This window comes from Phenylobacterium glaciei, assembly GCF_016772415.1.
GTDB classification, from domain to species: Bacteria; Pseudomonadota; Alphaproteobacteria; order Caulobacterales; family Caulobacteraceae; genus Phenylobacterium; species Phenylobacterium glaciei.
In genome coordinates this window covers 887,218-942,185 of sequence record NZ_JAGSGD010000001.1, presented here as the reverse complement: position 1 = coordinate 942,185, position 54,968 = coordinate 887,218, and the positions used below count along the sequence as shown (strand labels likewise).

At 69.5% G+C, this 54,968-nt stretch carries 54 protein-coding genes (2 of these 54 only partly in view); 35 read left to right on the top strand and 19 right to left on the bottom strand.

The window, feature by feature from the left end:
• The 3 genes in view from JKL49_RS04615 to JKL49_RS04605 are tightly spaced (at most 30 nt apart) and all read left to right on the top strand, a layout consistent with a single transcriptional unit that may run on beyond the window.
• Window positions 1–746 carry the 3' portion of an efflux RND transporter periplasmic adaptor subunit gene (locus JKL49_RS04615; protein WP_215338536.1) on the top strand. 286 nt of this gene lie to the left of the window's left edge, so 746 of the gene's 1,032 nt are visible here — the last part of the coding sequence; its start codon lies beyond the left edge, outside the window; it ends in the stop codon at window positions 744–746.
• Window positions 743–3,946, top strand: coding sequence for an efflux RND transporter permease subunit (locus JKL49_RS04610; RefSeq protein WP_215338535.1), 3,204 nt, complete (start codon window positions 743–745; stop codon window positions 3,944–3,946). Before JKL49_RS04615 ends, JKL49_RS04610 begins: the two co-directional genes overlap by 4 nt.
• A 30-nt stretch (window positions 3,947–3,976) precedes the next feature.
• Window positions 3,977–4,318, top strand: coding sequence for an ArsR/SmtB family transcription factor (locus JKL49_RS04605; RefSeq protein ID WP_215338534.1), 342 nt, complete (start codon window positions 3,977–3,979; stop codon window positions 4,316–4,318).
• On the opposite strand, the gene JKL49_RS04600 is transcribed toward JKL49_RS04605, so the two are convergent.
• Both JKL49_RS04600 and JKL49_RS04595 read right to left on the bottom strand, forming a co-directional pair.
• Window positions 4,315–5,034: a FadR/GntR family transcriptional regulator gene (locus tag JKL49_RS04600; RefSeq protein WP_215338533.1), complete on the bottom strand. Its 720-nt coding sequence runs from the start codon at window positions 5,032–5,034 to the stop codon at window positions 4,315–4,317. The genes JKL49_RS04605 and JKL49_RS04600 overlap by 4 nt on opposite strands.
• A gap of 111 nt (window positions 5,035–5,145) precedes the next feature.
• Window positions 5,146–5,322 (bottom strand): hypothetical protein, encoded by a 177-nt coding sequence (locus JKL49_RS04595; protein ID WP_215342887.1) that lies wholly within the window; start codon window positions 5,320–5,322, stop codon window positions 5,146–5,148.
• 45 nt (window positions 5,323–5,367) lie between these two features.
• Here JKL49_RS04595 and JKL49_RS04590 point away from each other — a divergent pair, with 45 nt between their 5' ends.
• Window positions 5,368–5,886 (top strand): glycine cleavage system transcriptional repressor, encoded by a 519-nt coding sequence (locus tag JKL49_RS04590; protein ID WP_215338532.1) that lies wholly within the window; start codon window positions 5,368–5,370, stop codon window positions 5,884–5,886.
• Between the two features lie 17 nt (window positions 5,887–5,903).
• Here the strand turns inward: JKL49_RS04590 and vapC are convergent, their stop codons facing one another.
• Both vapC and vapB read right to left on the bottom strand, forming a co-directional pair.
• A complete protein-coding gene (gene vapC / locus JKL49_RS04585; RefSeq protein ID WP_215338531.1) occupies window positions 5,904–6,308 on the bottom strand; it encodes a tRNA(fMet)-specific endonuclease VapC in 405 nt (134 codons plus the stop codon).
• Entirely contained in the window at window positions 6,308–6,529 is a 222-nt protein-coding gene (gene vapB / locus JKL49_RS04580; RefSeq protein ID WP_215338530.1) for a type II toxin-antitoxin system VapB family antitoxin, read from the bottom strand. Before vapB ends, vapC begins: the two co-directional genes overlap by 1 nt.
• Before the next feature lie 347 nt (window positions 6,530–6,876).
• Between vapB and JKL49_RS04575 the strand changes: the two genes are divergently transcribed.
• Complete coding sequence (locus tag JKL49_RS04575; RefSeq protein ID WP_215338529.1) at window positions 6,877–7,599, top strand: Crp/Fnr family transcriptional regulator; 723 nt, start codon at window positions 6,877–6,879, stop codon at window positions 7,597–7,599.
• A gap of 127 nt (window positions 7,600–7,726) precedes the next feature.
• Here JKL49_RS04575 and JKL49_RS04570 read toward each other — a convergent pair whose 3' ends face one another.
• Complete coding sequence (locus JKL49_RS04570; protein WP_215338528.1) at window positions 7,727–8,167, bottom strand: YciI family protein; 441 nt, start codon at window positions 8,165–8,167, stop codon at window positions 7,727–7,729.
• A 262-nt stretch (window positions 8,168–8,429) separates the two neighbouring features.
• On the opposite strand from JKL49_RS04570, the gene JKL49_RS04565 reads away from it, so the two are divergent.
• Both JKL49_RS04565 and greA read left to right on the top strand, forming a co-directional pair.
• On the top strand, window positions 8,430–8,966 hold the full coding sequence (locus tag JKL49_RS04565; RefSeq protein WP_215338527.1) for a GNAT family N-acetyltransferase: 537 nt from the start codon (window positions 8,430–8,432) through the stop codon (window positions 8,964–8,966).
• Window positions 8,967–9,143: 177 nt separating this feature from the next.
• Window positions 9,144–9,617, top strand: a complete 474-nt coding sequence (greA, locus tag JKL49_RS04560) for a transcription elongation factor GreA (RefSeq protein ID WP_215338526.1) — start codon at window positions 9,144–9,146, stop codon at window positions 9,615–9,617.
• A gap of 119 nt (window positions 9,618–9,736) precedes the next feature.
• Here the strand turns inward: greA and JKL49_RS04555 are convergent, their stop codons facing one another.
• Window positions 9,737–10,639: an ROK family protein gene (locus tag JKL49_RS04555; RefSeq protein ID WP_215338525.1), complete on the bottom strand. Its 903-nt coding sequence runs from the start codon at window positions 10,637–10,639 to the stop codon at window positions 9,737–9,739.
• A 528-nt stretch (window positions 10,640–11,167) separates the two neighbouring features.
• Here JKL49_RS04555 and JKL49_RS04550 point away from each other — a divergent pair.
• A complete protein-coding gene (locus JKL49_RS04550) occupies window positions 11,168–11,695 on the top strand; it encodes a helix-turn-helix domain-containing protein (protein WP_430700662.1) in 528 nt (175 codons plus the stop codon).
• 4 nt (window positions 11,696–11,699) lie between these two features.
• Here the strand turns inward: JKL49_RS04550 and JKL49_RS04545 are convergent, their stop codons facing one another.
• Window positions 11,700–13,538 (bottom strand): response regulator, encoded by a 1,839-nt coding sequence (locus tag JKL49_RS04545; protein WP_215338524.1) that lies wholly within the window; start codon window positions 13,536–13,538, stop codon window positions 11,700–11,702.
• Between the two features lie 204 nt (window positions 13,539–13,742).
• On the bottom strand, window positions 13,743–14,366 hold the full coding sequence (locus JKL49_RS04540; RefSeq protein WP_215338523.1) for a TlpA family protein disulfide reductase: 624 nt from the start codon (window positions 14,364–14,366) through the stop codon (window positions 13,743–13,745).
• On the opposite strand from JKL49_RS04540, the gene argH reads away from it, so the two are divergent.
• The 4 genes from argH (at window position 14,365) to JKL49_RS04520 (ending at window position 17,625) form a co-directional block, all read left to right on the top strand.
• Window positions 14,365–15,783, top strand: coding sequence for an argininosuccinate lyase (gene argH, locus JKL49_RS04535; RefSeq protein WP_215338522.1), 1,419 nt, complete (start codon window positions 14,365–14,367; stop codon window positions 15,781–15,783). The two genes, JKL49_RS04540 and argH, sit on opposite strands and share 2 nt — an antisense overlap.
• Window positions 15,780–16,064: a hypothetical protein gene (locus tag JKL49_RS04530; RefSeq protein ID WP_215338521.1), complete on the top strand. Its 285-nt coding sequence runs from the start codon at window positions 15,780–15,782 to the stop codon at window positions 16,062–16,064. The genes argH and JKL49_RS04530 overlap by 4 nt, the downstream gene beginning before the upstream one ends.
• On the top strand, window positions 16,061–17,341 hold the full coding sequence (gene lysA / locus JKL49_RS04525; RefSeq protein ID WP_215338520.1) for a diaminopimelate decarboxylase: 1,281 nt from the start codon (window positions 16,061–16,063) through the stop codon (window positions 17,339–17,341). Before JKL49_RS04530 ends, lysA begins: the two co-directional genes overlap by 4 nt.
• 71 nt (window positions 17,342–17,412) lie before the next feature.
• Complete coding sequence (locus JKL49_RS04520; protein ID WP_215338519.1) at window positions 17,413–17,625, top strand: hypothetical protein; 213 nt, start codon at window positions 17,413–17,415, stop codon at window positions 17,623–17,625.
• A gap of 114 nt (window positions 17,626–17,739) precedes the next feature.
• On the opposite strand, the gene JKL49_RS04515 is transcribed toward JKL49_RS04520, so the two are convergent.
• Window positions 17,740–18,276: a phosphoribosyltransferase gene (locus JKL49_RS04515; RefSeq protein WP_215338518.1), complete on the bottom strand. Its 537-nt coding sequence runs from the start codon at window positions 18,274–18,276 to the stop codon at window positions 17,740–17,742.
• Window positions 18,254–19,201 (bottom strand): DUF3426 domain-containing protein, encoded by a 948-nt coding sequence (locus tag JKL49_RS04510; RefSeq protein WP_215338517.1) that lies wholly within the window; start codon window positions 19,199–19,201, stop codon window positions 18,254–18,256. The genes JKL49_RS04515 and JKL49_RS04510 overlap by 23 nt, the downstream gene beginning before the upstream one ends.
• Before the next feature lie 235 nt (window positions 19,202–19,436).
• Here JKL49_RS04510 and ftsE point away from each other — a divergent pair, with 235 nt between their 5' ends.
• The 4 genes from ftsE to JKL49_RS04490 are packed head-to-tail and all read left to right on the top strand — an operon-like array spanning window position 19,437 to window position 22,415.
• Window positions 19,437–20,162, top strand: a complete 726-nt coding sequence (ftsE, locus tag JKL49_RS04505; protein WP_215338516.1) for a cell division ATP-binding protein FtsE — start codon at window positions 19,437–19,439, stop codon at window positions 20,160–20,162.
• Window positions 20,159–21,049 (top strand): cell division protein FtsX, encoded by an 891-nt coding sequence (locus tag JKL49_RS04500; RefSeq protein ID WP_215338515.1) that lies wholly within the window; start codon window positions 20,159–20,161, stop codon window positions 21,047–21,049. The genes ftsE and JKL49_RS04500 overlap by 4 nt, the downstream gene beginning before the upstream one ends.
• Complete coding sequence (locus JKL49_RS04495) at window positions 21,046–21,663, top strand: YdcF family protein (RefSeq protein ID WP_215338514.1); 618 nt, start codon at window positions 21,046–21,048, stop codon at window positions 21,661–21,663. The genes JKL49_RS04500 and JKL49_RS04495 overlap by 4 nt, the downstream gene beginning before the upstream one ends.
• A gap of 2 nt (window positions 21,664–21,665) precedes the next feature.
• Window positions 21,666–22,415, top strand: a complete 750-nt coding sequence (locus tag JKL49_RS04490) for a lysophospholipid acyltransferase family protein (RefSeq protein WP_215338513.1) — start codon at window positions 21,666–21,668, stop codon at window positions 22,413–22,415.
• On the opposite strand, the gene JKL49_RS04485 is transcribed toward JKL49_RS04490, so the two are convergent.
• Complete coding sequence (locus JKL49_RS04485; protein WP_215338512.1) at window positions 22,412–22,951, bottom strand: gamma-glutamylcyclotransferase; 540 nt, start codon at window positions 22,949–22,951, stop codon at window positions 22,412–22,414. The two genes, JKL49_RS04490 and JKL49_RS04485, sit on opposite strands and share 4 nt — an antisense overlap.
• Before the next feature lie 34 nt (window positions 22,952–22,985).
• Here JKL49_RS04485 and JKL49_RS04480 point away from each other — a divergent pair, with 34 nt between their 5' ends.
• Entirely contained in the window at window positions 22,986–24,014 is a 1,029-nt protein-coding gene (locus JKL49_RS04480; protein WP_215338511.1) for a DUF2125 domain-containing protein, read from the top strand.
• A complete protein-coding gene (locus tag JKL49_RS04475) occupies window positions 24,014–25,675 on the top strand; it encodes a gamma-glutamyltransferase family protein (protein ID WP_215338510.1) in 1,662 nt (553 codons plus the stop codon). The genes JKL49_RS04480 and JKL49_RS04475 overlap by 1 nt, the downstream gene beginning before the upstream one ends.
• A gap of 65 nt (window positions 25,676–25,740) precedes the next feature.
• Here JKL49_RS04475 and JKL49_RS04470 read toward each other — a convergent pair whose 3' ends face one another.
• On the bottom strand, window positions 25,741–26,400 hold the full coding sequence (locus tag JKL49_RS04470; RefSeq protein WP_215338509.1) for an HAD hydrolase-like protein: 660 nt from the start codon (window positions 26,398–26,400) through the stop codon (window positions 25,741–25,743).
• A gap of 129 nt (window positions 26,401–26,529) precedes the next feature.
• On the opposite strand from JKL49_RS04470, the gene JKL49_RS04465 reads away from it, so the two are divergent.
• Genes JKL49_RS04465 through JKL49_RS04455 form a run of 3 tightly spaced genes read left to right on the top strand, consistent with a single transcriptional unit; the run spans window position 26,530 to window position 29,422 of the window.
• The gene (locus JKL49_RS04465; protein ID WP_215338508.1) at window positions 26,530–27,336 is read left to right on the top strand and encodes a chorismate mutase; all 807 of its coding nucleotides are present in this window, start codon (window positions 26,530–26,532) and stop codon (window positions 27,334–27,336) included.
• A 32-nt stretch (window positions 27,337–27,368) separates the two neighbouring features.
• Window positions 27,369–28,490, top strand: coding sequence for a histidinol-phosphate transaminase (gene hisC / locus JKL49_RS04460; RefSeq protein WP_215338507.1), 1,122 nt, complete (start codon window positions 27,369–27,371; stop codon window positions 28,488–28,490).
• Window positions 28,490–29,422 (top strand): prephenate/arogenate dehydrogenase family protein, encoded by a 933-nt coding sequence (locus JKL49_RS04455; RefSeq protein ID WP_215338506.1) that lies wholly within the window; start codon window positions 28,490–28,492, stop codon window positions 29,420–29,422. The genes hisC and JKL49_RS04455 overlap by 1 nt, the downstream gene beginning before the upstream one ends.
• On the opposite strand, the gene JKL49_RS04450 is transcribed toward JKL49_RS04455, so the two are convergent.
• The gene (locus JKL49_RS04450) at window positions 29,423–30,256 is read right to left on the bottom strand and encodes an SDR family oxidoreductase (RefSeq protein WP_215338505.1); all 834 of its coding nucleotides are present in this window, start codon (window positions 30,254–30,256) and stop codon (window positions 29,423–29,425) included.
• Between the two features lie 93 nt (window positions 30,257–30,349).
• On the opposite strand from JKL49_RS04450, the gene JKL49_RS04445 reads away from it, so the two are divergent.
• From JKL49_RS04445 to JKL49_RS04425, 5 genes are all read left to right on the top strand, one after another.
• Window positions 30,350–31,243, top strand: coding sequence for a LysR family transcriptional regulator (locus tag JKL49_RS04445; protein WP_215338504.1), 894 nt, complete (start codon window positions 30,350–30,352; stop codon window positions 31,241–31,243).
• Window positions 31,244–31,324: 81 nt separating this feature from the next.
• Window positions 31,325–32,422, top strand: coding sequence for an AraC family transcriptional regulator (locus tag JKL49_RS04440; protein ID WP_215338503.1), 1,098 nt, complete (start codon window positions 31,325–31,327; stop codon window positions 32,420–32,422).
• A gap of 36 nt (window positions 32,423–32,458) precedes the next feature.
• A complete protein-coding gene (locus tag JKL49_RS04435) occupies window positions 32,459–33,820 on the top strand; it encodes a serine hydrolase domain-containing protein (protein WP_215338502.1) in 1,362 nt (453 codons plus the stop codon).
• A gap of 48 nt (window positions 33,821–33,868) precedes the next feature.
• The gene (locus tag JKL49_RS04430; protein ID WP_215338501.1) at window positions 33,869–34,201 is read left to right on the top strand and encodes an SMR family transporter; all 333 of its coding nucleotides are present in this window, start codon (window positions 33,869–33,871) and stop codon (window positions 34,199–34,201) included.
• A gap of 54 nt (window positions 34,202–34,255) precedes the next feature.
• Window positions 34,256–35,206 carry a Coq4 family protein gene (locus JKL49_RS04425; RefSeq protein ID WP_215338500.1) on the top strand — a complete coding sequence of 317 codons (951 nt, stop codon included), beginning with the start codon at window positions 34,256–34,258 and terminating at the stop codon, window positions 35,204–35,206.
• Between the two features lie 108 nt (window positions 35,207–35,314).
• Here the strand turns inward: JKL49_RS04425 and JKL49_RS04420 are convergent, their stop codons facing one another.
• On the bottom strand, window positions 35,315–38,119 hold the full coding sequence (locus tag JKL49_RS04420; protein ID WP_215338499.1) for an ATP-dependent DNA helicase: 2,805 nt from the start codon (window positions 38,117–38,119) through the stop codon (window positions 35,315–35,317).
• Window positions 38,120–38,286: 167 nt separating this feature from the next.
• Here JKL49_RS04420 and JKL49_RS04415 point away from each other — a divergent pair, with 167 nt between their 5' ends.
• From JKL49_RS04415 to pdeM, 6 genes are all read left to right on the top strand, one after another.
• Window positions 38,287–38,562 (top strand): hypothetical protein, encoded by a 276-nt coding sequence (locus tag JKL49_RS04415; RefSeq protein WP_215338498.1) that lies wholly within the window; start codon window positions 38,287–38,289, stop codon window positions 38,560–38,562.
• A complete protein-coding gene (locus tag JKL49_RS04410) occupies window positions 38,559–39,494 on the top strand; it encodes a phytanoyl-CoA dioxygenase family protein (protein WP_215338497.1) in 936 nt (311 codons plus the stop codon). The genes JKL49_RS04415 and JKL49_RS04410 overlap by 4 nt, the downstream gene beginning before the upstream one ends.
• A 209-nt stretch (window positions 39,495–39,703) precedes the next feature.
• Window positions 39,704–41,935: a calcium-binding protein gene (locus JKL49_RS04405; protein WP_215338496.1), complete on the top strand. Its 2,232-nt coding sequence runs from the start codon at window positions 39,704–39,706 to the stop codon at window positions 41,933–41,935.
• A 66-nt stretch (window positions 41,936–42,001) separates the two neighbouring features.
• A complete protein-coding gene (locus JKL49_RS04400; RefSeq protein WP_215338495.1) occupies window positions 42,002–42,769 on the top strand; it encodes a DUF3313 family protein in 768 nt (255 codons plus the stop codon).
• Window positions 42,770–42,821: 52 nt separating this feature from the next.
• Window positions 42,822–45,296: a ligase-associated DNA damage response DEXH box helicase gene (locus tag JKL49_RS04395; protein WP_215338494.1), complete on the top strand. Its 2,475-nt coding sequence runs from the start codon at window positions 42,822–42,824 to the stop codon at window positions 45,294–45,296.
• A complete protein-coding gene (gene pdeM, locus JKL49_RS04390) occupies window positions 45,293–46,024 on the top strand; it encodes a ligase-associated DNA damage response endonuclease PdeM (RefSeq protein ID WP_215338493.1) in 732 nt (243 codons plus the stop codon). Before JKL49_RS04395 ends, pdeM begins: the two co-directional genes overlap by 4 nt.
• A gap of 4 nt (window positions 46,025–46,028) precedes the next feature.
• Here pdeM and JKL49_RS04385 read toward each other — a convergent pair whose 3' ends face one another.
• From JKL49_RS04385 to JKL49_RS04370, 4 genes are read right to left on the bottom strand one after another with little or no spacing between them, the layout of a single operon-like run.
• Complete coding sequence (locus tag JKL49_RS04385) at window positions 46,029–46,478, bottom strand: DUF3429 domain-containing protein (protein ID WP_215338492.1); 450 nt, start codon at window positions 46,476–46,478, stop codon at window positions 46,029–46,031.
• An 8-nt stretch (window positions 46,479–46,486) separates the two neighbouring features.
• A complete protein-coding gene (locus JKL49_RS04380) occupies window positions 46,487–47,269 on the bottom strand; it encodes a TIGR02186 family protein (RefSeq protein WP_215338491.1) in 783 nt (260 codons plus the stop codon).
• Entirely contained in the window at window positions 47,269–48,189 is a 921-nt protein-coding gene (locus JKL49_RS04375; RefSeq protein WP_215338490.1) for a sulfite exporter TauE/SafE family protein, read from the bottom strand. The genes JKL49_RS04380 and JKL49_RS04375 overlap by 1 nt, the downstream gene beginning before the upstream one ends.
• Before the next feature lie 23 nt (window positions 48,190–48,212).
• Window positions 48,213–51,218, bottom strand: a complete 3,006-nt coding sequence (locus JKL49_RS04370) for a peptidoglycan-binding protein (protein ID WP_249778021.1) — start codon at window positions 51,216–51,218, stop codon at window positions 48,213–48,215.
• Window positions 51,219–51,517: 299 nt separating this feature from the next.
• Between JKL49_RS04370 and JKL49_RS04365 the strand changes: the two genes are divergently transcribed.
• Window positions 51,518–51,721 carry a hypothetical protein gene (locus tag JKL49_RS04365; protein ID WP_215338488.1) on the top strand — a complete coding sequence of 68 codons (204 nt, stop codon included), beginning with the start codon at window positions 51,518–51,520 and terminating at the stop codon, window positions 51,719–51,721.
• Here the strand turns inward: JKL49_RS04365 and JKL49_RS04360 are convergent.
• Entirely contained in the window at window positions 51,718–53,394 is a 1,677-nt protein-coding gene (locus JKL49_RS04360) for a phosphatidylglycerol lysyltransferase domain-containing protein (protein ID WP_215338487.1), read from the bottom strand. The two genes, JKL49_RS04365 and JKL49_RS04360, sit on opposite strands and share 4 nt — an antisense overlap.
• Window positions 53,395–53,542: 148 nt before the next feature.
• Here JKL49_RS04360 and JKL49_RS04355 point away from each other — a divergent pair, with 148 nt between their 5' ends.
• A complete protein-coding gene (locus JKL49_RS04355; RefSeq protein ID WP_215338486.1) occupies window positions 53,543–54,766 on the top strand; it encodes an acyl-CoA dehydrogenase family protein in 1,224 nt (407 codons plus the stop codon).
• 84 nt (window positions 54,767–54,850) lie between these two features.
• Window positions 54,851–54,968, top strand: the 5' portion of a protein-coding gene (locus JKL49_RS04350; RefSeq protein WP_215338485.1) for an acyl-CoA dehydrogenase family protein. Its footprint extends 1,094 nt past the window's final position; only the first 118 of its 1,212 coding nucleotides appear in the window; the start codon lies at window positions 54,851–54,853; the stop codon falls past the right edge of the window.

The following is a 54,968-nucleotide window of genomic DNA, read 5'->3' as shown; positions in this document are numbered from 1 at the left end:
GCCTGGCCCTTCAGACGGGCGCCTTCGACGCCCAGACCGCCGCCGCCGCCGCCGAGGCCGCCCGGGCCCGCGCCGACCTGGCCCGCACCCGAACCCTCTTCAACCAGGGCGTCTACGCCCAGGCCCGCCTCGATCAGGTCGACGCCCAGGCCAAGGCCGCGGAGGCCAACCTCGCCGCGGCCCGCGCCCAGCGCGACGCCAGCGCCGAACTCGGCGCCCAGGGCGCGATCCTGGCGCCCGCGGCCGGACGGGTCTTGATCGCCAACGTGCCCGTCGGCTCGGTGGTCATGGCCGGCCAGTCGGTCGCCCGGATCACCGCCGGGCCCATGGTCGTCCGGATCGAACTGCCCGAGGGCCAGGCCCGCGCCCTGAAGGTCGGCGACGTGGTCCAGCTGGCGGCGGAGGACCTGCGCGGGATCGCCGCCGCCGGGACCATCATCCAGGTCTATCCCTCGGTCACCGCCGGCCAGGTCACCGCCGACATCACTGCGCCCGGCCTGCCCCAGGACCTGATCGGCCAGCGCGTGCGCGCCGGGGTCAAGGTGGGCGAACGCCAGGCCCTGGTGGCGCCGCGGGCCTATGTCTCCACCCGCTTCGGGGTCGACTATGTCCGTCTGGTTCGGGCCGACGGCGCGGTCTCCGAGACCCCGGTCCAGACCACCGCCGGACCCACGGCCGACACCTTGGAGATCCTCTCCGGCCTTCGCCCCGGCGACGTCCTGACCCCGGCCGGAGCGATCCGATGAACCTCGGCCTCTCCGGACGGCTGACCCGGGCCACCATCCGCTCGCCCCTGACGCCGCTCTTCCTGCTGGCCGCCATCGCCGTGGGCCTGCTGGCGCTCGCCTCCATCCCCCGCGAGGAGGAGCCGCAGATCAGCGTACCCATGGTGGACATCATGGTTTCAGCGCCGGGCCTGCGCGCGCCCGACGCCGTGGAGCTGGTGGGCAAGCCCCTGGAGACCATCGTCAAGAGCGTGGCCGACGTGGAGCACGTCTACACCTTCGCCGACGACAACCAGGTCATGGTCACCGCCCGCTTCAAGGTGGGCGTCGACCCCGACGCCGCGGCCGTCCGCATCCACGAGAAGGTCCGCGCCAACTACGACCGCATCCCGGCCGGCATCCCCGAACCTCTGATCCAGACCCGCGGCATCAACGACGTGCCCAGCCTGGTCCTGACCCTGTCTCCCAAGCCCGGCGCCGCCGGCCAGTGGACCGACCAGGCGCTCTATGAGCTGGCCGGCAAGCTGAGAACCGAGGTGACCAAGGTTGACGATGTGGGCCTGACCTTCATCGTTGGCGGCCGGCCCCAGGAGATCCGGGTCGAACCCGATCCCGCCAAGCTCGCCCTGCACGGCGTCTCCCTGGGCGGGCTTATGGACACCGTCCGCCAGGCCAACCGCGCCTTCCCCGCCGGCCAGGTGCGCAATGGCGGCCAGGCGGTCGACGTCATCGCAGGCCGCACCCTGACCGACTCCACCGAGATCGGCCTGCTGGCCCTGCCCTCGGCCAAGGGCGAGACCGTCTATGTCCGCGACGTCGCCAAGGTGGTGGTAGGCCCTCGGGAGGATCAGGCCCGCGCCTGGCGCTACGCCAGGACCGTCGAGGGCTGGAGCGAGGCGCCGGCCGTCAGCCTGGCCATCGCCAAGCGCAAGGGCGCCAACGCCGTCGTCGTCTCCCACGCCGTCCTCGCCCGGGTCGAGGCGCTGAAGGGGACCCTGTTGCCCGACAGCCTGAGCGTCGCGGTCACCCGCGACTATGGTGAGACCGCCAACGAAAAGGCCAACGAGCTCCTGTTCCACCTGGGCCTGGCGACCCTCTCCATCGTCATCCTGATCGGTTTCGCCATCGGCTGGCGGGAGGCCGGCGTCACCGCCGTGGTCATCCCCACCACCATCCTGTTGACCCTCTTCGCGTCGAACCTGATGGGTTACACCATCAACCGGGTCAGCCTGTTCGCCCTGATCTTCTCCATCGGCATCCTGGTGGACGACGCCATCGTCATGATCGAGAACATCGCTCGCCACTGGGCGATGGCCGACGGACGCAGCCGCATCGACGCCGCCGTCGAGGCCGTGGCCGAGGTGGGCAATCCCACCGTGGTGGCGACGCTCACCGTGGTCTCGGCCCTGCTGCCCATGCTGTTCGTCTCGGGCCTGATGGGCCCCTACATGGCGCCGATCCCAGTCAACGCCTCGGCAGCCATGGTCTTCTCCTTCTTCGTGGCCGTGGTCATCGCGCCCTGGTTGATGGTCCGCTTCGCCCGCAAGACGCTCGACGCAGCTCACAGCCACCACGGCGAAGGCAAGCTGGGCGCGGTCTATCGCAAGGTCGCCGGCCGGGTGATCGCCACGCGGCGCAGCGCCTGGACCTTCCTGATCGCCGTCGGCCTGGCCACCCTGGTGGCCTGCGCGATGTTCGCCACCAAGACGGTGACCGTGAAGCTACTGCCCTTCGACAACAAGTCCGAGCTGCAGGTGGTGTTGGACATGCCGGAGGGGACCTCGCTGGAGGCCACCGAGCGGACCTTGGCCGACGCCGCGGCGATCACCCGGGCCCTGCCGGAGGTGACCGCCATCGACGCCTATGCCGGCACGGCCTCGCCCTTCAACTTCAACGGCCTGGTGCGGCACTACTATCAGCGCAACAAGCCGGAGATGGGCGACCTCTCCGTCGCCCTGGCGGCCAAGGATGAGCGCCACCGCAACAGCCACGCCATCGCCCTCGATCTGCGCCGCAAGCTGGCCGCGATCCCCCTGCCCATCGGCGCGGCGATCAAGGTCGTCGAGGCGCCGCCGGGACCGCCGGTGATGGCCACCCTGCTGGCCGAGATCTATGGCCCCGACGCCAAGACCCGGAGGGCCGTGGCCGAACAGGTCAAGGCCACCTTCCATGCGACGCCCTACATCGTCGACATCGACGACAGCTACGGCCAACCGCGGCCAGGCCTGCGCCTGGTTCCCGACCGCGATCGCCTGGAGGCCCTGAAGGTCAGCGACCGCGATGTCTATGACTCCATCGCCGCGGCCCTGGGCGGCCAGGTGGTGGGCTACGCCCATCGCGGCGAGGGCCGCGATCCCCTGGAAATCTCCGTGCGCCTGCCGCAGTCGGCCCGCAGCTGGGGCGAGGGCCTCTCGGCCCTCCCGGTGGCGGTCTCGCAGGAGTCGGGCCGCCTGGTGGCTCTGGATGAGGTGGCCACCGCCTCCCCGGAGGCCGGCGCCACCCACATCTTCCGGCGCGACGGCCGCGACGTCGACATGATCATGGGCGAACTGGCCGGGGCCTATGAGGCGCCCATCTACGGCATGATGGCGGTGGACAAGGCCATCCGCCAAACCGACTGGAAAGGCGTCCCCAAGCCCGACATCAGGATGCATGGTCAGCCCACGGACGAGAGCCGGCCCACGGTGCTGTGGGACGGAGAATGGGAGATCACCTGGGTCACTTTTCGCGACATGGGCGCGGCCTTCGGCGTGGCGATCCTGGGCATCTACGTCCTGGTGGTGGCCCAGTTCAAAAGCTTCCGCCTGCCCCTGGTGATCCTGACGCCGATCCCGCTGACCCTAGTGGGGATCGTCCTCGGCCACATCCTGTTCCGCGCGCCCTTCACCGCCACCTCGATGATCGGCTTCATCGCCCTGGCCGGCATCATCGTGCGAAACTCCATCCTGCTGGTGGACTTCATCCGCCACAGCCAGGCCGAGGGCCGGCCCCTCCGCGACGTGCTGTTGGAGGCCGGGGCCATCCGCTTCAAGCCCATCGTCCTGACGGCGGCGGCGGCCATGATCGGGGCGGCGGTGATCCTCACCGACCCGATCTTCCAGGGCCTGGCCATCTCCCTGCTGTTCGGCCTGGCCTCCTCAACCCTGCTCACCGTCCTGGTCATCCCGGCGATCTATGTCGTGCTGCGCGATGACGGTCTCCCGGCCCGGCTCGCGCCTTGATCCTGCCTGCGCATATTCTACATTGAGCATATGACCTCAGACCTCGCACCACGTCCCTCCTCCGGCGAGCTCTCGCAGCTGGAGGGCAGCGCCCAGTCGGCCGCGCGCCTGCTGAAACTGCTGGCTAGTGAGCAGCGCCTGCTCTTGCTCTGCCGCCTCATCGAGGGCGAGGCCTCGGTGGGAACCCTCTCCACCCACGCCCGGATGGCCCAGTCGGCGACCTCGCAGCACCTGGCCAAGATGCGCGCCGAGGGCTTGGTGGAGACGCGTCGCGACGCCCAGACCATCTTCTACCGGCTGGCCGACCCCGCGGCGATGCGGGTCCTGAGCCTATTGTGCGACATCTACAGCCATGAGGTCGCGGCCGCCTAAGCGGTCGGACCGACGGCCGCGGCTTCCTTCTCGATCAGGGTCAGGGCCTCGAGCACGAGGTCGCGCATGGCCCGGCTCGCCCCTTCGGCATCACCGGCCAGGATCGCGTCGGTGACCCGCTGGTGATCGGAGACGCTGGCCAGGCGGGCGCCCTTGCGGCGGTTGGTGAGGCGGATCGAGGTGCGCAGGGCCACGTCGATCAGGTCGCGCATCTGGGCCAGGAAGCGGTTGCCGCTGGCCCGGAGGATGGCGACATGGAAGGCGATGTCGGACTCCAGCGGATCGTCCTCGCCCCGCTCAGCGGCCTTCATGCGATCGAGGCCGGCGATGATGCTGGCCTTGGCCTCATCGGTGGCCAAGCGCGCAGCCATGGAGGCTGCCATCGGCTCGATCGCCAGCCGCACCTGGGTGAACTCCAGCAGCAGGGTCGGCGAGAACTTGCGCTCCAGGAACCAGCGCAGCACGTCGGGATCCAGCAGGTTCCAGTTGCTCTCCGGCTCCACCCAGGTGCCTTGGCGCGGACGGGCGTTCAGCAGGCCCTTGGTGGTCAGCATCTTGACCGCCTCACGCAGCACGCTGCGGCTCACCCCCAGGCGTTTGCACAGCTCGGCCTCGATGGGGAACGGGTTCTGCGCGCCATAGACGCCGCAGACGATCTCCTGACCCAGGCGCTGGACGATGTCGTGGGTGAAGCTACGGCCGTGGGTGGTCCTCATCGGCGGATCGCCGGCGCGCCGCGCGCGACCAGGTCAGCGTGCGAAATGGGACACCTCCAGGCCCGCGCTTGGGTACGGTCGACAAAGCATGTTCCAGCTTGGGCCTGACGGTCAAGCGCGCAGGGCTTGGAGGTCGCCGCCGGGCGCCTGCCGCACGGCGCCCCAGAGCTGGCTGGCCTTGTCGGCCCCCATCCGCCGCGAGGCCCCGCCGGTCAGGATGATCGCGCCGAGGATCGGGGTGGGCCGACAGTTGGAGCGGGCGCGGGCGCAGGTCAACGGCGCGCCCACCAAATCCGGTTGACGGCCGGGAGGCCGCGCCCGACAGAGTTGGCCATGGCAAACTTGATCCTCAGCGTGGTCGGCAGCGACCGGCCCGGCCTCACCCAGGCCCTGGCCGCCGCCGTGCTTTCGGCGGGCGGCAACTGGCTGGAAAGCCATCTCAGCCGGCTCGGCGGGCTCTATGTCGGCTCGGTTCTGGTGGAGGCAGACGACCTCGAGGCCCTGCGCGGCGCCGTGCAGTCGGTGGACGCCCACGGCCTGGAGGTGCGCATAGCCCCGGCGCTGGCCGCCCCCGACGCCGGCGGCGAGGAGGTGCTCTTCACCCTGGTCGGCCAGGACCGGCTGGGCATCGTCCACCAGGTGACCGCGATCCTCAGCGGCCTCGAGGTCAATATCGAGGCCTTCGAGACCCGCATCAGCGCCGAGCCCCATTCCGGCGGCGCCCTCTTCCACCTCGACGCCCGACTGCGCCTGCCCGCCGCCCTCAGCGCCCGGGACGTCCAGGCAGCGCTGGAAGCCATCTCCGCCGAGATCATGGTCGACATCTCCCTGGCCCCCGCCGCAGCGCGCTGAGCCCCGGCGGCTACGATCTAGGCCGCCAGCCAGTCCTCGGACCGCAGGCCCTCCACGCGGCCGAATTCGCCGAGATTGCAGGTCACGACGATCAGGCCGCGAGACCGGGCATGGCCGGCGATCAGCAGGTCATAGCCGCCGATCCCCTGCCCTGCCCGGTCCAGCACGGCGCGGATGTCGGCGGCGTGGTCGGCGGCGGCGGTGTCGAAGGCCAGCACCTCCAGCTTCGCCGCGAACCGCTCCACCTCTGTGCGATGGTGCTCCGGCCGTGCCGACTTGGCCGCGCCGTGCAACAGTTCGGTCAGGACGATGGTCGAGAGACACAGCGCCTCGGCGTTCAGGTTGAACCGCTCCCGCACGCCGGCAGGCCTGTCCCGCAGCACCCGGATGCACAGGTTGGTGTCGAGCATGTAGCGCAGCATCAGAAGGCTTCGCGGTCCTGAACCGGCGGCTGCTCCCGCTCACCCAGGTCAACGCCAGGCGCGGCGAAGAACTCGTCCCACACCGCGTCCGAGGGCACGATCACCCGCCGATTGCCCTCCCGCAGCACGGTCACCGAGCGGACACCCTCAGGGAAGGCGACGTCCTTCGGCAGGCGAACAGCCTGGGTGCGGTTGGACTGGAAGAGGGTGGTCTTGGTCATGGCCGGCTCCGGGATATACAATCTGTATATCCAATTTCCCATGGCCGCGCAAATCGTGACGGCGGGGACGGCGGGCCGGGTGCGCTGCGGCGGCGCGGCCTACCGCTTCGAGGCCTGAGCGCGGAACCAACCGCCGCTTCACGACATATGTTGTCGGGGCACAGTATGGGCGCGCCGCGCCGCCACATTCCGCGACCGATGCCGAGCCCCAGACAAGGCGATCGACCCGCACCCGCGGACCGCCGCTTCAATGAAAGACAGGTGGAGGTCGTGGCCCAGGACGTGACACCCGATGGCTCGCCCTCACGGGCGCGATGCCGCACCGACCTCGCCGGCCGGCCCGTCCGATGAGCGAGCGCCCCAAGAATTTCCTGCTGCAGCAGCTCTCGCCGACCGACTACGCCGACCTTCGAGGCCACCTCTCGCCGGTCTATCTGGAGAAGGGCGCCACGGTCTTTGAACAGGGCCAGACCGTGGACCGGGTGCTGTTCCCCGAGACCGGCCTGCTGTCGATCATCACCGTGATGGCGTCGGGCTCAATGACCGAGACCTCGATGGTGGGGCGCGACTCCGGCGCCGGCTTTGTCGAGGCGGTGGGCAGCCAGGTGATCTTCTCGCGGGTCATCGTCCAGGTGCCCGGCGTCGCCTGGTCGGTGTCGGCGGCCCGCTACCGCGAGGCCTTCGACGGCAGCGCCACCTTCCGCAGGGCGATCCACAGCAATATCGAACTCCAGTTGGCCCTGCTGCGCCAGAACATGGCCTGCAACAGCATGCACCGCGCCGACCAGCGGCTGGCCCGCTGGCTGCTGGACTGCCAGGAGTTGGGGGGCTGCGGCGATGAGCTGCCCCTGACCCAGGAATTCCTTGCCGCCATGCTTAGCGTCCAGCGCACCACGGTCACCCTGCACGCCGGCAAGCTGGAGGAGCAGGGCCTGATCCAGCAGAAACGCGGCGGCGTCCGCATCCTCGACCGCGACGGCCTGGAGCGCACGTCCTGCGAATGCCGCGCCACCGCCGCCGACCTGCGCCGCGCCATCGATCCCGAGGCCCTGACCTTGAACGACGCCTAAGGACGGCGGCCCTGGGCGTTCCTCTCCCCTCCCCACGTCTTTAGAGGGAGAGGGGCGCACATCCGGCGTCCGTAGCAGGTCGGAAGCCGACAGGGCCGTGTTGCGAACCTGCCCCGGCGGCCAGCGCTCACACCTCCGGTTTCGGCGCCTTGCGCAGCTGCTCGGCGCGGTGGTCGTGCTCTTTCTGGATTTCATCTTCGGAGACCAAGCCCTCGAACGCCTCGGGGTCCTGTAGGGGACGCAGCTCAACCTCCCCGGAGGCGAAGGGCACGCGGCGGGCCCATCCCAGCGCCTCGTCGGCGGTCTTGCACTCCAGGATCCAGTAGCCCGAGGCCAGCTCGGTGGTGTTTGCGAACGGCCCGCTCGTGACCACCGGCTTGCCCAGGCCCTCGAACCGCACCCGATGGCCCGCGGCGCTGGGCGCCAGTCCGGCGGCGTCGACCAGGGCGCCGGCGGCGATCATCTCCTCGTTGAACCGGCCCATGTCGGCCATCAACCGCTCGACGTCGGCGGGCATCTCGCCGCGCTCCGATTCCGGCGTGGCCTTCACGATCAGCAGGTAGCGCATGGCAGTCTCCTCTCAGCACGGGTCATACAGCGAGGACGAAGGCCGCGTGTCCATCCCGACATCTGGCCGGCAAAGAAGTCTGCACCGGCTCGAACGGCTCAGGCGCCCGCCGTTGACCCTCGGCCGGCGAGGCCATAGCCTCCTCCCATGTCAACGATTGCCTGACCCTGACGCCGTGCGCCGCACGGCGTCGCCAGCCTCCATCGCGGACGGGTAAGCCCCGGCCGTAGCGCTGCGTCACGCCCGTTGAAGGATTTTCCCGTTGACCACCATCCTACCGCCTAACCCCGAGTCCCTGCATATTGAACCCGAGCGTCCCGGCGACGCCCACGCGATCAGCGCCATGACCACCGCGGCCTTCGCCCCCATGCCGTTCAGCGACGGCGACGAGGCCCGCGTCATCGACGACCTGCGCCAGGCCGGCGCCCTGACCCTCTCCCTGGTGGCGATCACCGATGAGGGCGAACTGGTGGGCCATATCGCCTTCTCCCCTGTCCAGATCGACGGCCATCCCGGCGACTGGTACGGCCTCGGCCCTGTCTGCGCCGCGCCCGAGCGCCAGCGCCAGGGCGTCGGCAGCGCCCTGATCACCACCGGCCTGGATCGCCTGAGACACCTCGGGGCCGCGGGCTGTGTGCTCCTGGGAAACCCCGACTACTACCGCCGCTTCGGCTTCCTCAGCGACCCCACCCTCACCTATCACGGCCAACCCAACCGGTACTTCCAGCGCCTGGTCCTTGAGGGCCCACCCGCCACGGGCGACGCCAGCTTCCATCCGGCGTTCGATGGGCCGGGATGAGCGGAAGTTGGCCTCCGTGCGGAGAGCAGACACTTGGGGTGAGGCTTCGGCGGGCGAATCCCGCCGGTAGTCGTGCTACCTGACGCCCAAGCCATCCTCCCGGCCCCGTCGCGGACACCCGCGCCTGCCGTCCCGGTCCGCCAGACTTCCACAGGAGCCACCGAGTGACCCATCGCGATGGATAAGGTGCCTATGACGGTTCAGGGCTTTCGCACCCTGGACGAAGACCTCAAGCGGCTCAAGACGATCGAGCGGCCCGCCGTCACCGTGGCGATCGGGGAGGCGCGCCTCCACGGCGACCTGAAGGAGAACGCCGAATACCATTCCGCGAAGGATCGGCAGGGGTGGATCGAGGGCCAGATTGTCCAGATCGGCGACATGATGGCGCGCGCCCAGGTCATTGACGTCACCAAGCTGTCTGGAACCCAGATCAAGTTCGGCGCCACCGTTTCCGTGATCGACCAGGATAGCGAGGAACAGGCCCGCTACCAGATCGTGGGTGAACATGAGGCGGACGTGAAGAAGGGCCGCATTTCGATCACCTCTCCCATCGCCCGCGCGATGATCGGCAAGGGGAGCGGTGACGTCGTCGAGGTGCGGATTCCCGGTGGCTTGAAAGCCTACGAGATCACGAAGGTGGAGTGGGTCTGAGTCACCAAGTATTACGATGGGTATTCCGGTGACCGTGCACTTAATCCTACGCCGCTATAGGTCCGGTCGCTGCTGGCGAGCTTAATGCACTGTCACTGAATCCCGGTGGTTGGGGTGGCCTACCCCCTCGCCGCCGCCCGCCGCGCCAGGATCATCGCGCCCTCCAGGCCGGAGTCGGTGAAGGCCGGCGGGCGCAGGTAGTCCGCCGGTTCGGCGACCTGGCCGACATAGGGTCCCAGGCGCCGCCGCAGCTCGCCCCCCACCTGACCCAGCAGACCCGGGGTGGTCAGCAGGCCGCCGCCCATCACGATGCAGCGGGGCGACCAGGCCAGGACCAGGCTGGCGCAGAGCTGGCCCAGATAGTCGGCGACCATCGCCTGGACCTCGGGCCGGCCCTGCAGGATCTCGCCCGGCGCCAGCCGCGCGGCGATGGCCGGCCCCGCGGCCATGCCCTCGGCGCAGTCGTCGTGGAAGGGGCAGACGCACGGGGTCGTGTCGCCCGGGTGGCGGTGGACCCGCAGGTGGCCGACCTCGGGATGCAGGGCGCCCTTCAGCGGTCGGCCGTCGATCGCCAGGCCACCGCCGATGCCGGTGCCCACCGTGACATAGGCCACGGTGTCCAGGCCGGCGCCGGCGCCGGCCGCCTGCTCGGCCAGGGCCGCGGCGCTGACGTCGGTCTCCAGCACAACCGGGGCGCCCAATTGCTCGGCCAAGGCGGCGCGCAGGTTGAACCCCGCCCAGTGCGGCTTGGCCGTCGGCAGCATCAGGCCGTAGTCGGGGGAGCCGGGATCGACGATCAGCGGGCCGAAACTGGCCAGGCCCACCGCCGCCAGGGCGTCGCCCGGCCCCATCGCGCCCCGGATCGCCGCCACCAGGTCGGCGACCGCCTGCTTGGGCGTCGTGGTGGCGAACCGATGTGGTGGGACCTCAACGGTCACTTGTCGGCCATCGTCGGCCGCCGCGACCCGGCAGAGAATCTTTGTGCCGCCGGTCTCGATGGCGGCGATCAGGGCGCGGGTCATGCGGGCCTCCTCGACCCCGGGATCGGTGTCACGCTATCGCGACCTATGCCCGTGATGGATTTCGCAGGTCAATCGGTCGGCGCGCCGGCGCGCCGCCGCCTAGGTTTCGACAAGGTCGCTTCCGACCTTCACGGTCCAGGCTCCACCAAACCGGGCGCCTGTCACCGGTGTCGTTAACGTGGTCGGTGCTGGAAAGTCGCCGGCCGGTATTCGTCCAACTGTCGGCGCCAGCCACTCTGTCTCGCACCGCCTGAGATAGATTTTAAAACCCGCGCCGGTTGATCCGTCCGTCTTGAGTATTTCCACAACTCAAGTTCGGTGAGCGATTTCTACTCAAACTGAGTATAAGATTTAACGTATGGCCATACGCATGCGAAGGCCTGCCGGCGCGCGTCTGCGCATCATCCATGGCCGGCACTCGCCGCTTGGACGCTATCGCGACTGTTATTCAAGTGAAATCTATTGCTCGGCGGACCCTTGCGCGGCCAGCGCCGAACGTGATCAGCGGGATTGTCGCCTCCGACTCTCATGTCCCTTTGCAAAGTTGCATTATTCGCCTTTACTCGCCGAATCTTGCAGCGACGCGCCGGCCGCCCCCACCGAGCGCGCGCCGTGGCTGAGGAGAAGAAGACCGTGTCGGAGCTATCCAACAAAACCCCAGACCCGATGGACGTCGCCCTGGGGGCAGCCGTGCGAATTCGCCGGCGGACAATCGGTATGTCGCAGGAGGCCCTGGCCGAACAGTGCGGCGTCAGTTTCCAGCAGATCCAGAAGTACGAGAACGGCGCCAACCGCATCTCCTTCTCGCGTCTGGTTCAGATCGCGCGCGCCCTGCGCTGTCGGGTTGTGGATTTGATGGACGTCCTGGACACCCCCGGCCATGACGCGGTGGGCGATCTGGATCTGCTCTCACGCATGCGCACGCCGGGCGCTCTCGAGCTGCTGGCCGCCTTCGAGAAGCTACCCCAGGACGCGCGCGCCTCCCTGGTCAGCTTCATGCGCGCCCTGACCGGTCCCGACGGCAGCCTGCGCAGCAAGCAGAAGGAAATGGCGTAGGGGCTTAACCCGCGAGGCGGGCGATCTCGCTGAGGATGGCGGCGGGCGAAACCGGCTTGGCGACATAACCGTCCATGCCCGAGGCGCGGTAGTCCTCGATCTGGTGGGCCAGGACATTGGCCGTCGTGGCCACGATGGGGGTCTTGCCGACCGCTCCTGGCAAGGCGCGGATTTGACGCGTCGCCTGGACCCCGTCCATCACCGGCATCTGGATGTCCATGAAGATCAGGTCGTAGGCGCCGGTCTGGGCCCGCGCCACACCCTGGGCGCCATCATCGGCGGTCTCCACCGTCGCACCCAGGTCGCTGAGCATGCGGGTGGCCACCAGACGGTTGGTGGGATTGTCTTCCACCACAAGCACCCTCAGACCCTCAAGCCACAGCTCAGCCTCGCCGGTCGCGGCGGGCGCAGCGCAGGCTGGCGCGGCGATCTCGAACCAGAAGTGGGAGCCCGCCTCAAGGGCGGCGAAGCCCACCTCGCCCTCCATACGCTCGGCCAGCGCCTTGGTCATGGCCAGGCCCAGGCCCGAGCCGCCGAAACGCCGGGTCAACGAGCCGTCGGCCTGCTGGAAGCGGTCGAAGAGGTTGGCGCGCGCCTCCTGCGGAATGCCGACACCAGTGTCACGGACATCGACCCTCAGCCGCTGCTCGTCGCCCACCCCGGAGGTGGAAAGGCTCAGTCTGATCCCACCCTGCGGCGTGAACTTCACGGCGTTGCCGGCCAGGTTGAAGATCATCTGGCGCAGACGAACGGGATCGAGCCAGACGAAGCCGGCCTCGGAGGCCTCCACCGTCAGGGTCACGCCCTTGGCCTCTGCGTCGGGCCCGACCATGCCCGCCACCATGCGCAGGGCCGCCGCCGCGTCGGTCTGTTCGGGGGTCAATTCGAGCCGGCCGGCCTCCGCGCGGGAGAAGTCGACGATATCGTTGAGCACCTGGGCCAGCGTGGTGCCGCACGCCAGGGCCTCGTCCACGAGGACGCGGCCGTTGGCCGACAGGCTTTCGCCCTTCAGCAGGTGCAGCACCCCCAGCACGCCGTTCATCGGCGTGCGGATCTCGTGGCTCATATTGGCCAAGAACTGGGTCTTGGCGTCGGCGGTCTCGATGGCGGCGTCGCGAGCGTCCAGCAGCTCGGTGATGTCCTGGGTGATGCCCAGCAACTCCCATTCGCCGGTAGGGTGCTGGCTGATGCCGGCCCAGGCGGTGCGCATGCGGCGATAGCCGCTCGCGCCCAGGTGCCGGTACTCCACATTGCCGACCTCGCCGGTAAGCTCGCTGCGGCTCCAGGCCGAGAGCACCCTCTCCTTGTCGTCAGGGTGGATGGCAGCGTGGAAGACGTCGGCCGGGACATGATGCGCCGGGGTCGTCGAGCGGCCCTCGATCAAGGGGTTCAGATCGTACTGCCGGGTTGTGGTGTCATAGCGCCAGATGAAGACCCCGGCGGCCATGCCCAGCAGTTCGGCGACGCGGGCGCCCTTGTAGCGCTCCTTGGCGGCGCGGCGTTGGGCGGTGATATCCTGCCAGACGATCAACACGCTGCGTTCATTGACCCGCTTGGCGCGGGAGCGGACCCAGCGCCACTCGTCCTGAGCGATGCGCACGCGGTGCTCGCAATCGGCGAGGCCCACTCTGGCCAACTGCGCCACCGCGGTGTCGATGACGCCCAGGTCGTCGGGATGGACGAACTCAATGAGCGGCCGCCCCTGGGTCTCTTCCTCGGTCCATCCCGAGAAGGCGTTCCAGGCCGGATTGGCCCGTTCGATCATGCCGTCGGTGCAGACGAGGAAGATGTCCAGGGCGTTCTCGAAGAACCAGCCCACGGCTTCGTCCGACCCGACATCCATCAAAGACACCCTCCAGCCCGGCTTCGGACCCCCGGCCCATAACCCGCGCGATAAGGTAAATAACGGATTGCCGCCATGGCCCAGCTCTCCGCCAACCCTTTGGAAACATGGGTTTGCGACGCAATGCCACAGGTCAGGTACGCAACGGGAACGCGCGCCTATCCAGGCGGACAAGGCCTCAGGGAAGCAGTCAACCCCGGCGGCTCAGCTCTCGGCCAGCACCTTGTCGATCACCGCCTTGGCGTCGGCGCCGGACCAGTCGGCGCCGCCCGACAGCCGGGCCCTCTCCACCCCGTCCTTACCGAAGATCACCGTGGTGGGCATGCCGGTGGCGGCCGGTTTGAAGTCGTAGGGTAGCTTCAGCTTGGGGTCGCGGTAGAAGGCCAGCGGCGCATGCTGGGCGATGAACTGCCGCGCCTTGTCGGCGTCGCGGTCGCCGTCGATGCTGACCGCCACCACGGCCACCGGCTGGCCCTGATATTCCGCCGCCAGCTTGGCCAGCGTCGGCATCTCGATGATGCAGGGACCGCACCAGGTGGCCCACATATTGACCACCAGAACCTTGCCCTGGAAGTCGGCCAGACGGACCGGCTTGCCGTCGGCGTCCTGGAAGCTGGTGGCCGGTGGAGCGCCAGCCTCGGCCGGGAAGCTGAGCTTGGCCATCTCGCCCTTGGCGAGACTCTTCAGGCTGGTTGTCTGGCGGGGGTTTATGGATGCCTGCGCCATGATGTAGACAACCGCCGCGACGCCCAGCAGGGCGACGCCCCAGAGCGCGCCTTTGACGAGGCCCGATTTGGGCTTCGCCGTTTCCTCGGGTGCTTGGCTCATGTCCGACGACTCCACTCATGGTTCTGACGAGCCCGCATCTGGCCAAGCCATGTGGGGCGGTAGGTTCAGCGCGAAACCCGCCGAGCTGATGCAGGCGATCAACGTCTCCATCGGGTTCGACAAGCGCCTGGCGCCGCAGGACCTGGCGGGGTCCCGCGCGCACGCGGCGATGTTGCGCAAGCAAGGCGTCATTACAAGCGCCGACGAGCAGCAGATCCAGGGCGGGCTGCAGGCCATCGAGGCCGAGATGGCCGCCGGGACCTTCCCCTATCGCGACGAGTTCGAAGACATCCACATGAATGTGGAGGCCCGGCTGCGGGAGCTGATCGGCCCGGTGGCCGGCCGTCTGCACACTGCGCGCTCCCGCAACGACCAGGTGGCCGTCGACTTCCGGCTATGGGTCCGCGACGCCTGCGATCGGACGATCGCCCAGCTGCGCGCCCTGCAGCAGGCGCTGATCCTCAAGGCCGAGGCCCACGCCGAGACCCTGATGCCGGGCTTCACCCACCTGCAACCAGCCCAGCCCGTCACCTTTGGCCACCACCTGATGGCCTATGTGGAGATGTTCGGCCGCGACGCCGGGCGCTTTTCCGACGCGCGCCGGCGGATGAACGAGTCTCCCCTGGGCGCCGCGGCCCTGGCCGGCTCTCCCTTCCCCATCGACCGGGACGCCACGGCCCGGGCGCTCGGCTTCGACCGGCCCACCGCCAACTCGCTGGACAGCGTCTCCGACCGCGACTTCGCCCTGGAGGCCCTGGCCGCGGCGACCCTGGCGGGCATCCACCTGTCGCGGCTAGCCGAGGAGATCGTCATCTGGATGACGCCGCAGTTCGGCTTCATCAAGCTGACCGACGCCTTCACCACCGGCTCCTCGATCATGCCGCAGAAGAAGAACCCGGATGCCGCCGAGCTGGTGCGCGCCAAGGTCGGCCGCCTGCTCGGCTCCTTCACCCAGCTCGCCGTGGTGATGAAGGGCCTGCCGCTGGCCTATTCGAAGGACATGCAGGAGGACAAGGTCCCCACCTTCGACGCCTTCGACGCCCTGGAGCTGTCCCTGGCCGCCATGGCCGGGATGGTGGCGGACATGGAGCCGGTCTCGGCCAGGATGGCGGCGGCGGCCGGTGCGGGCTACTCCACCGCCACCGACCTGGCCGACTGGCTGGTGCGCACCCTCGACATGCCCTTCCGCGACGCCCACCATGTGACGGGCGCGGCGGTGAAACGGGCCGAGCAGCTCAACTGTGATCTCTCCGACCTGCCCCTGAAGGAGCTTCAGGCCCTGTCGCAGGGGATCACCGCCGAGGTCTACGACGTTCTCACCCCACGGGCTTCCGCCGGGAGCCGCAAAAGCTACGGCGGCGCCGCGCCGGACCAGGTTCGCGCCCAAGTCGCGCGTTGGAAGGATATGCTGAAATGACCCTTCGCCCCCTCGTGCTGATCGGCGCGCTCGCGCTCTCCGCCACCGCTCTGTCGGGCTGCGGCAAGCTGGGTGAGCTCGAGCGCCCCGGCCCCATCGGCCACGCCCGGTCCAACGCCGACGCCGGCGCCAAGCCGACCCGCTCGATCCGCACCGTCGACCCCCGCGACCGCAACGGCGATCCGGCCCCGCAGCGCAGCGAGCCGATCGAGAGCACCAACGATCCCATGGCCAGCGGCCCGCAGGGTTCGATCCCCGACCCCTACGCCCGTCCGCGATGAACCACTTCGAGCTTTCGGGGGGCGAGCTCGCCTGCGAGGACGTCGGCCTGAGCGCCATCGCCGAGGCCGTCGGCACCCCGGTCTATGTCTATTCCACCGCCACCCTTGAGCGGCACTACACGGTGCTGCGCGACGCCCTGGTGAGTGAGGGCCTAGGCGATCCCCTGATCGCGTTCGCGGTAAAGTCCAATTCCAATGTCGCGGTTCTCCGCACCCTGGGCCGCCTCGGGGCCGGGGCCGACACGGTGTCGGAGGGCGAAATCCGCCGGGCCCTGGCCGCCGGCATCCCGGCTGAGCGCATCGTCTTCTCCGGCGTCGGCAAGACCGAAGCCGAGATCGCCTTCGCCCTGCGAAACGGGGTCGGCGAGATCAATGTCGAGTCCGAGCCGGAGATGCACACAGCCTCAGCGGTCGCCCAGTCGATGGGGACCAGGGCGACCATCGCCATCCGCGTGAACCCCGACGTCTCGGCCGGCGGCCACGCCAAGATCTCCACCGGCAAGTCCGACAACAAGTTCGGCGTGTCGTTCTCAGAGGCCGAGCGGCTCTATGCCCAGGCGTCGAACAATGCTGGCCTGAAGCCGGTCGGGGTCACCTGCCACATCGGCAGCCAGATCACCCACCTGGCGCCGCTGGAGGAGGCCTTCGTCAAGATGCGCAGTCTCGTCGAGCGCCTGCGTGGCGAGGGCCTGGCCGTTGAGCGCCTGGACCTCGGCGGCGGCCTGGGCGTGCCCTATTTCAACATGCCGACCCCGGCGACTCCCGCCGACTACGCGGCGATGATCGCACGGACCATGAAGGGCCTGGACGTTCAGTTCGCCTTCGAGCCGGGCCGCATGATCAGCGCCAACGCGGGCGTCCTGCTGTCCACCGTGCAGCATATCCATGAGCGCCCCGAGGGCCGCAAGTTCGTGGTGCTGGACGCGGCGATGAACGACCTGATCCGCCCGGCCATGTACGACGCCTATCACGACATCCGGCCGGTGAAGCCCCGCGAAGGCGACCCCGTCACCTACGACGTGGTGGGTCCGATCTGCGAGACCGGCGACACCTTCACCCGCGACCGCGACCTGCCTCGGCTGGAGGCCGGCGACCTGGTGGCCTTCATGAGCGCCGGCGCCTACGGGGCGGTGATGTCGAGCGAATATAACAGCCGCCTGCTGGTGCCCGAGGTGCTGGTGAACGGCGACCAGTTCGCCGTGATCCGCCCGCGCCCGACCTATGAGGACATGCTGGATCGCGAGGCCATGCCCGGCTGGCTGGCGTCAGACACCTGACGGACGCCGCCCGGGCTCGGAACCCCGGGGTCCTCGCCCTAGTTGCCTAGGGTGACCTAGGAGGTCCCCTCATGAGTACGCGAGTCTATATCGCCGCAATCCTTGGCCTGATGGTGGCCGGCGTCCTGTTCGGCATGGGCGCCATTCCGGTCTTGATGATCCCGGCCCTGTCAGCGAAGGCCGATGTGCTGCTGCCGATCGTGGTGATCCTGTCGATTGTCCTGACACCGCCGATCGCCTGGAAGATGGCGCCGAAGCTGACCGTCAAGCCCCCCGCGCCCTAGAGCCCTTTCCCTTTAGACGGAATCGTCCAAAGGGATAAAAAGGGCTCTAATTCAAAAAACTAGAGCATGTTTCGATCCGATAACCGGTTCCCACTTATCGGAACATGCTCTAGGTCAGTCCAGCGCCCCGATATAGGGCAGCCCGCGCAGGGCGCCGGCGGCGTCCATGCCGTAGCCGACCAGGTAGCGGGCCGGCGCTTCCCAGGCGACGAAGTCGGGGACGATGGCGCGGGGCGTCGGCCACGGCTTTGAGGCGAAGACGGCGGTAAAGGTTTGCGCCGCGCCGGCGTCACCGACCAGACGGCTGGCTTCCGACAGTGACAGGCCGGTGTCGATAACGTCGTCGATGATCAGGGCGGTGCGGCCCGACAATGGGCGCTGCAGGTCGGCGCGCACCTCGCAGCGGCCCAGGCTGGCGCGCTCGTCGCCATAGGAAGCCAGCCACAGGGCGTCGAAGCGGACATGGCGGCCCAGGCGCGACAAGGCCCGCGTCAGGTCCGAGGCGAACCACAGGCCGCCGGTGAGCAGGCAGACCGCCACGGTGTCGTCGTCGATCTTGGGCGCGATCTCGGCGGCCAGGGCCGCGACGCGGCGAGCGACCTCTTCCTCCGACAGCAAGACGACGGGATCAGCCATGGGGCTCCAGGGCATAGGGGCTATCGGACGACAGGGGCTTGGCCTCCACCGGCGCCGGGCCATGGTCGGCTTGCGGAACGTCGGCTTCGGCCGCGCCACGCAGGGAATGTTCTGGCGCGGCGTGGGCGGGCACAGCCACCTTGGCGTGGGTTTTCTTGCCCTTGGCCTTGGCGGTGTCGGGGACGAAGGAGATCTGCAGATCGTGGGCCGTGGTCGGCGGATCGAGGATGGCCAGAGCGAAGTGGCGGGTCTCACCCGGCGGCACCACTGGATCGGCGGGACGGGCGACCTTGGTGACGATGGTCTTGCCGGCCTTGTCGAGCAGCTCGATCTTCAGCGGCGGAGTGACGATCGCGTGGTCTTCGACATTGCGGATCATGCCGGAGATGGACAGCGCCGCGTGGCCGTCCTGCAGGGCCGGTTCGGCCCGCGAGCCTTCGATCACCAGGCCCAGCGTGTTCACCGGCAGGCCGGCGAGCGCATAGGCCCGCGCCGAACCCGGCATGATCTTCACGACATCGACCCGGAAAACGACGGCCAGGCCGACGACGATGGCCAGAGTCGCGGCCATGCCGGCCCAGACGATGCCGTGGGCGGCAGCCTCCCGCACCTTGCGGGTGGTCTCCACCTTGGCGCGGATCACCTTGGGCAGTTCGGCGCCCGGCAGGTCGCTGAGAGCGGCTGGCTCCTCGATCTGCGGCTCGAAGGGGTCGCGGGCGACCGCGCCCTCCTCGGCCGACACGTCCAGCTCCAGGGTCGCCTCGGGATGGGCCGTCCAGCGGTGACCGCAGGAGGCGCACTTCACCGCACGGCCCTCCGGGGCGATCTTGCGATCGTCCACGAAATAGCTGGTGGCGCACTCTGGACAGGTCAGGATCATGACGGCGGAATGGGTCTCGTAACCTGGGCTGTTGTTCTGGAGCGTCGCCGCCCTGGTCAAGCGGTTCTGCAGGCTTTTCCCCGCAATTCCCGCACCGAAGCGAACTGTTATCGCGATTCCTAGCACGCGGGGCTTGCCAAAACCCAAATCCCGGCAGCGGCGTATCGTCCAGCCGGGAGATTCGCCCGTGAGGCGAGCCAAGCCGCGAGCTTGGCCCTAGGGCCTTTGGGCTCGCCGCGCTCCCACGCCGGTTCTGCTGGCGCATCGACCGGGCTTAGGGTAGCCGGGAAGGCCGATGTCCAGACAGCCGCATGACCAGGAGGCGCTCGACGCCGAGGGCGCCATCCTGGCCTTCGATGACGTGTCGATGCGCTATGGCCGCGGCCCCGAGACGTTGAAAGACCTAACTTTTTCTCTCGCGCCGGGCTCATTTCACTTCCTCACCGGGGCCTCTGGCGCGGGCAAGAGCTCGCTGCTGAAGCTGATCTACCTGGCCGCCAAGCCCTCCAAGGGCCTGATGCATCTGTTCGGCCAGGACGTGTCGGCCGTGCCGGTGAAGCAGCAGCCGATGCTGCGCCGGCGGATTGGCGTGGTGTTCCAGGAATTTCGCCTGCTGGACCACATGAGCGCCTTCGACAACGTGGCCCTGCCCTTGCGCATCGCCGGCCGCAAGCCCGACAGCTATCGCCAGGACGTAGCCGAGCTGCTGGCCTGGGTGGGCCTGCGCAGCCGGATGCACGCCATGCCCGCGACGCTCGCTGGTGGCGAGAAGCAGCGGCTCGCCATAGCCCGCGCCGTGGTCAACCGCCCCGACATCCTGCTGGCCGACGAGCCGACCGGGAACGTCGACCACGAGATGGGCCTGCGCATCCTGCGGCTGTTCGTGGAGCTGAACCGCCTGGGCACCACCGTGCTGATCGCCACTCACGACCAGGATCTGGTGGCCCGCTCGGGTAAGCCAGTGCTGCACCTGGAGGACGGCCGGCTGACCAATCTCGGCCCGATAGGCGGCGGCGGATGAGCGACTTCGATCCCGGCCGCTGGAAACCCGCCGCCTTCCTGCCCGAGGCCGACGCCCGCGACGGCTCGCTGATCTTCGTGGTGGCCACCCTCTGCTTCCTGGCCTGCCTGACGGCGCTGACTGTCCTGGCCACCGACCGCGCGTCGCGGGGCTGGAGTGACCAGCTCACCGGCCAGGCCACGGTGATCGTCCGGGCCAAGGGCTCGGAGACCCCCGACAGCGCCGCCGCGCGCGCCGCCGAGGCCCTGTCGGGCCTGCCGGGCGTCGGCGAGGTTCGCGCCCTGGAGAAGGAAAAGGCCGAGGCCCTGATCGCCCCCTGGCTGGGCGACACCGCCGACCTCGACGACCTGCCGGTGCCGCGTCTGGTGGCCGTGGACCTCGACCCCAAGGCGCCGGCCACCGCGGCCAGCCTCGACAAGGCGCTGAAGGCCCAGGGCCTGGACGCCGTGGTAGACGACCACACTATCTGGCTGAAGGACATCCAGCGCGCCGCCGGCTTCGCCCGCTGGATCGGGCTGGCGGTGTTCGCCCTGATCGCCGCCGCCGCGGGAGCCGTCGTGGCCTTCGCCACCCGCGCCGGCCTCACGGCCCGCCACGAGGTGGTGGAGGTGCTGCACCTGGCCGGGGCCGAGGATGACTTCATCGCCCGGCTGTTCCAGATGCGGTTTGCACGCATGGCCGCGCTGGCGGGCTTGTTCGGCGCGGGCGGGGCGGCGATCATGGGGGCGATACTGCGCCTCATGGGAGGGGGCCAAGGCTTGACCCCGGTGCTGCCCATCGCCTGGACCGATCTGCTGGCCGTCCTGCCCTGTCCCGTGGCGGCAGGGCTGGTGGCGGCCATCGCCGCGCGCCTGACCGCCCAGGCGCTGATCGCGAAGATGACATGAGAAGCCTTGTCGCAATCCTGGTGGCCGCCCTGATCTGGGCTGTCGGCCTGATGTCCTTCGCCGCGAGGATCGAGAATTCGACCCCGATAGCCGAGCCGCCACGCGCCGACGGCATCGTGGCGCTGACCGGCGCCGGCTCCAACGAACGTCTGGCGGCCGCCGTCAGCCTGCTGGAGGACGGCAAGGCCGCCCGGATGCTGGTGTCCGGTGTCAATCCCGAGGCCAGCCGCGAGGACATCCGCACGGTGAGCAAGGCGGTCCGCCGGCTCTATGACTGCTGCGTGGACCTGGACTTCACCGCCGCCGACACGGTGGGCAATGCACGCGAGACCGCCGACTGGGCCCACAGGCTGCACTACAAGAGCCTGATCGTGGTCACCGCCGACTACCACATGCCCCGCGCCATGCTGGAGCTGCGGGCCACCATGCCCGACATCGACCTGCGCCCCTATCCGGTGGCGACAAGGATCGTGAACGCCAAGCGCTGGTGGCGGACCAGCGGCGGCGCGCGCTTGATGATCGTGGAATATTCCAAGTATCTGGCGATCCTCGGCCGTGAGGCCGTGCGGAAACTGGGGCCCAACGACGCCCCGGCCCAAGATAAGAAGGCCTGACCTTGCAGAAGCTGCGCTCCCTGACCTTCGCCGTGGTGTTCTACGCCTGGTCGGTCTTCGTCTCCCTGGTGATCCTCACGCCGCTGCTGATCGCGCCGCGCAGCTGGACGGCGGCCACCTTCGGCCTCTGGAGCCGGGGCATCCGGTTCCTGCTGAAGGTGATCGCCGGGATCGAGGTCGAGGTGCGCGGGCGTGAATTCATGCCCACCACGGCGGCCCTGGTGGCCCCCAAGCACCAGTCGATGTTCGACGTCTTCTCCCAGTTCTCCCTGCTGCCGGACGCCTGCTTCGTCACCAAGAAGGAGCTGCTGATGATCCCCTTCTTCGGCTGGTTCGCCATGAAGGCGACGATGATCAGCGTCGACCGCGCGGGGCATTCCACGGCGCTGCGCAAGCTGGTCCGCGACGCCAAGGACCGCTTCAAGATCCCCCGCCAGCTGGTGATCTTCCCGGAGGGCACCCGCGGCGATCCGGGCGCGCCCGGCGACTACAAGCCCGGCATCGCGGCCCTCTACCGCGAGCTCGAGCTGCCGGTCTATCCGATGGCCACCAACGCCGGGGTCCACTGGTCGCGCAAGGGCTTCAACCTGACGCCCGGCGTGATCGTCTTCGAATATCTGGAGCCGATCCCGCCCGGCCTGAAACGCGGCGAGTTCATGCGCACCCTGGAGGAGCGGATCGAGGCGGCCACCGAGAAACTGCTGGCCGCCGATCCGGCCTATCGGCCGCCCGTCACGGCCCCCGCGGCCTAGTCGGCCTCGCGCTCGCGGGCCTCTACCAGCCCCAGAAGCTTGGCCATCACCGCGTCATGGACACCTTCGGCGCGCAGGTGCCCCACCAGGTCGCGCAGGTAGTCGACGTTCTTCCCCGAAAGCCCCGTGGCCCCGGCGATCAGTTCGGCCTGGCGCTCCAGGCTCAGCGCGCCCGCCCACTGCGGATGGTGGGTGTCGGACAGGAAGACCAGGGTCTCGACCCGGCGGCCGTCGGCGAGGCGCACATTGGCGCTGCTCTCGACATAGGTCTCGGTGGGCTGCTCGCGTTCACGCAGGTAGGCGTAGACCTCGCCCCAGTCTTTTTCCGCCACGCGATAGGCCGCCCCGCGCACCGCGCCGCCGGGGGCGAGACCCAGGACCAGTCCTGGGCGTTCATAGGTGCCACGGTGGTGGACGGAATAGATGCAGAAGGCGCGGCGGCGGCCATGTAGGGTGGCGCTCTGGCGTTCGACGTACGCAAATCCAGGCCGCCACATCAACGACCCGTAACCGAAAACCCAACGCTCAACAGACATGGCCCGCCGTTCCAAAACCCCCGAAGCCCCCCCTGTGCCTGATCCCGAACCCGCCCGCAAACCGCGAAGGTTCTGGCTCTATGCGCCATTCATCGTCCTGCTCATCGCCATGGCGGGGTGGACCGCCCTGTGGCTGCAGGTGCGCGGCCAGGCTGCGACCCGGATGGACGCCGCCGCCGACCAACTGCGGAAGGCCGGCTACGAGGTCTCGTGGAAAGACCGCACCCTGGGCGGCTATCCCTTCCGCCTGGACGTGGTGCTGACCGACGCCCGCATCCGCGAGCCCGGCGGCTGGGCTATCGCCATACCGAGACTGGAGGGCGAGGCCTTCCTCTATTCGCTTGGCCACTGGATCAGCGCGGCGCCCGAGGGCCTGACCCTGACCCGGCCCATCGGCGGCCCGGTGGAGGTGCGCGGCGAACTGCTGCGGGCCAGCCTGAGCGACGTGGGCAAGCACCCCCCGGCCTTCTCTTTCGAAGGCCGCAAGCTGACCTTCGCGCCGGGTGCGGGCGCGCAGCCCTTCGGCCTGTCGGCCGCCGACAAGGTGGAACTGCACCTGCGGCCCGGCCCCGACGACCAGGGGGCCATCCTGTTCAAGGTCGAGAACGGCAAGGCCCAGCTCAGCGGTCTGTTCGCCCAGTTGGCCGGGGACAAGCCGATCTCCATCGTCTGGGACTCGATCCTCACCAAGATGAGCGGCTTCAAGGGCCAGACCTGGCCCGCCGCCGTGCGGGCCTGGAGCACCAGTGGCGGCCTGATCCAGGTGAAACAGGCGGGCGTCACCGCCGGCGACGCCCTGATCGGCGCCCAGAGCGGCCAGCTCGGGGTCGGCTATGACGGCCGGCTGGTGGGATCGATGGACGTGACCCTGCGCCAGGCGCCTCGCGCTCTGGCCGCCATGGCCGCCAGCGGGACCCTGCCGCCGGAGACGGCGCTCGCCGCCGCCGCCGTGGCCGTGGCGCGTGAGGACAGCGCCTCGGTGGCGCGTGCGACCCTGACCTTCGAGGCCGGACGCATGACCCTTGGGCCCGTGGCGGTCGGCGCCTCGCCCCGGGTCTACTGATGCTGGGCCAGCCCAACGCCAGGCCGCCGGGGTTCTCGCAGCGGCGGATGTCGCCGAGCCTGGGCCAGGGCGGCATGGTCGCCGCCGCCCATCCGCTCACCGTGGCCACCGCCCTGGCGGTGCTGAAGGCCGGCGGCAACGCCGTGGACGCCGCCATCGCTGGCGGCCTGACCGCCGCCGTCGTCATGCCCGAGATGTGCGGCCTGGGGGGCGACCTGTTCGCCATCGTCCATGCGCCGGGTCAGGCGCCGGTCGCGGTCCTGGGCAGTGGCGTCTCGCCGCGCTCGGCCACGCTGGAGCAGATGCGCGCGCACGGCGATCCCAGCCCCACCGGCGTGAAGATGCCCTTCCGGGGCCCGCTGTCGGTGGGAACGCCCGGCATGGTCCACGCCTTCGGCGCCCTGCTCGAACGGTTCGGATCGCGGCCCCTGTCAGAACTGGCCCAGGCCGCCATCGGCTATGCGGACGGCTTCCCCATCACCCCGCTGGGGGTCCATTTCATCGCCACCTCGGCGGACCTGCTGCGGCAATATCCGGCCTCGGCGGCGGTCTTCCTGCTCGGCGGCGAGGTTCCCAAGGTGGGGCGGGTCCTGCGCCAGCCCGACCTCGCCCGCACCCTGCGAACGCTCGCGGCGCAGGGGACCCAAGCCTTCTACAATGGCGATATCGCCGACCGGATCGCGGCCTTCATGGCGGCCCAGGGCGGAGCATTGTCAGCCGACGATCTGGTGCGACACGAGACGGTGCTCGAGCCGCCCATCGCCACCACCTTTCGCGGCCATACGGTCTTCCAGACCGGTCTGCCCAGCCAGGGGATGATCCTGCTGGAGGCTCTGAACATCGCCGAGCAGGCCAGCGGCCCGGCCCTGGCGCGGGGCGACGCCGCCGCCATCCACCTGCTGGCCGAGGCCGTGAAGCTCGCCTATGCCGACCGCTTGGGGTTCGCCCAGGACCCGGCCTTCGGAAACCCGCACCTGGAGACTCTGCTCTCCAAGGCCTGGGCCGAGAAACGCTTCGCCGCCATCGATCCCGACAAGGCCGCGCCTACGGTCCCAGCAGGCGGAATGAACGATGGCGACACCACCTATTTCTGCGTCGCCGACGGCCAGGGCATGATGGTCTCGCTGATCCAGTCGGTCTCCTCCAACTTCGGCAGTGGGGTCGTGGCGGGTGATACCGGTGTCGTGCTGAACAACCGGGCCGGACGCGGCTTCTCCCTGGAGGACGGACACCCGAACCTGTTCGCGCCCGGCAAGAAGACCATGAACACGCTGAACTGCTACTCGGTCGCCGACGCCTCGGGCACGCCGGTCCTGGTGGGCGGCACGCCGGGTGGCGACGGCCAGCCGCAGTGGAACCTGCAGACCCTGGTGGCCCTGATCGACGGCGGGCTGGACGTGCAGGCGGCCATCGAGGCGCCGCGCTGGACCGTCTGGCCGGGCACCGATCCCTCCACCCTGCCCAATCCCTATGAGCTGCAGATCGAGTCCCGCGTGGGCGACAGCGTCCTGGCGGAGCTGGAGGCTCGCGGCCACACCCTGCGCCGGTTCAGCGCCTGGGGCGGCGGCGGCGCGGCCCAGGCCATCGCCCGCGATCCGCTCACCGGAGTCCTGGCCGGGGGCTCCGACCCCCGCGCCGAAGGCCTGGCCCTGGGGTTCTGATGACGACACCGGGGCTGACATCGCCCGCGACCACCACCAACACCTACGACCTCTAGCGGTCGCAGCTAAGCACTGGCGGCGAGGTCGCGGCAACTGGCCGCCAGGTCGGACGGCGCGGCGCAGAGGGCGTGGGCGCCGGCCTCCGAAAGCTCCGCCTCCGAGCCGTAACCCCAGAGCGCGCCCAGGGCGGCCAGGCCGTTCTTGCGGGCGGCGATCATGTCGTAGCTGCGGTCGCCGACCATCAGGGCGGCGCCCGGGTCGATGCCCACCGCAGGGATCATGTGGGCGATGAGGTCGGCCTTGTCCTCGAACTGGCCATCGGGATGGGCGCCATAGACACCGGCCAGATAGGGGCTGAAGCCAAAGTGGTCGGCGGTGATCTGGGCGAAGGGCTGGGACTTGGCGGTACAGATGAACACGCGGCCCGCATAGGCCTCGCGAAGTTCGCCGAGCGCCTCGAGGATGCCCGGATAAACCGCAGCATCCTTCAGTCCGCGCTCGGCGGCATAGGCGCGATAGAGGCGCACACCCTCCTCGACATCGGCGTCCGGCCCCATCAGCCGCCGGAAGGAAACCCGGATCGGCGGGCCGATCACCGACAGCAGGTCGGCGTCCGGCGGCGGCTCGCGCCCCAGGGCGGCCATCGCCGCGCGGACGCCGGCGAGGATGCCGGGGGCCGGATCGGTCAGGGTGCCATCGAGGTCGAGCAACAGGGTCGGGGTCATGCTTGCAGCTTGGCCATTGGCGCTTTGCGCGGCAACCGGTTTCCCGTGCAACTTTATTGCGGCGGATGGGCCTATTGCGCCGGGGCGTTCGATGACTTAAGCGCCGAACCTTCGTTTTCGGGGGACAAAATGGCCGACGCCGATCCCAAGCCTGCCGCACCGTCGCTCGACGCCGTGCGCGCGCGCCTGGATGAGATCGACGCCGCCCTGCTGGCCCTGGTCGATGAGCGCGCGGGTCTCGCCAAGGACGTGGCCACCGCCAAGGCCGCCGCCGGCGACGGCGACAAGTTCGCCCTGCGTCCGGGTCGCGAGACCGCCCTGCTACGACGCCTGCTTGCCAAGGAGCGCACGGCGGCGAGGCCCAGCCTCGTCGTCCGCATCTGGCACGAGCTGATCGGCGACAGCCTCTCGCGCCAGGGGCCTTTCCACATCAACGTCTGGGGCGGCAAGGACCCGGCCAAGGCCGTCGAACTGGCCCGCCACCGCTTCGGCGCAGCCCCGCCTCTGCGCACGGTCGGCAAGGCCGACGAGGCGCTGGCCGCCGCCAAGACCCCTGGCGGGGTCGGGGTCCTGCCGCTGGCCTCGGATACCCCCTGGTGGGGCCGCCTGTTGGCCGATCCGAAGCTGCAGGTGTTCGCCGCCCTCCCCTGCCTGGCCGCCTGGGGCCCGATGACCGCGCTGGCCGTCGCCGAGGTGGAGGTCGAGCCCACCGGCGATGACCGCACCTTCTGGGTCACCGACGCACCCGGCTCCGCGGCCGCCATCGAGGAGGCGCTCTCCCGCGACGGCGTGGCCGGCGACCTGATCGCCGAGGTCGGCGGCCTGAAGCTTTTCGCCCTGATCGGCTTCTACCAGGCCGGGGACGAGCGCCTGGCCCGCGCGCCCGGGCGCCTTTCCGGGGTGATCGGGGCTGCGCCCGCCCCGCTGGACGTGTAAGAGGCGGGCCTCACTCCCGCTTGAAGCGTCCCATGTCCGACACCGTCCTCGACCGCGCCAAGGCCCAGCGGCCCACGCCGAAGCCCGGCATCCTCGACATCGCCTGCTATGTGCCCGGCAAGGCCAAGGTCGACGGTATCGAACATTCGCTGAAGCTGTCGGCCAACGAGAACATCCTGGGCTGCAGCCCGGACGCCAAGGCGGCCTTCGCCGGCGCCATCGACCAGCTGCACATGTATCCCGACGGTCGCACTACAATCCTGCGGACCGCCATCGCCGCAAAGTACGGCCTGGAGCCCGAGCGCCTGATCTTCGGCTGCGGCTCCGACGAGATCTTCCAGCTGCTGAACCAAACCTTCCTCGAGCCGGGCGACAACATCGTCCAGGGCGAGTTCGGTTTCGGCGCCTACGCCATCGGCGCCCGGGCCTGCGGCGCGACCGTGAAGCTGGCCAAGGAGATCAACCACCGCATCGACGTCGACGCCCTGCTGGCGGAGGTCGACGACCGCACCCGCTTGGTCTTCGTCGCCAACCCCGGCAACCCCACCGGCACCTGGATCACCGGTGAGGAGATCCGCCGTCTGCACGCAGGCCTGGCCCCCAGCGTCGTGCTGGTGCTCGACGGCGCCTATGCCGAGTTCGTCGCCGACCCCGCCTTCGAGGACGGCATGTCCATGGTGCGCGAGTTCGAGAACGTGGTGGTCACCCGCACCTTCTCCAAGCTGCATGGTCTCGCCGCCCTGCGGGTGGGCTGGGCCTATATGCCGGTGGAGATGGCCGACGCGCTCGACCGCATCCGCCTGCCCTTCAACGTCAATATCCCGGCGCAGCTGGCCGGCGTCGCGGCCCTGGGCGACGACGACTTCCAGGCCCGGTCCCTGGCGCTCGTCGAACAGTGGCGGCCCTATCTGATCCAGCAACTCGGCGGCCTGGGCCTGGAGCCCGTGCCGTCGGCGGCCAACTTCGTGCTGGTGGGCTTCCCGAGGACGCCCGGAAAGACCGCCAAGGAGGCCGAGGCGTACCTCGCCTCGAAGGGGATCATCGTGCGGGGCGTGACCGGCTACGGCCTGCCCGACCACCTGCGGATCACCATCGGCCTGGAAGCGCACAACCGCGCCGTGGTCGAGGCGCTGGCCGCCTTCGTGAAGTCCTGATGGGCGAGGTCCTCTTCCCCCGCATGGCCGTGATCGGCTGCGGCCTGATCGGCTCCTCGGTGATCCTGGCGGCCCGCGAGGCCGGCTGCGTCGGCGAGATCATCGTCGCTGACCTCAGCGAGGCGCACCGCGCCCGCATCGTCGAGCTGGGCTATGCCGACAAGGTCACCGGGGATATCGCCGAAGCCGTGGCCGGCGCCGACCTGGTGGTGTTCGCCGTCCCTGTCCTGGCCATGGGCGAGGCCGCCAAGGCCGCGGCGCCGGCCATGAAGCCCGGCGCCATCGTCACCGATGTGGGCTCGGTGAAGGGCTTCGTCGCCCAGGCTCTCATGGCCGCCCTGCCCGACACCGTCTTCATCGTGCCTGGCCACCCCATCGCCGGCACCGAGCATTCCGGACCCGACGCGGGCTTCGCCGAACTGTTCCAGAGCCGCTGGGTGATCCTCACCCCGCAGCCGCGGCAGGACGATGCCTATCTGGAGGCCGTCAGCCAGCTCTCCGAGTTCTGGCGGGCGCTCGGCGCAAACGTCGAACTGATGGACGACCGACACCACGACCTCGTCCTGGCCGTCACCAGCCACCTGCCCCACCTGATCGCCTACAACATCGTCGGCACCGCCGCCGACATGGAGGAGGTTACCCAGGCCGAGGTGATGAAGTATTCCGCCGGCGGCTTCCGCGACTTCACCCGCATCGCGGCGTCGGACCCCACCATGTGGCGTGACGTCTTCGTGGCCAACAAGGAGGCGGTGCTGGAGATCCTCGGCCGCTTCACCGAGGACCTGCAGGCATTGTCGCGGCAGATTCGCTGGGGCGAGAGCGACAAGCTCTTCGAGCTCTTCACCCGCACCCGCGAAATCCGCCGCGGCATCATCGCCGCGGGCCAGGAAAGCGCCGAACCCAACTTCGGCCGCGATCGCGGCAAGCACTGACTAAGGCTTGGGGGCCACGCGCTCCCGCATGAAGGCCATGTACTGCGCCTCCGAGGTCTCACGGCGCGCGGCCACCATCGGCTTGATGCCCTCCGTCGCGACGTAGCGCAGTTGGTCGCTCCCGTCCGTGGCGGCGGTGTAGATCCATTCCGCCACTTCCTCGCTGGTGCCAAGGCCGCGATCGTCACGCAGGCCTTCGAAGACCTTGGCCGCCCCCGCCAGGAAAACGTCGTAGTCGGCCGGCGCCTCTGCCTCGACGGCTTCCGCCCCGCTGCGCTTGCCGAAGTCCGTGGAGGTGACACCGCCGGGCTCGACGATCTTCACCGCGATCCCCAGGCCCGCCAGTTCGTATGACAGCGACTCCGAGAAACCCTCCATGGCGAACTTCGAGGCCGTGTAGAGCGAGATCATCGGCAGGCCGAACACTCCGGCGCCCGAGCTGACATTGACGATCACGCCGGATCGGTTGGCGCGCATGTGGGGCAGGATGGCGCGGGTCACGTCCATCAGGCCGAAGACATTGACGTCAAACTGCTCCTGCACCTTCTCGCGGCTGGCGGCCTCAAAGACGCCGAACAGGCCAAAGCCGGCATTGTTGACCAGGACATCGATCCGGCCGAACCGGGCTACCCCCTCGGCGATTGCGGTTTCGATGCTGGCCCGGTCCTGGACGTCGAGCCGGGTGACCAGAACATTGGGCAGGGCGGCGAGGGCCGAGCTCTGGACCGCGTTACGCATAGTGGCCACCACGTTCCAGCCGCGGGCGGCGAACAGGTGCGCGGCGGCTTGGCCGAAGCCGGTGGAACAGCCGGTGATGAGGACCGTCTTGGGCATGGGGGTCTCCGGGTTTGAGAGGCCCATATGCGCCCACGGCTTTGCTGTGATAATCCGCTCAAATCCGCATGCAGTAATGAATGATTCCGCACAATGTCCGGTCTGGCCCTGAACGAGCTCAACGCCATGGCGGCGGTGGCGGCCCACCGCAGCTTCCGCGCGGCGGCCTCGGAACTGGCGGTGTCTCCCTCGGCCTTGAGCCATGCCATCGCCAGCATGGAGCGCCGGCTCGGGGTTCGGTTGTTCAATCGCACCACCCGCAGCGTGTCGCTGACCGAGGCCGGCGAACAGTTCCTGGCGCGGGTGCAGCCGGCCCTGCGGGAGATCGCGGACGCCGTGGAGAGCGTGAACCGGTTCCGTGACACCCCCACCGGGCTGCTGCGCCTCAATGCGTCGGAGGGCGCCGCCGAGCGGGTGCTGCCCATCGTGCTGGACTTCATGGCCGCCTATCCGGACATGCGGGTCGACATGGTGAGCGAGGGCCGCATGGTGGACATCGTCGCCGAGGGATTCGACGCCGGCCTGCGCCTGGGCGAGACGGCGCCACAGGAGATGATCGCCCTATCGCTGGGCGTTCAGGAGGCGATGATCGTGGTGGGCTCACCGGCCTATCTCACCAGGCGCGGCGCGCCAAAGGTCCCCGCCGACCTCTTCGCGCACGAGTGTATCCGCGCCCGCCTGCCCAGCGGGACGATCCTGCGCTGGGAGTTCGCGCGCCAGGGGGAGGAGACCCGCCTCGATCCGCCCGGCCGGTTGGTTCTGGGGAGCCCGGATCTCAGCCTTCAGGCCGCGCGCGGCGGCGCGGGCCTGGCCTTCGTCAACTGTCGTTCGGCGTCCAAGGACCTGGCCTCGGGCACGCTGATTCAGGTCCTGGCTGACTGGACGCCGCCCTTCCCCGGCATCGCCCTCTACTACCCGCGCCAGCGTCTGCCGTCGGCAGGCCTGCGCGCCTTTATCGACTGCTTCCAGGCCGCCCGACTGCGCTAGCGCAAACCGCCGTGGACACCGGTGCAGGCGCAGGTCAGGCTCCAGCATAAGAGACCTTTGAGGCCGCTCGACGGGGGGCGCATGCCGGAACTTCTGCCGAGCCTGGACCTTATGCTGCGGGGCGCGGCCTGCGGCCTGCTGATCCTGGTGGCCGGCCTGCTGGTGCGGGACCATCGGCAGGTCACGGCGGCGCGGTTCGGGGCCCTGCTCGCCCTAAGCGCCGTGGGGTTCGCCCTGTGCACGACAGTCGCCCTGCGCGGCCACCTGGGGCTGCTGACTCTTCCCGCCCAGGCCCTGATGGCGGGCGGTAACCTGGCCTTCTGGCTGTTTGCACGGGCGATGTTCGAGGACGGCTTCCGGCCCCGGGCCTGGCATGCGGCGGCCTGGCTGGGGATCGTCGCGGTGGGGCTCTACGAAGCCCGGGCCCTCGGACCGGAGATGACCCCCATCGCCATCGCGGTGCGGGGCTTCCTGGTGCTGGAGTCCCTGGGGCTCGGCCTGCTGGCGGCGGGGCAGACCCTGGCCTCCTGGCCCGCCGACCTGGTGGAGCCGAGGCGCCGGGCGCGGCCCTTCGTGGTGGGCGCCGCGGCCGGGTTCATCGCGCTGAACGCCCTGTCGGACCTGTTGGGACCTCGCGCGACCGTCCCCGACCTCGCCAGCCTGATCCGCGCCCTGGCGCTGGCGATCATCGCCCTCGGCGTCGCAGCCGCCCTGCTGCGGGTCGCGGGCCAGGGCTGGCTATCGTCGGCGAACCCCGCCGCATCCGTGCGGCCTGTCGAGCCGGCCGACCAGGGCCTGGCCGCCGCCCTCGACCGGGCCATGAGCATCGACCGCGCCTATCGCCAGGAGGGCCTGACCATCGGCAAGCTGGCCGAGCGGCTGGGGGCGGCGGAATACCGTCTGCGACGGCTGATCAATTCGGATCTGGGCCAGCGCAACTTCAACGCCTATCTCAACGGTTACCGCATCGACGAGACCAAGGCGGCCCTCGCCGACCGCGGACAGGACTCCGTGCCCATCCTCACCATCGCGCTGGACGCCGGGTTCAATTCCCTGGGACCTTTCAATCGCGCCTTCCGCGCCGAGACCGGCATGACGCCCACCGACTTCCGGCGCGCGTCCGCCGATTCCGGAATCGGCCAGCCGGATTTCGAACCCGGCGAGCGGCGCGGCGCCTGAGGGAGCAGATGGGGCTCACCTTCCTGGAGCCCTCACATGACATCCCTTCGTCCCTGGCTGCTGATCGCCGCCACCCTGCCGCTCGCCGGCTGCGGCGCGCTCAGCGGCGCGGCCCATGTGGCCACCGGCCTGGCCAGCCACCAGGTCTGCTCGGCCGCCTTCGTCTCCCGGATCGACCCGCAGGCGTTCCGCCGCGAGGCGGTGGACCCGGAGCTGGGGCCGGCCCGCTGGCTGATGCGGACCAAGGTGGACCGCGCAGGGCGGTCGGTTAGCGCCAGCCTGGCGGGCATGGCGACCACCCGGGCGGTCTATCGCGGCCCCTCGGGCTGTCTGGTCCTGCAGGGCGCGCCGCCACCGCCGCCGCCCGAACCGATCCCGGCTCCGAGACAGCATCCCCTGGCCAAGGCGCCCGCGTCGGCGGCCATCGAGGCGGCTCTGAACGAGGCCTTTGTCGAGCCCGCCAAGCCGTGGCGGCGGACCAAGGCGGTGGTGATCCTGCACGACGGTCAGATCGTCGGGGAGCGCTATGCCCGGGGCTATGGCCCCGACACCCCGATCACCGGCTGGTCGGCCACCAAGTCGGTGACCAACGCGCTGGTGGGTGTTCTGGTCCAGCAGGGAAAGCTCTCGGTGGACGGCCCGGCCCCGGTCGCCGCCTGGAAGGACGATAGCCGTCGCAGCATCAGCCTCGACAACCTGCTGCGGATGACCAGCGGCCTGGCCTTAGGGGACTCGCTGAACTCAAGTCTCAAGAGCGCCTTCGATCCCTCGGCCCGGATGCTGTTCGCCGAGCGGGACATGGCCGGGTTCGCGCAGGCGCAGCCCCTGGCCGCCAGCCCGGGAACAAGCTGGACCTACGCTGACGCCAGCCCAACCATCACCTCACGCATCATCCGCGACCAGGCCGGTGGAACCGAGGCCGCCATGCTGGCCTTCGCGCGGCGCGAACTGTTCGATCGCATCGGGATGGAGCATCCGACCCTGGAGCTGGACGCCACCGGCACGCCGCTGGGCGCCACGCACATGTGGGCCAGCGCCCGGGACTGGGCGCGACTGGGGCAACTCTATCTGGATGACGGGAAGGTGGAGGGTGAGCTTATCCTGCCGGAAGGCTGGGCGGACTATTCCTCCCGACCGACGCCGGGCAGCCTTGTCGGCTATGGGGCGGGCTTCTGGACCAATCGCGGCGACAGCCCCGGCGCGCGCCGGCGGATCGTACTCGGCATGCCTGCCGACGCCTTCTTCGCGCGCGGCCACGACGGCCAGTATGTGGTGATCGTGCCGTCCGCCCGGCTGGTGGTGGTGCGGCTGGGGATCACGCCCACGCCCGGCAACGACATCGAGGGCGTCGCGCGGCTGGTGCGCGAGGCCATCGCAGCGGTCGGACCACCCACCTAAGCTGACCTGGCCCGGCGATTCGTCCGGGCGATCGAAGGGACCAGCTCCATGAACGGCTACGCCTGGCTCGGCATCGCCATCCTCTGCGAGGTGATCGCCACCACCGCGCTGAAGGCCTCGGAGGGCTTCACGCGGCTGATCCCCTCGATCATCACCTCGGTGGGCTATGTCGTGGCCTTCTACTGCATGTCCCAGTCCATGAAGACCGTGCCGGTGGGGATCAGCTACGCCATCTGGTCGGGGATCGGCATCGTGCTGATCACCCTGCTGGCCTGGGTGATCTTCAAACAGAAGCTCGATCTGCCCGCCGTAATTGGCATGGGAATGATCCTGGCCGGGGTGCTGGTGATCAACCTGTTCTCCAAAGCCGCGGTGGCTTGATTTCCCCGCGGGAATGCTAGGCTCCTGTGGACAACGCTTTCGAAGGACCCGAGCATGATCGACCAACCGGCGCGTGCGCGCTTCGAAGCCCAGGTGATCCAGGGCGGCGATGGGGAAGACGCCCGCCGCCTGGCCGCCCAGCTTCGGGCGGGCGGCGGAAGCCAGGCGGATATGGCGGCGCTGTTCGTCCATGCCGCCGCCTGCGCGCCCGAGCGGCTGGCGGTGATCTATGACGGGGCCACTGAGGGCTGGCTCGGCGTCGCCCCGCGTGGCCCCATGATCGAGGCTCACGGTGTCGCCGAACCGGTCCCCGCCGCCTTCTGGGGGGGCTTCTGGGACCTGGTGGACGATCCCGTCGCCAATCGCGAGGCCGGGCACACCACCGTCCGCACCGCGGCGCTCGCCGGAACCCTGCCCGCCTTGAAGACCCGCGTGGCGCAGATCGCCCTGCTCTATCCGGGCGTCCGTGACGCCGCCTCGGTGGGCTATCCGTCGAAGTTCACCCTGTCCGCCCTGGCCCGCTGCCCGGCGGGATCGTTGGGGGCGGAGTTCCACGACCTGATCGTCGACAACGGCTTTGACCTGGAGGTGCTGGACCGCGAGGCGCTCGGCCTGGCCGACATGCCCGCGCCGCTGGACTACCTCAACGCCCGCATCCTGCAGTGCCATGACCTGTGGCACATCCTGGCCGGCTACCGGACCACCGCCCTGCACGAGGTGGCGATCTCGGGCTTCCAGATGGCCCAGTTCGGCCACCACTATTCGTCGATGTTCCTGGGCATGATCACCAGCAAGATCGCGCTGAACCAGCCCGAGGCCCTGCCCTTGTTCCTCGACATCATCCTGTCGGCCTGGACCCACGGCCGGCAGAGCCCGGCCCTGATCGGCCTGGACTGGGAGACCCTGTGGGATCAGCCGGCCGAGGCGATCCGCACCGCCACCGGTGTCAGCCTCTACGCCTCGCCACATCCGGCCGACCTGTTCGAGCAGATGCGCGCGGCCTAGAGCCCTTCCCTTTAGACGGAATTGTCCAAAGGGATAAAAAGGGCTCTAATTCAAAAAGTTGGAGCATGTTTCGATCCGATAACCGGTTCCCACCGATCGGAACATGCTCTAGTCGGCGCTCGGTGTCCCCAGGAACGCCGCAGTCGCCTCGATGGCCTCCACCAGGCCAAGGCGTTCGATCTTCACCCCTTCCGGCAGGCCGGAGAACAGGCGGGTGGGGGCGGCGGCGTCCAGCATGACAAACACCCCCTTATCGTCGGCGCGGCGGATCAGGCGGCCGAAGGCCTGGCTGATGCGGTTGCGGGCGACGCTGTCGTCATAGGCCTTGCCGCCGAAGCGGACCCGGCGGGCCTTGTGCAGGATATCGGGGCGCGGCCAGGGAACGCGGTCGAAGACCAGCAGGCGCAGGGACCGGCCCGGCACGTCCACGCCATCGCGGACCGCATCGGTGCCCAGCAGGCAACTGTCCTGCTCGGCCCGGAAGATGTCCACCAAGGCCCCGACCTCCAGGGGATCGACGTGTTGGGCGTAGAGCGCCAGGCCCTTGTCGGAGAGCGGCGCCGCGATCCGCTCATGCACGGCGCGCAGTCGGCGGATGGCGGTGAACAGGCCGACGCCCCCGCCGCCCGCGGCCAGGAACAGCTCGCGCATGGCGGCGGCCACCTGGCGGGGGTCGTCGCGGCCGACATCGGTGACCACGAAGGCCCGGGCGTTGGTCTCGTAGTCGAAGGGCGAGGCCAGACGCAGGGTCTTGGGACGGTCAGGCAGGCGCGCGGCGCCGGTGCGCATTTCCGCCAGCGCGAAAGGATCGGCCAGGGTGGAGTCGGCGAGCGTCGCGCTGGTCACCAGCACCCCGTGTGCCGGAGCGATGACGGTGTTGGTCAGGGGCTCGGTGGGGTCGACCCAGTGGCGGCGGCAGGCGGCGTCCACCACCCGGCCATAGAGGAAGGTGGCGTCGAACCAGTCGACGAAATCGGGATCGTCCTCGGAGTCCTCGTCGATGGCGCGCAGCATGGAGCGCCAGGCCGGCAGGGTCATCCGGGCGCGACGGTCCAGGCCGCGCAGGGCGCCTTCTATGCGGGCTCGATCGCCGGGCGGCAGGGTTGCGGCCTCGTCGTCCAGCACATCCTCCAGGTGACGGGCCAGCGCCAGCAGGGGCGCCTCGATGGCGGCCAGGGCCGAGGCGGCGGCGCGCGCGGTCTCGCGCACGAGATCCAGCGCCGGGCGGGCGGCGCATTCCATGCCCACTTCCGAGGGCGCGGCCCGCGCGCGGAGTTGCTCGATGATGGCCACCACGAAGTGCTCGATGGGGCCCGACGGATTGACCTCGCCATTGGGCGAGGCGACCCGGCCCGACCAGCCCTCGCCCGGCAGGGCGGCGGCGGCGCGGGTGGCGTCCACCAGGGCGCGCTTGGCGTCGTCGCGGTCGCCCAGCACCTCCATGAGGCGGGCCTCCAGACCCCGGCCCCGGCGGCCGCGGCCTTCCGGTCCCCGGATCCAGCGGCGCAGTTCGGCGGACTCCGCGCCCGACAAGGCTGCCGCGAAGGCCGCGTCGGCGGCGTCGAACAGGTGGTGACCCTCGTCGAAGACGATGCGCTTGAGCTGGGTTGTCTCTCCGTCGGCCTTGGAGCCCCGCGCCGCCCGCGCGCCGTCGAAGGCGGCCTGAGTGAGGACCAGGGCATGGTTGGCGATGACGATGTCGGCGCGGCGCGACCCGCGCACCGCCTTCTCGACGAAACAGGCGCGATAGTGGGCGCAGCCGGCATGGATACATTCCCCACGCCGGTCCACCAGGTTGGCGGCGCTGGCCTGGCCCACTGGCGGGATGGCGAACAGGGTGGGCAGCCAGGCCGGGAAGTCGCCGCCGGTCATGTCGCCGTCGCGGGTGGCGCGCACCCAGCGGGCGGTCAGCGCCAGGCCGATCAGGTCGGCCCCGCCCAGCTGGGCGGTGTTGGCCTGGTCCTGGAAGTTCAGCAGGCAGAGGTAATTCTCGCGCCCCTTGCGGACCACGGCCTTCTTCGCGCGGACCTTGGGGTCGGGATAGATGGCGTGGCTCTCGCGCTCGATCTGCCGCTGCAGGGCGCGGGTGTAGGTCGATATCCACACCGCCGGCCCGTTGGCCTCGGCCCACAGGGAGGCGGGCGCCAGGTAGCCCAGGGTCTTGCCGACCCCGGTGCCGGCCTCGGCCAGCATCATGCGCGGCTCGCCCTCCTTCTCCCGGGGCTGGAAGGCGAAGGCGGCCTCGGCGGCGAACTCGGCCTGGGTGGGCCGGGCCTCGTCCAGGCCGGCCTGGCGCAGCAGGTCGGTGAGCCGCTGGGCGGCGGCGTCCGGCGCGATGGGCCGCGAGCCGGCCTCCCCCGGCGGCGCCTGTTCTTCCCATTCGGCGACACGGGTCCATACATCCATGCCCGAGCCTCGGAAGGCGTTGCCCACCGGGGCCGAACGCAGGGCGCCGATGACGGCGGTCCCCCAGGCCCAGCCGGCGCGGGCCAGGGTTTCGCCGACGGCCAGGGCCTCCTCGCGGGACGGCTCGGGTGTCAGGGCCAATTCGGCCAGCAGGACGTGGCAGGCCTCGCGCAGCACCTTGGCCTGTTCCGCCGCGCCCTTGGGCTCGGGGAGGCCCAGGGCCAGGGCCAGGCCCGCCGCCGAGGGGGCGCAGAAACGGGCGGGGCGCACGAAGGCGAACAGCTCCAGGGCGTCAAACAGGCCCTGCGAGCGGGCCGGCGTATGCACCCCCAGCCGCTTGGCGGTCATGCCCGCATGGGCCACCAGGACCGGGCCGTGCTCGAAGAGGTCGCGGGCCTCCGGCGCCCGGATCAGCTGCGCCCGAGACGCATCGGCCGCCGCGGCGCGGGGGCCGGGCAGGACGACGAGGGCGGGGGCCAGATCAAGACTCGGGGCAAGCGCGTTCACGGGTCCTGACTAGCGGATTTCACGGCGAAACGGAACGGGAACGAACGCCTCACGCCCTCTGGGCCGGCAGCAGGCCCGCTTGCCCCGAAATTCGACATTCCCATGGGCCGTCGGCTGGCTCATGATCGCCTTCGAACCCCGTCGTCAGCATGGGGACGAGGGGAAACATGACGCGCCAGAAGGTTCTGGTTCTCTACCTGGCCAACTCGGCCCTGGATTCTCCCGTGGTCGCCTGGGCGGTCTATGACGGGACAGGGCAGACGCGCCCCATGGCCGGCGACAATGACGAGGCCCCCTATCGCACCGGCGCCGACGCCCTACGCGACGGCTGGCGGCTGTTCCAGGCCTCGCAAATCCTGCCCCACCCGCGCGGCGAGGAATTCGACCTGGCCTATCTGAAATACGAGTTCTTCTTCGAGCAGCTTGTGGAGATGGCGTCATGAGCGAACAGCCCGTCTTGCTGGACTCCTTGGCCATGGCGCGCTTCACGGCCCGCGGCTTCCTGCGCTTCGACGGCGTGGTCCCTGAGGAGATCAACAGCCAGTTCCTGGCCGAGGTGGGCGAGGCCGCAGATCCGCAACCGGGCCGCAAGGTGATGCGCGCCTTCGGAGAGCTGCTGCTCCAGGCGGAAATCCCGGAGGTCGCCGCCGGCGCCCCGCTGTCGGCCACCTACCCGCAAGGCTCCGCCATCCGCCGGCTGCTGGACCTGCCGCAGGTGAGGGGCGCGATTCAGAGCCTTGTTGGCCCTGATCCGGTGTTCGACCACCACTTTCTGCACGTCACCTTCCCGCCCGCCTATCACGAGGCCGGCGGCGGCGAGAACGTCTCCCAGCACACCCACCAGGACTCCACGGTCGACCCGTCGAAGGGCTTCGACCTGCAGGTCATGTACTACCCACACAAGGTCACCCGCGAGATGGGCGGCACCCGCTTCATCCCCGGCACCCATCTGCGTAAGGTCAGCGAGGTGGCGCTGGGCCGTTACCAGAACATGCGGGGCCAGCAGCATATGGTCTGCGAGGCCGGCACCCTGCTCTTCCTGCACAACGGGCTGTGGCACGGGGGCGGGGTGAACCACGCCGACCGTACGCGGACCATGTTCAAGATCCGCATGAACCCCAGCACCCCCCAGGTGCGTCAGTGGGACGTGGCGACCCTGCCCGCCCAACCCAATCCGCGGCCGATCTTCTATGTGAAGAGCGCCCAGCCCGAGACGGTGGAGTCCATTCTGATGAGCCCAGAGCCCTGGTTCGAGCAGGACACCGGGCGGCTGGAGTACGTCAACCGCATCAAGCTGTGGCGCCACCTGACCGGGGATGCGACCTACGACGCCGATCACTGGATGAGCCGTCTGGAAAATCCCGCCCGCGCTTGAGGATTCGTCACCGGTTCAGGCCATTTGGCTGACGCCGGGGCTCCGTCCCGTGCGCGTTCCCGCGCGGAATAGAACTCCAAAGAACGCGCATAGGTAGAATTCGCTTTACGGCCCAGTTCCGGAGCTCAACCTGTCGCAGCGGGCGGCGTGAACTGCGAGTTGCAGAACGGCAGCGTTTGGAGCTCGCGGCGATCTGATCGGCGAGGTCCATGGCCAACTACTTCTTCGATACCATTACGACGGCGCAGCAATCTGCCTTCACGTCGGGCGATGTCTTGGTCTTCACCGGCGTGGCTACGGCCACACGCGTCTCCGTAGCCTATGTTGCTGCGTCGGGGGCCAGCCCGGCCAGGATCGACCTGACCTATGCGGGCCGGACGATCTCGTTTGATCCGGCCAATTTGGCTGTCGATTACACCGCCAGCGTGTTCCCCGACAGCAGCCGCCTGGTGATCGGCGCAAGCGCCGGAACAGATCTCTCAGCCGTCAATTCCCCGGGCGGCGACGCCTTGTTCGGCGGCGGCGGCGGCGACACCCTGGACGGCGCCGCGGGGGCCAACTTCATGCAGGGCAACCAGGGTGACGACCTGCTGCTGGCGGACAGCGGGGCCGACACCCTGTTGGGCGGCCAGGGCGTGGACTCCATCGACGCGGGCGATGGGAACAACTACGTCCACGGCAATCTGGGCGACGACATACTGTTGGCCGGGACGGGCGCCGACACCATGCTGGGGGGTCAGGGAAACGATTCCATCGACGCCTTCGAAGGCGGCAACCTGGTGTTCGGCGACCTCGGAGACGACTTCCTGCTGGCTGGCGACGGGTCCTCCACCCTGATGGGCGGGGCCGGCGATGACGTCCTGCTGAACTACGGAGGCCCGGGCGACCAGGACTCTGTCGATGCTGGGGCCGGCAACGACCAGGTGCTGTCCTCCGAGGGGAATGACATCATCTTGCTGGGAGACGGCGACGACTTCGCCGACGCCGGCGATGGCGACAATTTCGTCCAGGGCAACCAGGGCGAGGACGACATCATTTCCGGCGACGGGAATGACACCCTGCTGGGCGGCCAGGGGAACGACGTCCTGACGCCAGGCGACGGCGCCAACTATGCGCACGGCAATCTGGGCGACGACGAAATCTATGGCGGCATCGACAAGGACACCCTGCTGGGCGGGCAGGGGAACGACTTCATAGACGGCTACGACGGCAATGACTTGCTGTTCGGCGATCTCGGCTCGGATGAGATCATCGCTGGCGAGGGCGACGATGTGGTCTTCAGCGGGGCCGGCGACGACACCGTCGACAACCATGAAGGCGGAAACGACCTCACCGACCTGGGGACGGGAAACGACTCCTTTGTCGGTGGCGACGACGGCGACACCGTGACCGCCGGCGAAGGCGACGATGCGGTGGACCTGGGGGACGGGACCAATTTCGCCACCGGCGGCCTTGGCGCCGACCTGCTGACCGGAGGGGCGGGCGCCGACACGATCGATGGCGGGGACGGCAACGACCGCATCTCCCTTGGGTCTGGCGCCAACGTCGGAATCGGCGGCCTGGGCGCCGACTCCCTGCTGGGCGGCGGCCAGGGCGACACGCTCTCAGGCGGCGAGGACGCTGACACGCTGGATGCGGGGGCCGGGGTCAACCGGCTCGATGGCGGCGGCGGTGACGACAGCCTGCTCGCGGGAACGGACGTGGACACTCTGCTGGGCGGCGATGGGGCGGACACCCTGACCGGCGGCGATGGGGCCAACCATTTCGACGGCGGCGCGGGCAGCGACCTGATCACCGGTGGCGCCGATGGCGACACGGTGACCGCGGGCGAGGGCGCCGACACCGTTGTCGGGGCCGGCGGCGCCAACAACATCACAGGCGGCGGCGGAAACGACTCCATCACCGCCTCCGGCGCGGCCTCCGACACGCTGTCGGGCGGCGACGGCGCCGACACCCTCGTCAACGGCGCGAGCGGCGGCGGGATCCTGCAGGGCGGCGCTGGCGCAGATATGCTGACCGGCGGCGCGGGCGCGGAGACCTTCACCGGCGGAGCGGGCGCCGACACCTTCGCGGCCGGAGCCGGCGGCGCCGACCGTTTCGTCTTTGTCGCCGGAGACTCGGTTTCCACCGCCGGGTCGCTGGACGTGATTTCCGGCTTCAACGCGACCGCCGATGACATCCTTTCGGTGGGGATCACCGTCACCAGTTCCAACTTCCTGGCCGGCTCGAACGCCGGGTCCTACGCCCAGGCCCTGCTCGATGCGACGTCGCTGATTTCCGGAGGCTCGCGCGACGTCGTGGTGATCGCCGTGGTGGGATCGTCGGGCGGACTGGAGGACGGGACCTACGTCTTCGCCGACAGCGGCGGCGCCAACACCCTCTCCAACGCGATCAAGCTCACGGGGTTGACCGGGGTCTTGGAGGTCACCGACTTCGGGTGACAGGAACCTCCGGGGGAGCTACCCATTTGCCTGGGACCTGGCCGAACGCGGCCGCCGGATTGCCTCATGAAGTTCCTGCTTGTCCTGCCGCTCCTGGCGCTCGCCGCCTGCAGCACCCCCACCCGGCAAACCGGGATGCTATCGACCTATGACGGCCTGGCGGCGAAGCCGGACGCGGTGCGGGCCAGCGTATCTGACCGCAAGGACGAGGCGGGGCTGGAGAGGGTGGGCCGGGTCGCGCTGGCGCCCACCCTGGTTGCCAAGAACACCGCTGAATGGATGACGCCGACCGAGCGCACGACCCTGCTGCGGGAGATCGACGCGCAACTCTGTTTCGAACTATCCGAACGCTACGAGATCGCCGCCCCCGACGGCGCCGCCGACGCCAAGGTGCGCGCCGTGCTCAGCCATGTGCGCCCCACGGGCCGCATGAGTTCGGCGGCCTCGGCGGCGGCTGGTTTTTTCATCCCCGGTCCCATCGGCCTGCGCGCGCCCGGCACCTTGGGTGGCCTGGGCGTCGAGGCCGAGATGGTGGGCGCCGACGGCCAGCAACTGGCCGCCATAACCTGGACACGGCAGGGGATGGCGGTGGGGACCGACAATCCCTCCCTCAGCCGGATCGGAGACGCCCTGCAGTTCGCCGAACCCTTCGCCGACGCCGCCGCCAAGGCCATGACCGCCAAGGACAGGAAGCCCATCAAGCTCGCCAAGCCCGACCCTTGCGCCCAGTACGGCTCACGGATGCGCGTCGAGGGCATGGCCGCCAAGTTCGCCACGGGACTCTATGTGCCGCAGATGAGCGGCGCGAAGGCGGAGGCGCCCGCTAGGCCCTGACCGACGCGCCTTTGCGCGTGAAACGGAACGGGAACATGCTATAGGGGCAGGGATGGCCGAAGACGCGGGCGCCGCCCCTCCCCTCCTGCCCCCGAGGTTCGCGGACTGGTTTGCGGCCCGCGGCTGGAGCGCGCGCGAACACCAGCTGGAGATGGTGGCCAAGAGCCGCGCCGGGCGCGACGCCCTGCTGATCGCGCCCACCGGCGGCGGCAAGACCCTGGCCGGTTTCCTGCCCAGCCTGATCGAGCTGGCCGAGCGCCCAAAGGCCAATACGCCGCGCGGCATCCACACCCTCTATATCTCGCCGCTGAAGGCGCTGGCGGTCGACGTCGAGCGCAACCTGATGGCCCCGATCCTCCAGATGGGCCTGCCCATCGTGGCCGAGAGCCGCACCGGAGACACCGGCCAGGCGCGCCGCCAGCGGCAGCGGATCAAGCCACCGGACATCCTGCTGACCACGCCGGAGCAGTTGGCCCTGTTCTGCGCCTGGGAAGGCGCGCGGCTCTATTTCGAGGACCTGGCCTGCGTCATCGTCGATGAGATCCACGCCATCCATGCCTCCAAGCGCGGCGATCTGCTGGCCCTGGACCTGGCCCGCCTTCAGACCTTCGCGCCCAGGATGCGCCGGGTGGGGTTGTCGGCGACCGTGGATGATCCAGATGTGATCCGCCGCTGGTTGGGCTGCGCGGCGCCGGAGCTGGAGAACCAGGTCGATCTGGTGCGTGGTCCCGCCGGGGCGGCGCCGATCGTCGACATGCTGTTGGCCGAGGGCCGGGTGCCCTGGGCCGGCCACACCGCCCAGCACGCCATGCCGGAGGTCTATGAGGCCATCAAGCAGGCCCGCACGGCGCTGGTCTTCGTCAACACGCGCTTCCAGGCCGAGTTCGCCTTCCAGGAACTCTGGAAGCTGAACGACGACGATTTGCCCATCGCCCTGCACCACGGCAGCCTGGCCGCCGAGCAGAGGCGCAAGGTGGAGGCGGCCATGGCGCGAGGCGAGCTGCGCGCTGTGGTCTGCACCTCGACGCTTGATCTCGGCATCGACTGGGGGGACGTGGACCTGGTCATCCAGCTGGCCTCGCCCAAGGGCGCGTCGCGCATGGTGCAGAGAATCGGGCGGGCCAACCACCGGCTGGACGAACCCAGCCGCGCCCTCTTCGTGCCCGCCAACCGCTTCGAGATGCTGGAGTGTCAGGCCGCCCGCGAGGCCATCGCCGAGAACCGGTTCGACGGCGACGCGGCGCGAACTGGCGCGCTGGACGTCCTGGCCCAGCACGTCATGGGCTGCGCCTGTTCCGAACCCTTCGACCTCTTGAAGCTCTATGACGAACTGGTCACCGCAGGGCCCTATCGGGATCTCGCTTGGGAAGACTTCGAACAGGTCGTGGATTTCGTCTCCACCGGCGGCTACGCGCTCAAGACCTATGACCGCTTCCGTCGGATCGTGAAGGGCCAGGACGGCCTGTGGCGGGTGCGCGACCAGGCCACAGCCCAGCGCCACCGGATGAACGTCGGCGCCATCCTGTCGCCCGCCGTGCTGGCCGTGCGCATCGCCATGGGCAAGCGCCTGCAGGGCGGGCGCAAGATCGGCGAGGTGGAAGAGGGTTATGTGGAGATGCTGGAGCCCGGCGACACCTTCATCTTCGCCGGCCAGGTCTGGTCCCTGGTGGCGGTGACGGGGCTGGACGTCCTGGTGCGCCCGGCCATGGGCAAGGACCCCAAGATGCCCTCCTGGGGCGGCTCGAAGTTCGCGCTTTCGACCTTCCTGGCCAAGCGGGTCCGCGAGCTGATGTTCGACGAGACCCACTGGAAGGTGCTGCCCAACGATGTGCGCGAATGGCTGGAGATCCAGAAGGACCGCTCGCTGATCGTGAAGGAGGAGGAGCTGCTGCTGGAGACCTTCCCGAGGGGCAAGCGCAACTTCATCGTCTGCTATCCCTTCGAGGGGCGCCTGGCCCACACCACGCTCGCCATGCTGCTGACCCGACGGCTGGAGCGGATGGGCGCCGCGCCCCTGGGGTTCGTCTGCAACGACTATGCGGTGGCGGTCTGGGCGCTGAACCCGCTGGACGGACTCGATTTCGACGAACTGTTCGCCGAGGACATGCTGGGCGACGACCTGGAATCCTGGTTGTCGGAGAGCTTCATGATGAAGCGCGCCTTCAAGGGTTGTGCGATCATCTCCGGGCTCATCGAACGGCGATTCCCAGGCGAGCAGCAGAAGTCCGGACGGCAAGTGACCTTCTCCACCGACCTCATCTACGACGTGCTGCGCCGCCACCAGCCGGACCACCTGCTGTTGCGCTGCGCCCGCGAGGATGCGGCCACCGGCCTGGTGGACGTTGCGCGGCTGGGGCAGCTGCTGGCCCGCATCAAGGGCAAGATCCGCCATGCGGCGCTCGATCACCTGTCGCCCTTCTCCGTGCCCATCCTGCTGGAGATCGGCAAGGAGCGGACGCCCGGCGCGGCCGGCGAGATGATCCTGGCGGAGGCGGAAGGCGACCTGATCGCCGAGGCCATCGCATGAGCGCGCTGGCCCAGCCCCGCCACGTCTATGACTGGGCCCCCAGCCCCTGCGGCGGCCTGCGCACGACGCTCAGCGGCGCAGCGGTGACCCTGCGCGCCAGCGGGGCGCTGTGGATCGCAGCGCAGGCCATGCTGGTGGTGGCTGACCTGCACCTCGAGAAGGGCAGCGCCTATGCCGCCCGGGGCCAGATGCTGCCGCCCTACGACACCCGCGACACCCTGCGCCGCCTGACCGCCGAGATCGCGGCCACCCGTCCGGCCGCCGTCGTGCTGCTGGGCGACACCTTCCACGATCGCGCCTCGGAGGACCGGCTGGCGGCCGACGACGCCGAGCAGCTGCGCACCCTGGCCGGCCTGACCCGGCTGATCTGGGTGATCGGCAACCACGACGCGGACGGCCCCCGCGCCCTGCCGGGCGAAGTGGCCGACGAGCTTACGGTGGCGGGCCTGCTGCTGCGCCACGAACCCCAGGCGGGGTTACAGCCCGGCGAGGTGGCGGGTCACCTGCACCCCTGCGCCAAGGTCACCGCCTCCCGTGGCACGGTGCGGCGGCGCTGCTTCGTCACCGACGGGGAGCGGCTGGTGGTTCCCGCCTTTGGCGCCTATGCCGGCGGCCTCAATATCCGCGACCGGGCCTTTTCGGGACTGTTCGCCCGCGACCCGCTCTGCGGCGCCCTGGGCGGGACTCGCGTCCACGCCGTGGGCTGGCGCTCGGTCGTCGGGGACTGATCCCCTACATCTTCATCGCCTGTTCCAGGGCCATGGCCAGGGACACCGAGGCCCCCAGGGTCAGGACCGTCATCAGGCGGGGGTAGCGAGCCGGCACGTCTGGCGCGGAATGGTCAAACAGCCACTGGACGATGAAGGCGCCCATCAGGCCGGTGATGATCCATGAGGTCGGGATGTCGCCGCGAGCCACGATCAGGCCAAAGCCGACGATCGGCGAGATGATGGACCCCGCCAGCCTCTGCCAGCGCGGCGCCTCGCGGCTGCTTTCCAGGCCCCAGCGGATGCCTCCCAGGAAGCCCAACATGATCGCCGACCAGGCCAGCAGCACATTCAGCGCATGGCTCGACCATTGCGGCGGACCATAGGCGTAGAGGCTGGCGGAAAGCGGAAAGGCGGCCAGGCCGATCAGGGCGATGGCCCACATCGGCTTGGGCGCGGAGGTCTCGGCGTCCATCACAGGCGTCAGTTCCTCCGGAAGGCGACCGAGGCGGCCCAGCCCGCGCCAAGCGCCAGGGCCATCGAGACCAAGCCATACAACCATGGGCTACGATGGGCGAAGAGGTAAAGAGTCCGCTCGATCCCGGCCTTCTCCACCGTCAGGGATCGGACCTTGCGCGAGACCGGCTGGCCGTCCTGGAACAGGATGATCTGCGCCTGGTACTGGCCGATCGGAGCGTCCGTGGGCAGGTCGATCTCGGCCTTGAACAGGTCCTTGTCGACGAAGACCACGCCCTTGTCGTCGGCGTCGTAGAGGCCAGCGTTCTCCTTTAGCCGCACCACGGCGCGGCGCCAGTCCAGATAGTCGCCCCCCAGCCGGCTCACCACCACGTCGCGGACACCGTAGCGGGTCTCGATGTGCTGCTCGAAGGGGGCGTTGATGGCCAGGTGGTCGATGCCCGCGCCCAGGCGGCGCAGGGTCCCGAAGCCGGCGATGTCGTCCAGGGGCCGGGTCGAGGCGGTCATGTAGAAGCCGGGCGCGCCGCGGAACACCACGGGGCGGCTGTTGATCCAGACCCCGGCCACCTTGGTCTTGCGGGCGATGCGGATCGGCTGTTCCGGGCCACGCACGATAACCACCACGTCGCTGGGCTTGGTGGTGGGATCGAAGACCGCGCCGTAGAGCACGATGCGCGCGCCCCGGAAGCCGGAGGTCACCCGCACCTGGGTCGTCGTCAGCGCCGCCGACACCGCGGCGGGCGAGGCGGTGAGCTGGGGCGCCGTGGGGCTGGGGATCTCGAGCGCCATCAGCCCATCCCAGACATCAGGATGAAGGGCTCGTCCGGCGTGAAGAACAGGCCCAGGCCCATCCGCAGGCCGACAGCCAAGACGATCAGGGCCAGCACGGCGCGCAACTCCTCGGCCCGGAAGCGCGAAGAGGCCTTGGCGCCGAGTTGCGCGCCCAGCACACCGCCCACCAGCAGGAGAGTAGCCAGGACGATATCGACGGTCTGGTTGCGGCCGGCCTGCAGCACTCCGGTCAGCGAGGTGGTGATGATGATCTGAAACAGGCTGGTGCCCACCACCACGCCGGCCGGCATGCGCAGGATGTAGACCATCGCTGGGACCAGGATGAAGCCGCCACCCACCCCCATGATCGCCGAGAGGACGCCCACGAAGACCCCCAGCAGGATCGGCGGGATGATGCTGATATAGAGCCGCGAACGCGGAAAGCGCATCTTGAACGGCAGGCCATAGAGCCAAGGCGGACGGCGGTCGCCGCGCGGCTTGGGCGGTTTGCCGCTGCGGCGGCGCAGGATGGACTGCACCGACTCCATCAGCATCAGGCCGCCGATGACGCCTAGGAAGAGCAGGTAGGAGAGCGAGACCACCAGGTCGGCCTGGCCCAGCAGCCGGAGCCAGCGGAAGATCTCCACCCCCACGATCGCGCCAACCACACCCCCCGCCGCAAGCACCCCGCCCATGCGGAAATCCACCGCCCGCTTGCGGGTGTAGGAGATGACGCTGGAGGTCGAGGAGGCCGCAACGTGGTTGGCCATGCTGGCCACGGCGACGGCCGGCGGGATGCCCATCAGCACCAGGACCGGCGTCATCAGGAAGCCGCCGCCGATGCCGAACATCCCGGAGATGAACCCGACAAGGGCGCCGAGCGCCACCAGGAGCGGCGCGTTCACCGAGACTTCGGCGATGGGGAGATAGAGGTCCAAGGTCGCCTTCTATGGCGGGGCTGTTACCGCGTGAAGACGGAAAGCTTGGAAACCGTCGGAGGATCGAGCGTGCCCGTGGCCTGCATGCCCTGGTCGCGCTGGTAGGCGGCGACGGCCAGCTTGAGGGCGCCCGAGGCGCTGCCGTCGGTGGGGCCCTGATAGTAGCCGAGCCGGGACAGCGCGCGCTGGGCGGTGACGACCGTCGGTGAGGCCGGGCCTGCCGCCAGGGCGGTGGCCGGGGCGATCGAGGGGTTGGGCGTGTTGGCGCGGAACGCCGCGGCCGCGCGCTCGGCCACGGTGCGGGCGTCGGGCGAGAGGCCGGCGGCCACCCGCTGAGCGCTGGAGCGGGCCTCGCCGTCGCCCGTGCGAGCGGCGACCAGATACCACTTGTAGGACTCCGCCGCGTTCTGGCCGACCCCCAGGCCCTGCTCGTAGAGGGCCGCGAGATTGTACTGGCTGTCCACCAGGCCCAGGTCGGCGGCGCGGCGGAACCACTGGGCCGCGGTGGTGGAGTTCTTCGGGCCGCCGGCGCCGGAAATGTAGGAGATGCCCAGGTTGTGCATCGCCTTGGGATCGCCGCCCTCGGCGGCGCGCTCGGTCCAGCGGCGGGCCTCGATGAGGTCCTTCTTCACCCCGCCCGTGCCGTTCTCGTAGAGCTTGGCGAGGTAGAACTGGGCGGGCGCGTGGCCGAGACTGGCGACGGCCTTGAGCTGATCCAGCCCCCCGGCCTGCTTGGCCTCCACCGCCGCAGCCGCGGTTGCGAAGCGCTGGGCCAGGTCGGCCACCGGCGGGGTCCCGGGCGCGATGGGCTGGGGCGACAGGGCGATGGCCACACGGGGGCCGTCGCCGAAGGGGGTGGTGTCGGCCTCGGCGGCCATGATTTCCTGCGACTTGCCGCCGTTCATGGCGGCGAGCGCATCGGCGACCCGCTTGGGAGGCGCGCCACCGGGTTTGCCATCCATCAGCATGAAGCTGGCGGTGGCCAGGCTGAGGCAGGCCGCGCCGCCCACCACCATCAGGGCGGTCTGCAGCGACGAACCGGCGCGACGCTTGGGTCGCGCGCCAAAGCTGGAGAACAGCGAGGTCCCCGGCTCCTTGGCGACCTTGGCGGCCTTTTCCGGACGGGCCGTCTTGGGTTCCTTGGCCCTCTTGCCCTTGCCTTCGTTCTGCACCGAGGCGCGGGCGGCGGCGCGGGCCTGCTCGATGACTTCGCGAGTAGAGAGCGGGCGGCCGGTTTCAGGCGGCGCGGCCACAGTGTTGGAGCCGATAGGGGCCTCATAGACCTCCTCGACCGGCTCTTCATCCTGGTGTTCGTCGGCGTGTTCGCCGATGGGCGCGAAGCCGTCGGCGGCCTCGAAGTCCTCGGCGTCGAAGGCCGGCCGTTCGGGCTCGCTGGAGAAGGGCTGGCCCGGGAAGCCGTCCGGCGCGTCGGGGCCGGTCTCCGGGGCTGAGAAGGCCTGGCGCGCCAGCGGATCGGCGGCGGCGCCCTCGGCGGGGCCGAAGCTGGGGAAGGGATCGGGGCCGAAGGGCGACAGCGGTTCCGGCTTGGCGATCGGCGCCCGCACGGTCGGGGCGGCGGCCACCTGTTCCGACAGCCGGCGGTGGGACTCGCCCAGGCGCGCGTCGATCTTCTCGCGAGCCTCCTCCAGCATGCGGGCGGTGCGTTCCTCGCTCTGGCGGATTCGCTCCACCAGGTCGTCGGAGGCGCGCTCGCTGCGCTGGTTCATGCGCTCGGTGACCCGGGCCACCTGTTCGCCGACATCGTCAATGGCCTGGGCCGAACGGCGCTCGGCGTTGGCGATGCGTTCGGAAAGCTTTTCGGTGATGCGGCCGATCTCGGCGCCCAGACGCTCCAGCGCCTCGGCGTGAACACTGTCGGTGCGGCCCAGCTTGCTCTCCATCGCCTGGGCGATACGGGCGACTTCGCCGCCCACCGTTTCGATCGCGTCGGCGCTGCGGTGTTCGGTGGCCTGGACACGGCGGTTGAGGTTGTCGGCCACGGTCAGCACCTCCCGGCCCATTTTCTCGATCGCCTGGGCCGAGCGCTGTTCGGCCAGGCGCACGTGATCGCTCATCTCGGCGAGCTTGCGCTCCATGCGGTCGAAGCGGCCCTCGGCGGAGACCTGGAGTTTCTGGGCGATCTCGCCGCGCGCGGCATCGACCCGGCTGCTGAGATTGGCGGCGAGCTGTTCCAGGCGGCGGTCGAGGGCCGGCGAGGCGCCGCCCTCCACCGCGCGAAGACGGCCGTCGACGCTGGAGAAGGCGTCCTTCAGCCCCTCCATGGCCGCCGCGGTGCGGGCCTCGGCGTCGGCCAGGCGGTCACCGACCCGGCTGACCACTTCCTCGATGACGACGGTAGGGTCGCCGCCGCCGCCGTGGGTCTGGACCTCGTCGACCCGTTCGCGCAGGGCGGTCAGGGTCTCACGGGTCCGAGCCTCGCCTTCGTAGAGATGGTTGGCGACCTTGCCGAGCGCCTGTTCCAAGGCGCGCAGGGCCTCGGCGGAACGCGGGCCGGCAGCCTCGCCCTCAACCCGGCGCAGGCGTTCGGCCAGCCGGGTCTGCTCGGTGCGCGCCTCGTCCACCGCGCCTTCGAAGCGGGCGGCGACGGCGACGTTCTCACGCTCGGCGATCTCGATGCGCGAAAGCGCGTCGCGGACGGAATGTTCCACGGCGCTGATGGCCAGGCCGGCGCGGCCCTCGGAATGCTCGATACGGTCGGTCAGGCGATCCAGCGCCAGGGTGACCCGGCCGATCTCGTCGGCGGGATGCTCAGGGGCCTCATAGCGGGTGGCGGGCTCGGGCGGCCGGAGCGGCGCCTGCGGACGCGGCGCCTCGGTGCGGGGCGCGTCATGACGCAGCGGCTCGTCGCGGAAGACTTCCCGCGGCGCCGGGGCGAGGAAGGCTTCGGGCCTGACGGGTTCGACCTCATCTTCGTCGGCCGCGCGCTCGGTGAAATAGGTTTCAGAGGTGACTTCCTCAGGACCCTCGTCCTCGAGGATCATGCGATTCAGCCATTCACCCAGAGTCATGCCGGAGCGCCGGGCGAGGTCCTTGGCGACCTCCCGGGCTTTTGGGTCGATCCCTTTGACGCTCCATGGCGTCCCCGAGCTCATACCGAATCGTTCTCCGCAGGACTGACTTTGGACGCTAGCCACCGATCCTTGGGGTGTAAACGCGACGTTAACGCTAGATGTAGCGTCTGAGACGATTGGCTGTGGATGATCTGGACTGTCCGGGAAACCAAGCGGGAACACGGATGGCGCATGGGTGACAGTCAAGAATCCGATCGTCTTTGCGGGGCGTCCGCACCTGCGCTACGCCGTCGCACATGACGCTTCCCGTGACCCTGGCCCTGATCGCGGCCTTCCTGGCGCTCGCCATCTTCTCCGGCTGGCGCGGCGCCCAACCGCCCAACCCGCTGAAGGGCGTGCGCATGGCGCCTCACCGGCTGATCATGGTGACGGCGGCCGCCGGCGTGCTGATCCTGCTGGTCCATCTGGTGAACCTGCTGGGCGTGGTGACGGGGCGTTAGGCCGCGAGCGGCGGAGCCTCAGGCTCCTCGGCCTTCTTGGCGGGACGCTTGGCGAGACCGGCGACGCCGCCCGAGGACAGCAGCCCGACGTCGGCCAGCAGCAGAGGGATGGCCCACTTGCGCGGGGCGGCGATGTAGCGGGGCTGCCAGACCGGATCGTACTTGTCCTTGTACCGGCGGACGCCCTGGAAATTGTAGATCTCCTCGCCGCGTTCGAAGAACAGGTTGCCGACCCGCGACATCATCGGCGCCAGCGGCCGGTCCTCAAGACCCGCCAGCGGCGCCATGCCGAACTCGAAGGCCTGGTAGCCCTGGATACGGCCCCACTCGATGAGCTCCACGAACAGATAGTCCATGATGTTCTTGGGCCCAGCGTTCACATAGCGCATCAGGTCCATGGAGAAGGAGCTCTTGGCCGCCGTGGTCCAAAGGGTGGCGAAGGCGACGATGGCGCCTTCGAAGCGCACCACCGCCACCGGGAATTCTGAGACATAGCCCGGGTGGAAGCCGCCCATGGAAAAGCCCTTCTCGCCGCCGGCATGGTCGGCCAGCCAGACGTCGGAGACCGCCGCCAGCTCGGGGATGATATCGCTGATCGCCTCGGGCGGCAGGACCTCGAAGGTCGCGCCCTCCTCGGCGGCCTTGCGCCACGCGCGGCGCAGGTTGCCCCGCCGCTTGCCCTCGATGCGGAAGCTTTCCAGCGGCACGGCGGCGGATTCACCCACCTTCTGGATGGAGAAGCCCAGCTCCACCACCTCCGGCAGGTGCTCGGCGCCGATGCCATAGATGCCCGGCCGCGCGGCGTGGGCGTCGGCCAGTTCGCGGAACCGCCACAGCAGCTCCATCTGCTCGTCCCGGCGGCCGACGGGCGCGCCCAGGGCGATCCAGGAGCGACCGCGAACGCCGAACATCAGGAAGCTCTCGCCACTGGCTGAGAACAGGAACCGCTTGTCCCCCAGCAGGGCGAGGTTGGAACCCGGCTCGGCGGCCTCGGCATTGGCCAGGATATGGCGCACGCGCTGGAAATCGTTGTCGGTTTCCCCCACCACCGGGGGCGTGGCGGCCGTCGACACCATCCGCCACAGACCAAAGGCGAACAGCGCGATGGCGGCGCCGGCCCAGGCGCGGATCGAGCGGGCGGCGTCGGCGTCCACCATCATCCGCCAGAACGGCTGGTCGGCGTAGTCGGCGTGCTGGAAGGACCACAGGCCCAGCAGGCCCGCCCCCATCAGGGCCGCGAAGGCCGAAGCCAGCCAGCCCGGGGTGATCTCCATCCGCGACAGCCGCGCGGTGCGCGGGAAGGCGCCGCGGAACGGCAAGAGTATCAGGGCGAGCGCCACCAGGGCCGCGGTTTCCTCCCAGACGAAGCCCTTCAGCAGGGACAGCGGGGCGGCCAGCAGCAGGGCGCCCATGGTCGCGCCCCAGGCGGCGCCCAGGCGGGCCCGCAAACCGAAAGCCAACATCACCAGGGTCAGGCCGACGATGCTGGAAAGGAAGTGGCTGACCTCGATCAGATAGACCGGCGTCACCTGATAGAGCCGCAGGAAGCGGTCGGGGACCGATGGCGTCGCGCCTGACGCCACCAGCATGACGCCGGCGGCCAGGATCAGGACCGCACTTATGAAGGGGGCGACCGCGAAGGCCGCCGGCTTCAGTTCTCGCCAAAATCTCATTCGCGGTCCGTGTGACGCCTGACGGCAGGCGGTCTTATAGCCGGTTTTTGAGCTTTAGGGCGGGTCAAACAAGCGTTTCGTTCCTTGCTCTTGAGGCGCCCGACGCTAATGTGGCGGGCGCAAAAGCTTGAGACCTCGGGAGGATTCCATGGCCGACTTCGGCGCTGGCGACATCGACGCGTTCCGTTCGGACGCCCGCGCCTGGCTCGCGGCCAACTACCCGGCCGAGCTGCGCGACCCTGAGGCCAAGACCGATCCCGAAGCCGTCTGGGGCGGCCGCGCCTTTGCCGGCGGCACGGACCCGCAGGCCGTCTGGACCCAGCGCATGGGCGCAAAGGGCTGGACCACCCCGACCTGGCCTAAGGAATACGGCGGCGCCGGTCTCTCGCCCGCCGAAGCGCGGGTTCTGGACCAGGAGCTGGCCGCCGGCCGCTATCGTCCCGGCGTGCTGGCCTTCGGCATCTGGATGCTGGGCCCGGTCCTGCTGGAATACGGCACCGAGGAGCAGAAAAAGACCTTCCTGCCCCCCATCGTCCGCGGCGAGATCCGTTGGTGCCAGGGCTACTCCGAACCGGGCGCCGGCTCCGACCTCGCCAGCCTCGCCACCCGCTGCGAGGACAAGGGCGACCACTGGCTGATCAACGGCCAAAAGGTGTGGACCAGCTACGCCGACAAGGCCGACTGGTGCTTCTGCCTGGTGCGGACCGATACCTCGAAGAAGCATGAGGGGATCAGCTTCGTGCTGATCGACATGCGGACGGCGGGGGTCGAAACGCGGCCGATCCAGCTGATCTCGGGCGAGAGCCCGTTCTGCGAGACGTTCTTTACCGACGTGAAGATCCCGAAGGACCACCTGGTGGGCCAGGTCAACGGCGGGTGGGAGATCGCCAAGCGGCTGCTGCAGTACGAGCGGCAGAACATTTCGGGCGGCTTCGGCGGCGGTGGCGGGGCTGGAGGCTCGGCCGCGGACCTGCCCGTGGTGGCCAAGAGTTACAATGGCGCCGATGACACCGGTAGACTGGCCGATAGCGACCTGCGCCAGCGGATCACCAGGAACGAGATGGATTTCCGCAGCCTGCGCATGACCATCGCGCGGACGGCTGCCGAAGCCAGGGCCAGCAATGGCCCGTCGGCGGCGACCTCGATCATCAAGTTCGCGGCGGCCGAGTTCGCCAAGGAGCGGTCGGAGCTGATGGTGGAGTCCATGGGTCACCAGGGCCTGGGCTGGGAGGGCGACGCTTTCACGCCTGGCGAACTGACGGCGACCCACGGCTGGCTGCGCTCGAAGGGCAACTCCATCGAGGGCGGGACGACAGAAGTGAACATCAATGTGGTGGCCAAGCGGGTGCTGGGCCTACCCGATCCGAAGTAAGCGCTTACATCCAGGGCGCCGCTCAATTTCAGGGCGGCGCGCTCACGACACTTGAAGACTGATTTTCGAAAAGGCGATTTTCCCATGGCCGATTTCGGCGGCGAAGACACCACCGCGTTCCGCAGCGAGGCCAAGGCTTGGCTCGAGGCGAACTTCCCTGACTCCCTGAAGAAGAATCCGGCCGCCCAGATGGCCGCGGCGA

What these genes read in the sequence shown, in the direction of transcription:
- JKL49_RS04610 (WP_215338535.1), top strand. Translation starts at nt 743, where the DNA reads ATGAACCTCGGCCTCTCCGGACGGCTGACCCGGGCCACCATCCGCTCG.
- JKL49_RS04605 (WP_215338534.1), top strand. Translation starts at nt 3,977, where the DNA reads ATGACCTCAGACCTCGCACCACGTCCCTCCTCCGGCGAGCTCTCGCAG.
- JKL49_RS04600 (WP_215338533.1), bottom strand. Translation starts at nt 5,034, where the DNA reads ATGAGGACCACCCACGGCCGTAGCTTCACCCACGACATCGTCCAGCGC.
- JKL49_RS04590 (WP_215338532.1), top strand. Translation starts at nt 5,368, where the DNA reads ATGGCAAACTTGATCCTCAGCGTGGTCGGCAGCGACCGGCCCGGCCTC.
- vapC (WP_215338531.1), bottom strand. Translation starts at nt 6,308, where the DNA reads ATGCTGCGCTACATGCTCGACACCAACCTGTGCATCCGGGTGCTGCGG.
- vapB (WP_215338530.1), bottom strand. Translation starts at nt 6,529, where the DNA reads ATGACCAAGACCACCCTCTTCCAGTCCAACCGCACCCAGGCTGTTCGC.
- JKL49_RS04575 (WP_215338529.1), top strand. Translation starts at nt 6,877, where the DNA reads ATGAGCGAGCGCCCCAAGAATTTCCTGCTGCAGCAGCTCTCGCCGACC.
- JKL49_RS04570 (WP_215338528.1), bottom strand. Translation starts at nt 8,167, where the DNA reads ATGCGCTACCTGCTGATCGTGAAGGCCACGCCGGAATCGGAGCGCGGC.
- greA (WP_215338526.1), top strand. Translation starts at nt 9,144, where the DNA reads ATGGATAAGGTGCCTATGACGGTTCAGGGCTTTCGCACCCTGGACGAA.
- JKL49_RS04555 (WP_215338525.1), bottom strand. Translation starts at nt 10,639, where the DNA reads ATGACCCGCGCCCTGATCGCCGCCATCGAGACCGGCGGCACAAAGATT.
- JKL49_RS04550 (WP_430700662.1), top strand. Translation starts at nt 11,168, where the DNA reads ATGTCCCTTTGCAAAGTTGCATTATTCGCCTTTACTCGCCGAATCTTG.
- JKL49_RS04545 (WP_215338524.1), bottom strand. Translation starts at nt 13,538, where the DNA reads ATGGATGTCGGGTCGGACGAAGCCGTGGGCTGGTTCTTCGAGAACGCC.
- argH (WP_215338522.1), top strand. Translation starts at nt 14,365, where the DNA reads ATGTCCGACGACTCCACTCATGGTTCTGACGAGCCCGCATCTGGCCAA.
- JKL49_RS04540 (WP_215338523.1), bottom strand. Translation starts at nt 14,366, where the DNA reads ATGAGCCAAGCACCCGAGGAAACGGCGAAGCCCAAATCGGGCCTCGTC.
- JKL49_RS04530 (WP_215338521.1), top strand. Translation starts at nt 15,780, where the DNA reads ATGACCCTTCGCCCCCTCGTGCTGATCGGCGCGCTCGCGCTCTCCGCC.
- lysA (WP_215338520.1), top strand. Translation starts at nt 16,061, where the DNA reads ATGAACCACTTCGAGCTTTCGGGGGGCGAGCTCGCCTGCGAGGACGTC.
- JKL49_RS04520 (WP_215338519.1), top strand. Translation starts at nt 17,413, where the DNA reads ATGAGTACGCGAGTCTATATCGCCGCAATCCTTGGCCTGATGGTGGCC.
- JKL49_RS04515 (WP_215338518.1), bottom strand. Translation starts at nt 18,276, where the DNA reads ATGCCCTGGAGCCCCATGGCTGATCCCGTCGTCTTGCTGTCGGAGGAA.
- ftsE (WP_215338516.1), top strand. Translation starts at nt 19,437, where the DNA reads ATGTCCAGACAGCCGCATGACCAGGAGGCGCTCGACGCCGAGGGCGCC.
- JKL49_RS04500 (WP_215338515.1), top strand. Translation starts at nt 20,159, where the DNA reads ATGAGCGACTTCGATCCCGGCCGCTGGAAACCCGCCGCCTTCCTGCCC.
- JKL49_RS04495 (WP_215338514.1), top strand. Translation starts at nt 21,046, where the DNA reads ATGAGAAGCCTTGTCGCAATCCTGGTGGCCGCCCTGATCTGGGCTGTC.
- JKL49_RS04485 (WP_215338512.1), bottom strand. Translation starts at nt 22,951, where the DNA reads ATGTCTGTTGAGCGTTGGGTTTTCGGTTACGGGTCGTTGATGTGGCGG.
- JKL49_RS04475 (WP_215338510.1), top strand. Translation starts at nt 24,014, where the DNA reads ATGCTGGGCCAGCCCAACGCCAGGCCGCCGGGGTTCTCGCAGCGGCGG.
- JKL49_RS04470 (WP_215338509.1), bottom strand. Translation starts at nt 26,400, where the DNA reads ATGACCCCGACCCTGTTGCTCGACCTCGATGGCACCCTGACCGATCCG.
- JKL49_RS04465 (WP_215338508.1), top strand. Translation starts at nt 26,530, where the DNA reads ATGGCCGACGCCGATCCCAAGCCTGCCGCACCGTCGCTCGACGCCGTG.
- hisC (WP_215338507.1), top strand. Translation starts at nt 27,369, where the DNA reads ATGTCCGACACCGTCCTCGACCGCGCCAAGGCCCAGCGGCCCACGCCG.
- JKL49_RS04455 (WP_215338506.1), top strand. Translation starts at nt 28,490, where the DNA reads ATGGGCGAGGTCCTCTTCCCCCGCATGGCCGTGATCGGCTGCGGCCTG.
- JKL49_RS04450 (WP_215338505.1), bottom strand. Translation starts at nt 30,256, where the DNA reads ATGCCCAAGACGGTCCTCATCACCGGCTGTTCCACCGGCTTCGGCCAA.
- JKL49_RS04445 (WP_215338504.1), top strand. Translation starts at nt 30,350, where the DNA reads ATGTCCGGTCTGGCCCTGAACGAGCTCAACGCCATGGCGGCGGTGGCG.
- JKL49_RS04440 (WP_215338503.1), top strand. Translation starts at nt 31,325, where the DNA reads ATGCCGGAACTTCTGCCGAGCCTGGACCTTATGCTGCGGGGCGCGGCC.
- JKL49_RS04435 (WP_215338502.1), top strand. Translation starts at nt 32,459, where the DNA reads ATGACATCCCTTCGTCCCTGGCTGCTGATCGCCGCCACCCTGCCGCTC.
- JKL49_RS04430 (WP_215338501.1), top strand. Translation starts at nt 33,869, where the DNA reads ATGAACGGCTACGCCTGGCTCGGCATCGCCATCCTCTGCGAGGTGATC.
- JKL49_RS04425 (WP_215338500.1), top strand. Translation starts at nt 34,256, where the DNA reads ATGATCGACCAACCGGCGCGTGCGCGCTTCGAAGCCCAGGTGATCCAG.
- JKL49_RS04415 (WP_215338498.1), top strand. Translation starts at nt 38,287, where the DNA reads ATGACGCGCCAGAAGGTTCTGGTTCTCTACCTGGCCAACTCGGCCCTG.
- JKL49_RS04410 (WP_215338497.1), top strand. Translation starts at nt 38,559, where the DNA reads ATGAGCGAACAGCCCGTCTTGCTGGACTCCTTGGCCATGGCGCGCTTC.
- JKL49_RS04405 (WP_215338496.1), top strand. Translation starts at nt 39,704, where the DNA reads ATGGCCAACTACTTCTTCGATACCATTACGACGGCGCAGCAATCTGCC.
- JKL49_RS04400 (WP_215338495.1), top strand. Translation starts at nt 42,002, where the DNA reads ATGAAGTTCCTGCTTGTCCTGCCGCTCCTGGCGCTCGCCGCCTGCAGC.
- JKL49_RS04395 (WP_215338494.1), top strand. Translation starts at nt 42,822, where the DNA reads ATGGCCGAAGACGCGGGCGCCGCCCCTCCCCTCCTGCCCCCGAGGTTC.
- pdeM (WP_215338493.1), top strand. Translation starts at nt 45,293, where the DNA reads ATGAGCGCGCTGGCCCAGCCCCGCCACGTCTATGACTGGGCCCCCAGC.
- JKL49_RS04385 (WP_215338492.1), bottom strand. Translation starts at nt 46,478, where the DNA reads ATGGACGCCGAGACCTCCGCGCCCAAGCCGATGTGGGCCATCGCCCTG.
- JKL49_RS04380 (WP_215338491.1), bottom strand. Translation starts at nt 47,269, where the DNA reads ATGGCGCTCGAGATCCCCAGCCCCACGGCGCCCCAGCTCACCGCCTCG.
- JKL49_RS04370 (WP_249778021.1), bottom strand. Translation starts at nt 51,218, where the DNA reads ATGACTCTGGGTGAATGGCTGAATCGCATGATCCTCGAGGACGAGGGT.
- JKL49_RS04365 (WP_215338488.1), top strand. Translation starts at nt 51,518, where the DNA reads ATGACGCTTCCCGTGACCCTGGCCCTGATCGCGGCCTTCCTGGCGCTC.
- JKL49_RS04360 (WP_215338487.1), bottom strand. Translation starts at nt 53,394, where the DNA reads ATGAGATTTTGGCGAGAACTGAAGCCGGCGGCCTTCGCGGTCGCCCCC.
- JKL49_RS04355 (WP_215338486.1), top strand. Translation starts at nt 53,543, where the DNA reads ATGGCCGACTTCGGCGCTGGCGACATCGACGCGTTCCGTTCGGACGCC.